A 57,671-nucleotide genomic window follows, 5' to 3' on the forward strand; every position below is an offset into this window, starting at 1 on the left:
ATGCTCTCAAAACCATGCTTCTTCAAAAACTTGATATACAGCGGAGCATCCCCACGTTCGCCATAATCGTTAATATCAACGTGCACGGGAGCTGAAGTTGCCAATAATTGATTGATAATACCGTCATCCGGCGAATAGACTTCTCCTGTAACAGATTCGAAATCCGGATCGTCTGCATAAGCGGACTCCGGGTTCCAAAAATAACAATAATGAATATCCTTCTTATCGTCCAACCAATGAAGGCATATCTCATCAAGATTACAAAGGCTTTTTAAATAGTTATGAAAAATGCGTCCAAGCTGGAATTTATCCTTCACGCCGGCAACGGCATTACTAAAGTCAAGTAAGGCCGATTTTTCCTGCTCCCTACCCCGTATCCGTTCGTTTAAAATTATATTACGGGTACCCAGTGACAATGTATCCCTGATGCTTTTAACAAGGTTAATATAATCAGGATCGATTGAAGGTTGTGATCCAAAACAGATTACCCATAACCCAAACACTTCGCTATTTACTTCAAGCCTGGTTAACATGATATGAGAAGTGCGGTGGCCTTCGGGAAATTCTAATCTGATACCTGTAATCTCCTTCTCAAAAAGATTAATTAATCTTGGCTCCGTTCCAGACATAACTTCGTCCAACAGATCCTTATTTCCGGGTAACTGGCAACCGGCCTTATCACCAATATGTACATTTGATAACCCGTTCAATGAATTTAGTCCCTGATGGTATGTATGCAGCAGATTAATACTGGTATGGCTATACCCAAGTGTCAAACGAACGTGCTGATCCATAGCATTTAACAAACTGTCTAAATCCCTCGCCGCCGAAACGTGCTGACTAAAATTTAATAAAATGCCTTTTTCCCTGTCCCGTCGGGCCAGGACTTCGTGGGCGAGGATATTTAAAACGGCTTTAGATACCTGATAAGATATTTCTTTAAACAACGTTAACTGATGATCAGTAAATGTTTCACCTCCACGCAACAAAACCGAGAACATTCCTATGTTCCTGCTATCGTTTTTTAAGGCTATCCCTACAATCGTTTTAACATCATGTTGCAGATAATCTTTAAAAATTGATCTGAATTGATCGTCGTTGACAATTTCGTCGATACTTGCAATATTTACTTCAGATGAATCAAAAAACCGCTTAACCAGCTCTCGCTGACCCGTTTCCCCGTCCACGTTATTGCCAGTCGCCACTGATGATGTAGAAGTATATGCGTGTAAAAATGGTTGTAATGAGCCGTCGTCAGAAAGCGCAAAGACCATCATATCTGAATTACCCAGAAGTTTTTCAAGATGGCGCGAGAGAACCAATTTCAGATTATCTTTACTTTTTACGCCTGTGATGTCAGAACTCAATAGCATCAGGCCATCGCGTTCAGTTTCACGCGCCCGCAACGAGTCTTCCATCATGATATTGGCAACGGCAAGCGATATGGGAGCCGCGAGTATTTTGACAAGTTCCGGATAATTTGGTAATACCAGCTGTTCACCTGTAAAACAGATCATCCAAATACCGATAACTTTGGTATTGATTCGAAGCGAAAGCATTAACATTTTCGCTATACCAGATTCGTAATTTACCTGCATGTATAGCGGAAGCTCCCGGGTTTGGCCGAGTTTTTCGAGATCAAAAATAACCGGCTCCGTCGTCAGGATAACCTTGTTCAGAAACCCATCAGCCACAGTTGGGCTGCTCTGTTTTAGTTCCGCGTACCGGGGATGGAAACGGGCGCGGGATTGAGAATCTGCCAGCAACAGGTTAAGCGTTATATCATCATCATTAACCTTACATATGAAACTATGTGAAAAAGCAAACATATTCCCGAGCCTCGACCTGATCGTTCTGATCAGGCTCTTCCTGTCCCGACTGGTAGCAAGCAACTGATTAAGCCAATGCAGCACTTCAGCTTCAGCTACTTTTTCTTTAAGGTTCTTCCGGATTATTATTCCGGCAACGGCAGCTGTAATATGATCCGCTACGATTATAAACGATTTATTATCGATGATATCTGCAGGGCTATTCAAGCTGAATCCAGTCAGCCAGTATCCCAATGTTTCGCGATTACTAATCAAAGAAAACATCGCGAATTTTCGGATCCCCTTGTTAAAGCGTTCCTGTATAAAAGGCAAACTAAGTTGCCTGGCGTTGCTTTCGTTCAAATCGACTTGTCGGACAACACCATCCTGCGATGCCGTATTGGAAACCTTGAAAAGGTTATGTAATTCCTCTGGATCTACAACTGAAGATAAAATTTCAGGCGTCGTTCCCGGGACTATTTTATGGTCAGCTCCGGGATAAGTGTAAAATAAATACGAAGGCTCTTTATTATTTTTAAGTGATATGAGAACTCCTGATCCGGCAAGATTAAACATCGGAGCAACCCACTCCTCAATAATTTGAAGTAATTCGGCCTCATCCTTAACATTCAGCAGTTGACGGCAAGCCATATAAACCCCATCCTGAAGCATTGCTTCACTTTGCTGCAAATCAAAATTGGGGTTTAACGAACTCATGATACTTAAATTAGCTGACAAACAGGAGCTTCTTCCGTGCAGAAACAGGCAGCAAATAGTTAACAATTATAAGAAAGTTATATCTCGTGTACAAGCTACAAACTTTAATGCAACAGTAATATCAGGAGAGCTTCCTTATCCGCCACCAGAAAAAGACAAGCCCCGGCAATGTGATTGCCAGGGCTTGTGTCACTACAGATGTCGTTATTCAAATTTGTTAAGGAACGAATTTGCCTGCTCTACAAACAGCTCAGGATATTGATTAAATGATCCATGAGCTGAATCAGGGTAATAGATCAGAACGGCATTCGGAATTTTTTGATAAAGGTCAAGCGACGTGGCACTATCCATCATTTCGTCATTGCTGCCCTGTACAATTAAAACAGGTTGGGCGATCTTTGATAAATCTATGGTCACCGGATCTGTACCCCATCTGGTAAGAGCGCTGATCTGCGCTTTTATCGCATCCATTGTAGCATTTTGATCGCGGCCTTCGGCCCTGATATATAACCGGTTGAGCGTATCAGCGATTCTCGCCCTGCTTTTCTCTGATTTGGTGGCAAATACGAACAAATATTGTTCTTTGGGCTCAAGTGCGAATGCCTTTTCAACCAACTGCGGGAACGAGTAAAGGGCTTTAGCTCCCTGCGGTGCCGTTCCGACGATGATAAGTTTTCTGAAAAGCTCAGGTTTTAAATCGACCATAGCCTGCGCGAGGAAACCACCGAGTGAAAAACCAAGAATATCACACAAATGTATCCCGAGGCCATTAATCACCTTAATTGCATCTTTGCTCATATCGAGTACATTATCCGGGGTTTTCCCGCCCGAGTTACCTACACCTGTATTATCGATTAAAATTACCTGCCGTTCTTTAGCCAACCCGTCTATAATGATGGGGTCCCAATTCTCAAGAGTTCCTGTAAAGTGTTGAAGGCATACGATCGGTACTTCAGCCGGTTTGCCAAGACTTCGGTAAGCGTACCTGATGCCGTCAATTTCAATATATTTTGTAGGCACAGATACATAGTTAAATACTTGCTCATTCATAGTAAGGATTTTTATAGTTTTCGATTGGATTAAGATCTCCTTGTTTGCAAACAAAATGATTGCACGGCGACAGAGAACACTACAAAAGTATTCAGGCGATAGTGCAGGATTGATGTATCGATTGCGGTTATTATGGTATGGTTTGCGCTTTTATCAATCTGGCTGGGTCTGGTAAATTAACAATACTACCGGCACACGTTTAAACACGCTGAGTGCGTATAGCGGACTATGTATTATGCCAGCCGTACGACAAAAATAAGACACACGTTTCTTACCATTAAAAACCTGTATGGTACATCGCCTTGCCTTGCCGGGGACTGTACTTTTGAGCTAAACAATAGCAATCATTAATCAAATATGAAAGACGCGAAACAATTAGTTGACCTGGTGCTGGAAGCACATGGCGGCTTAATAAAATGGAACCAGTTCAATACTGTGAAAGCCCACATTTCAATGGGCGGGATTACCTGGGGTGTAAAAGGGCACGAAGGAGTGATGAATGATGTTCACTTTACCGGCAATACCCACACACTGCTCGACAGTTGGTCGCCGATGTTCGAACCGGGGCTGCGTTCAAGCTTTAACGGAAAGGATGTCGTACTTATCAACTCAGCAGACAAAATAGTTGAAGAGCTGAAAAACGCACGAAGTTCCTTCGATGGACATAATATCATGACTCCGTGGGAGCGCCTTCAATTAGCCTATTTTTGTAGCTATGCGACCTGGAACTATTTAACCACTCCTTTCGTATTTGCATTGCCAGGCTTCCATTTTCTGGAAATGGATCCATGGGAAGAAAATGGCGAAACATGGAGAAGGTTACAGGTTATCTTCCCTGACTCGGTTACCACGCACAGTAAAAGACAGGTATTTTATATTTCACAGGACGGCTTAATGAAGCGCCATGATTATTGGCCTGAGGTCTTGGGCAACAGTTCTGCAGCGCACTATTACTCCGATTACAAAGAAGTACAAGGGATCAAAACCCCTTCCAAGCACCGTATTTTCCCGTTGGATGATACCTCAAATGCTTCTGTTAGAGAGCCCCTTTTAGTATCTATCGATGTTTTGAGCATCGAATATATTTAAACGGCAGCAACAATACTATTTAAGGTGCCTTGCCCGATAATTTTTTCAAGGTGAGGCATCTGCAATTAAAGCCCATTACCAAATAAACTACCATGAACAAACTTCAGACAACAACCATCGATAACCTTGAAATCCGGTATGCAAGCAACCAGGGTAACTTCGCGGAAAGCATATTGCTTTTGAGCCCACTTCCGGAAAGTATCCGTGCATTTGAACCTATATGGAATAAACTCTCTTCGCGCTTTAACCTGGTCGCTATAGATCTACCCGGTTTCGGGAAATCCCAAAGCCGCCAGGATTTGCTGGCACCCATTGCCTTATCAGAGTTTGTTATTAAGGCGATAGATCATTTTAATCTTGGCGCAGTGCACATAGTGGGACCAGATGTGGGTTCAAGCGTAGCGCTCTTCGTCGCTCAACACCATCCCGAAAAAATTAAAAGCGCTACCGTAGGCAGTGCAGCGTGTGTATTTCCGATACAGGCGGCGGGCATACTTACCGGCATGATCCTCGACCCTAATTTAGATGATCTGAAAAAGTTAGGCTCTAAAGCAATTGTTAACGGATCGCTGGCTACGATGACGCAATACCCATTACCAGAAGACGTACGCGAAGATTACCTCAGCAGCTACGAGGACGGGCGTTTTTGGGATACAATGCTTTTTCTGAAGCAATTGCCTGTTGATCTTCCAAAGCTCGACTTTGAAAACATACAAATACCGGTGAGCATTATCTGGGGTAAAAACGATCCTTTGGCGATTTTGAAAAATGGCGAAATCCTGCATCAACTACTTCCACGAAATGAATTTAACATATTAGATTCCGGCCATTACGCATGGGAGGATACGCATGAAGAGTATGCCGAAATTTTAACCCGTTGGGTTGGCGCCGGCTACCTTGAGGCCTAAATGGACAGATAAAATGCTAACCGAACAAATACTAATGTACGGGCAGCGATTCCACCGCGGTGAGGCCTTGGCTCTGCTTGAACACCATGAATTACATCACAGAAGCCAGATCACGGTTATCATGGAACTTGCCGACTTGCAAATACCAGCTTTATATGGTCAAACTGCAAGACTGTACTAACGCGGTCTGCGCCGAGCACCCCGAACTTAATACAATTGCCAGCCGTTTTCGGGACTTGAATATTATATCAGGCATTTAATTAAAATAAATAATATGTATTACCACATTAAAGAATTTCTGGAAGATTGGACAAACGAAACCGGCAAAACCACCAAGGTTTATTCCATGATTCCCGAAGAATCAAAAGCTATTATCGTTAATGAAAAAGTGCGGACGCTTGAGCGCCTTGCCTTTCATATTCCACAAATCATTGTACAGATAGGCGTGCAAACGGGGTTGCTAAATATACAGGAACTCCCGGAAGAGCCGCTGCCCGATACAATGGAAGGCATCAGCGCTTTATACCTCGATATGCATCAAAAAATGGCCGAAGCGATACAATCGCAGTGGAAAGACAATATGCTTGATGGCGAGGTGGATCTCTACGATCATAAATGGAGACGCGGCGATGTGCTATCGCTATTAACCCATCATGAAGTACATCATCGCAGCCAAATGACCGTAATTATGCGTTTGGCTGGCCTGAAAGTACCTGGCCTTTACGGGCCTGTACGCGAAGATTGGGAACTTTGGGGCTTGCCAATTGCAAAGTAATCGACTGTAACAAACAACCTATTAACCAAAAAACAACAAACAATTACAAAAAACATGAGCACAGTTAACGCATGGGCACAAATGGAACCTAAAGGCAAATTGGTTCCTTACACTTACGAATTATCACCACTTACCTCTGAAGAAGTGGAAGTAGAAATTGACAACTGCGGGCTTTGTCATACAGATCTTTCCGCATTAAACGGCGATTTTGGTTTGCCTAACCCTATAGTTGCCGGCCACGAAATTACCGGCCGTATTGTAGCACTTGGTGAGATAGCAAAAAACAAAGGCCTTGCAATTGGCCAAACGGTAGGTATTGGTTGGAACAGGGAAAGCTGCGGACATTGCGACCCCTGCCTTGACGGCGACCCGCATCTTTGCGTAAATCTTAAAACTACCATACTTGGTAATAACGGTGGTTTTGCCAGCCGCATTAAAGCACACTGGCTATGGGTTATACCAGTTCCGGAAGGACTTAACGCGGCGGATGCCGGTCCGCTGTTTTGCGCGGGCATTACCGTTTTTTATCCATTGTTGGAGTACGGCGTGAAGCCAACCGATAAAGTAGCCGTGTTTGGTATTGGTGGGCTTGGCCACCTTGCAGTGCAATTCGCGCATGCATGGGGCAGCGAAGTCACCGCATTTTCATCCACAGCGGCCAAACACGATGAAACCTTACAACTCGGCGCAGACCATATCGTATCGAGCAGGGATACTGCTGAATGGGAGGCACTTAAAGGAAAATTTGACATTATCATTGTTACTGTAAGCGTAACGCTTGACTGGGATAAGATCATTGCCATGCTTGCCCCTAAAGGCCGACTGCATTTTGTGGGCATCCCTTATGATTCAATTCCAGTGTCGGTACTTTCGCTGCTTATTCCGCAAACAAACGTTTCCGCATCGCCGGCCGGTTCGCGATCTGCTTTCAACACTATGCTGCGTTTTGCGGCAAGGCACAACATCCGTGCGATGGTTGAACATTTTCCAATGAGCCGGATAAACGACGCGATCGAACATCTTGAATCTGGCAAGGCCAACTACCGTGTGGTTCTTGATGCGGATTTTTAATTGCTAACGCAAAACCCTCTTAACATAAGGGCCGGAAAAAGATGATTTAAAGATCAACGGCTTCCGGCCTTTTTATTCGATGATAATGAAAACGATTAAAGAAAATCATAAGGGCTTTAGTACCTTGCTTGCGTTGGCCCTGATTCCTTTGGGCGGACTTGCCACAGATATTTACATCCCCTCACTCCCCCGCCATGGCGCACAACTTCACGTTTCTAACAGTGATGTTCAGCTTTCGCTGGTAATATTCATGATCAGTTCCGGCTTCAGCCAGATATTTGTGGTTAGCCTGCTTGATAGCTTTGGCCGTTTTCGCAGAGCATCTGCTCGCTTATTGTTTTTATAGCCGCCAGCATATTCATCGCTCCCTCATCAAATATTTATACAATATACGCTATGCGTGTTTTACGGGTATTACGGTATCGCTCATTGTTGTAGGTAAAAGGGCATATTTTGTTGATATCTATTCAGGCGAAAGGTTAAAAAATTATACCAGTATGTTTTCAATCATATCGGCAACTGCCCCGGTTGTAGCACCGTTTATAGGTGGTTATTTACAGAAATCATTCGGCTGGCAATCAAATTTCTATTTACTGGCAGGCATCGCTGCGGTGTTCCTAATCCTCGAGTTGCTTTACGGCGGCGAATCTTTAAAAACCTATCATCCCTTCAATGCCAGATCTATCGGTAACGTTTACAAAACCATGCTCGGATCGCCCGATTTCAGCCTCGGTTTGATCATAATCGGTATCAGCTATTAGCTGCTTGTAGTTTACGGCATGGCCAGCCAGTTTATTATAGAGCATGTTTTTAATTTATCGCCGGTTGTTACCGGCTACAGTTCACTTACATCGGGTCTTTCGTTAATGGCGGGCGGTATTGTTTCAAAAGCACTGATCAACAAGCCATTCAAAACTAAAGTGATTACCGGGATATCTTTGCAGGTTGCCATTGCCGCTATGATGTTGGTAACAGTATCTTATTTCAACAGTATTTATTTGCTGGTTGGCTTTACCATATTTCTTCACCTTTTATCGGGTTTTATATTCAATAATGTTAATGGTTACTGCCTGCGCAGGTTTACAACCAACGCGGGCACGGCGAGCGGCCTTACCGGCGGAGGAGTTTATGTTGTGAGCTCCTTTTTAGTTATGGCCTCGTAAGCTTTTTATCGATAAAGAACCTCTTGCTGCTGGGCATGGCTAATTTATTCCTTACGGTTTGCCTGTTTGGTGTTTTTGCCGTTTTCATCAGGGCAGGGCGCGGCAACGCGGTTTAAAAGCTATTTTAAGTGTTATAAGTTTTTTCCTATTGAGTAGCTATAAGGCCCCGGCAAATACAGTCGGGGTTTATTTCTTAACTCCCCCGTAATAAAATTTTCAGCCTTTTTTATAATTCAACACACACGTTTTATACAACAGAAAGGCCGTATGGTGCATCGGATCGGTAATACATAGGGGGTAATTTTACATTATGGAAACTACCTTTAATGTGCCCGAAAGAAACGAGGTTTCGGAGGCCAATCAAGCCATTTTTGATACCCTTAGCAAATCAATAGGTTTTGTGCCTAACCTGTATGCAAATTTTGCATACTCAAATAATGCTCTTGCTACCTTCTTGGCCGCGCAGGGGGCTAAAACTTCGCTTACCGGTAAGGAGAAGGAAATTGTTAACCTTATCGTAAGCCAGGTAAACACCTGCGAATACTGTCTCGCCGCCCACTCTAAATCGCTAAAATGAATGGCTTTTCTAATGAGCAAATTATGGACATACGTAGCGGGCAGGCATCATTTGATCCCAAATACGATGCATTGGTAAAGCTTGCGAAAAGCATTGCCAAAAATAAAGGTCGCGCTGATCCAGCATTGGTAGATAAATTTATAGGCGTAGGTTATACCAAAGAAAACGTAATTGATGTAATTATGCTGGCCGGCCTCCGGATCATTACCAATTACGTTTACGCCATAACGCAGCCATCTGTCGATTTCCCGGCTGTCCCAGCTCTTTAATTCAACAATTGTGATGGCTAAATACAACCATTATCGGGCTGTGCCATCAATTACTATAAGAAAACATGAACACACTATTTAAATCAATCGTATTGGTAAGTGCCCGAGCCGGGCGTTTCGGTATACATTTTTCGAGGTTTGCGGTAGCATTGGTGTTGATATGGATAGGAGCCCTAAAGTTTGCCGACTACGAGGCAGATGGCATTGTTCCGTTTGTAGCTGAAAGCCCAGCCATGTCGTTTTTTTATCAAACTCCCGAAGCCTATAAAAAACACGTAAACAAAGAAGGCGAGCTTGTTGAAAAAAACAGGGCCTGGAACACCGATAACGGAACTTATTCTTTCGCTCATGGGCTGGGAATATTGCTTGTTGGCATGGGTTTGCTGTTGCTCCTTAACTATGCTACTCCCTATGCAGGTTTGGCCGCCTCCCTCCTTCTGATAATTATGTGTGTTGGCACCCTCTCATTCCTCGTTACCACTGCCGAATGCTGGGTGCCAAATCTTGGTGATAAAGATTTTGGATTTCCATATTTATCGGCAAGAGGGCGGCTGGTTATCAAAGATGTCATTATGCTCGGCGCTAATTTTTGCCTCCTAGCAGATTCGGCAAAACAAATCCTTCAAAAAAACAACCTTTCGTAGTGGAATAAACCACTCATTTAAATCGGTTAATTACCGGTTAAGCCCTACATACATCCTATGAAAGCCCGGTGAACGCAACCTGTTTACCGGGCTTCTATCTTCCATTTACAGAAACAAACTTATAAATGGCCGTTATGAAAATCTTTTGCCACAAAAAAAGCAATTACCAGCCCACGTTAAATTACAGCGTTTAAATAACTTAAAATTAAACTATAAAACCATGAAACCTGATAACTATAAAATTGCGGCCTGGCCGTCGTTCCTGCATGCCAAATGTCCACGTTGCCGAAGAGGAAAATTGTTTGCTAATAGCATGTATGGCTTCGAGGGGCAAAAAATGAACAATACCTGCGGGCACTGCCACCTCACTTTCGAGATAGAGCCCGGATATTTTTATGTGGCTATGTTTGTAAGCTACGCGATGAATGTTGCGGAGTTTATAACCGCAGCGGGTGCTATTAACGTGCTTACCGGTAGCAGCAATCCCTGGATATACGTAACGGTTATCCTGGCAGTATCTTTAAGCCTTTCGCCCTTTAACTTCCGTTATTCGCGTGTTATTCTTTTATATTGGCTTACTCCGGGGCTTCATTACCATCCGGAACTAAGTAAAGATAACAACGTTGGAAATCCACAGTAAAACATACAAAAAGCTACGAACCAGAAACTCCTTATTTTAAAAACCGGAAAATAATAGGATAAATAAACAAAACCCGGATCGGTTAACGATCCGGGCTTATCCCATTAGCAATGCTGGTTATTCATTACCAAATATTACTAATGGTTGGCAAGGAAAAGGCTGCCAAACAAACAAAGCAACCTTACCTAACCGGTTTACGCGTATTCCATATTGAATATATCAAGCGAAACCAAAAGAATATCCTTCATAGCTGTTTGATCGGCATCGTTAAGCGGATAGATGCGGTGCGTTGTTGGGGCTTTGATACCATTAAACTCCTTATAGTTTGAATAGTAATGTACCGCCGAATTGTTGCCCAATACTTCCGGCCAGTAATCATGGCGCTTCAACAGGCCATCCTGCGAAAAATAAAACACCTGTCGTGTACTGTGCGTAGGGATATTGTCCGGAAAAATTACCTGGAGCCTTCTCCAGGTTTCACCGTCCTCTTCCCATGGATCCATTTCAAGCACGTGAACACCTGGCTGAGCAAAAAGGAATGGGGTTGTCATATAATTCCATGTAGCGTATGATACAAAATACACCAATTGCAATTTGCTCCAGGGCGTAAGTAATTCGTGACCTTCAAAAGTTTTACGGGCGTTTTTTGATTCTTCAACTATTTCGCCGGTGTTTTTCATGATGGCTACATCTAAACCGTTGAAATAAGTTTTTTGGTCATCCGCAAAAATTGGGGTCCAACTGTCGTATGGCGCGTGCAGGTTGGCTTTAAACACGATATCGTCTAACGAGTTCGGATGACCCTTGCGTGGCCAGGTGATACCTTGTATCGAAACATGTATTTTTACCGTATTAAGCTGGTTCCAGCGATAAATGCCACCGTGTGCCTCAAGCACAAGGTTTACAAGTTCTTTTCCGTCTTTCATAATAAATTCATTATTTTTTTTGTTTGATACAAAGGTATGGAGACTGCATCCCGCCAACTATGTACCATACGCTGTAACTATGGTACGTATCAAATGTTGAAATTGGCGACACTATGCTGGATTCTCGGGAACCGTACAATCTTGCTTATACCGGCTAAATGATCGGCAGAGGAGCGTAAAGAGAACAATTGTTAAATGTTAGTTTAGGTATTTTCACTAAAGCCAGTGCCCGGTACAGATGATTGTCACAAAACTGATCTTCATTTGACAGATAGATTAATTTAAAGTATTTTTAGGAGACAATTTGTATGCTCATCTGATAGGGGATGAAAAATTTATTTTATTACTTACAGTATAAGCTGATTGGTAATACCTATGAAAAGAACCATTACGCTGATATCACTCTTATTTTCAACTCTGTTCAATCTGCATCATGTGCTTGCACAGAGCACTACAGCTAACCTTGCAGTAAAACGCGAATTGGAGGAAAATCCAGCCATCGTTTTAAAAGCAATAGCTCAAACAGCGGCCGATACCAACCGCGTTAACCTGCTTAATAAAGTCGCCCACGTTTTCTGGCATCAAAGAACTACGGAAAATCACGGACAAGATTCGTGCTTTATCTATGCCAGGCAAGCGTATGACCTCAGCAGAAAACTAAATTTCACAACCGGCAATAATGAAGCTTCTTTTTTACTTTGCAAAGTTTATACTAAGAAAGAGAATATTAATTCGGCATTAGGCCTGGCCCGTCAGGCCTATGGCGAACAACGGGTGAGGTTACTTTTAACTATCGCTGAACATTTTGTATTTGATTTTGATACGAAACAAAACGAGTTTCAACAAGGGCCGGTATTGATATCCGAAGCTAAAAAAACTGCTATTGAGGCAAAATCGGATAGGTGGATGGATGAGTGCCACGTATTAGAAGGCAAGTATTATTTTAAACTTGGCAATTTAGCTAAAGGTAAAGCCGCATTTATGCAAATTATAATTGCCGCGCATCAAACCAATAACTACGCGAGGGAGGCAGAGGCCTGGTCTTCCCTCGGCATGCGGATGCCTGATGATAACAACAATTATCGCGACATCATTTATTACCATGAACAAGCTGTTAAATATTACATGCTTGCAGGACGGAAAAAAGATGCTGCTTACAGTTTAAGAGACCTGGCTACAATAAACGGTAATTATACCGCAACAGACTCTGCAGAAAACCAATTATTGAGATCGGTAGCGTTATTAAAATCTATTAATGAAAAAATTACAATAACAACTTACACCCTCTTAGCAGATTTTTACCGGCTGAATGGCAAGTATGATAAGGCGTTATACTTCGCTTTCGAAGCACTGAAGGTAAAGGGCGATGTTGAGCAAAAAAAGATGATCACCTACATTGTGTTGGGAAGGGTGTATCACATTTTGAAATCATACCAAAACTCGCTCAAGTATTATCAAATCGTATTCAAATTTGCTGAAGAACGCGATTCCCCCTATCAATATATGCTGGCCAACGATATAGCTAACGTTGAAGCAGAAGGCGGTAATCCTAAAAAAGCAATCGCATTTTTATCAGCCTTTGTTAAAAAACACGCACTGCCGCTTTTCAACTACAAACAAATTACGGCCTGCACATTTGCGGATATTTATAACCGGATGGGAGACTATCAAAAGGCCGAGCGCTATTATCTCGAAATGCTAAGTTATAATGATGCCGTAAAAGATGAAAACCGCAAAAACCTTGATAAAATTGAAACAACATTTTCCGGGAACGCAGGATATTACAAAATCGGCAAATTTTATACAGAGAGAAAAAACTTTAAAAAGGCTAAAGAATATTTGACCTTGTCACTTAACGGTCATCAATACGTGGATGCTGAGGAGATAATCGATACCGATCATTTGTTATTTAAAGCAGATTCGGCATTGGGTAACTATATGGCCGCCATACAGCATTTTCAAAGATATAAAGCGCTATCCGATTCAGTGAACAGCGTAGCCAAAAATAAGCAGATCAACGAATTGAATATTAAGTACGAAACAGCGCAGCGACTTAAAGATATCAAAACACTGCAAAATAAGGAATTGAAACAGCAAGCAAAACTTGAACAAGCGGGTATAATCAGAAATATCATTTTAGGGGGTGCCGCTTTGCTCCTGGTTTTAGCGCTGATAGCTTTTAAAGCCTATCGTAGTAAGCAAAAAACAAACAAAGAACTCACAGCACAACGGCAAGAGATTAAAAACCAATACCGCACGCTACAGGACTTATTGGCCGAGAAAGACAATTTTTTAAGAGAAAAAGACTGGCTGCTTAAAGAGATCCACCACCGGGTTAAAAACAATTTGCAAATTGTAATGAGTTTGCTAAGTACACAATCAGCCTATCTGAAAAGCGAGGATGCTATTGAAGCCATTCTTGAAAGTGAAAACAGGGTGCAATCAATCGCGCTCATTCATCAAAAATTGTATAGCAGTGATAATCCGGCCAGCATCAGTATGCCTGATTACGTGTCGGATCTTGCGCTGCAACTGTCGCAGGCATTTGACACTTCTAAAAGAAACATACGCTTCAAGCTGCTTGTTGAAGATATTTATGTCGACCTTTCGCAGGCGGTTCCGCTGGGACTAATTTTGAACGAAGCAATAACCAATTCGATCAAATACGCCTTTGATGCCGGGGGCGGCCAAATCACTATTGGGTTTAAGCGCACCGATCTGGATAATGTTGTGCTTACTATTGCTGATAATGGCGTAGGTATGCCGCCCGACTTTGATATCCTTGCGTCAAAATCACTAGGTATGGAAATGATGCATGGTTTGAGCGGACAATTGCGTGGGGCTTTTCACATATCAAACCACTCTGGAACAGCTATACAGATAACATTTAAATTGACACCAACCTTACTGAAAGTATTAACTGCGTAATTTCAAACTTAATTATATATTTTAAAGAATATCAATATAAACAGTAATCCCTGCCGATAAAATACAAAAGAGCTGTATCATCAACAGGGATAAATTTATATTGTGGTGTTAAACCGTTACTATAACCTTACCAACAGTTCGTCCACTCTCTACCGCCTGATGGGCTGCAGCCATTTCTTCGAACGGGAAAACTTTAGAAACATGTGATCTTAGCACCCCCTTTTCAAGCAATTCGGCAATTACCTTCATACTATCTCCATCCGACGATACAAGATAAAAGTAAGCGCTTACATCCAATGCCATAGCGCGGGCAGCTGCGCCCTCACCAGGTAATGTGGGGATAGTGATTAGGGTGCCACCTGCTTTAATTAAAGGTAACGAGCGGTCAATATTTTCTCCGCCAACAGTATCAAATACAAAATCAAAGGTTTTTAATTTATTATCAAGGTCTGCTGTGGTATAATCCAGCGCTTCGTCTGCTCCAAGAGAGTGCACAAACTCAAGATTCTTTGCAGATGAAGTTCCTGTAACCCTGGCCCCAAGGTATTTTGCAATTTGCACCGCGAAATGCCCCACACCACCAGAAGCCGCCGGAATTAGAACCTCTTGGCCTGCTTTAACTTTCGCCTGTTTTACCAGCACCTGGTATGCAGTTAATGCGGCCATTGTTGCAGCCGCGGCATCCACAAATGGAATCTCCTTTGGTTTGAGCGCTAATTGCGCGGCGGGCGCGGCTACGTATTCTGCATAAGCTTTACCATGGCCAAGAAAATTAACCAGGCCAAATACTTCATCCCCTATTTTAAACTCAGATACGTTGCCGCCTGTTTTTTCAACAATTCCGGCTATATCCCATCCGAGAATCAAAGGATCCAGATCTTTAAGACGGCTGTAAAATGCCATCCCCGCACGGGTTTTCACATCCACCGGATTAATGCTTATCGCCTTTATTTTAACAAGGACTTCATCCTGGTTAACTTCAGCTACCGGAACTTCCTTAATTTGTAAATTTGAGGAATCGCCAGGTGTGTTTAAAATATATGCTTTCATTTGTTATATAGTTTGCGCTAAATTATCAGGCCAGCATGCCTGACAATTGTACGCATCGACTTTTTTGTGGTACCATACGTGCATCGGGTGCCGCGGCTGGCTTTTAAACTTAACATCACCTCGCCGCTATTATAATCGGTATAGGCAACGCGTCGCTAACAATTTCTACTGGCAACGTCACTCACCTAACATAGCACCGGATGTCATCAAGTTTTCTCAAAACGATATTTAAAATCCGCATGAAGCATTTTAGCGATATACAGCGAATTCGGATGAGTTAACAAAACAGATAAGATTCTGAAAATAAACCGATTAAGGAAATGGCCTACTCATTGAATAAATGTTGCCGATTTCAAACATTTAATCTAATAAACATGAAAACTGAAACATTCACTCTTTGGAGGAAAACTTTAAAAACGATGATGGCTGTAGTAATGCTTGCAGCCGCAGCTTTAAATGCGAAAGCCCAGGTGGCAGACTATGCAACAGATGAACATTTAAGCCCTGAAGTGCGTACATTTTTAAAAGGGCTAAACACTGGCGGGCCAGGTTTGGAAACCATGAAACCTACCGACGCTCGTATGGTTCTGGTAAATGCTCAAAAAAGCGTTAAAGTTGACTATTCTGGCATTACCGAGTCTGAAAAAAACATCAAGGCAGATGGCTTTGACATTAAACTCAATATTGTAAGACCTGCAGGTGCAAAAGGCTTATTACCTGTATTCATATTCATACATGGCGGGGGCTGGGTACTGGGTGACTACCCTACTCACAAACGAATGGTAAGGGATTTGGTTGTAGGTTCCGGCGCCGTTGGCGTTTTCGTAAACTACACCCGTACCCCCGACGCCACTTTTCCACGTGCTATAAGCGAAATTTACGCTGCCATGAACTGGGTTGCTACACATGGCTCTGAAATAAATGTCGATGGCAAACGTTTGGCCGTTATCGGTAACAGCGTAGGTGGTAATATGACCGCTGGGATGTCTCTGATGGCCAAAGAACGCAAAGGCCCAGAAATCAAGGTAGCTATCATGATGTGGCCGATTGTCGATGCCAATTTCGATAACGCGTCTTACCGTGCCTACGGCGTCGACAGGTTCTTGACTACGCCGCTTATGAAATGGATGTATGACATGTACATCGCTGACCCCGAAAAACGTAAGGATATCCTGGCATCACCTCTGCAGGCATCAATAGAACAACTTAAAGGCTTACCTCCCACATTAATCCAGGTAGCAGAAAATGACGTTTTGCGTGATGAAGGCGAAGCTTACGGTCGCAAATTATCAGAAGCCGGCGTCAAAGCGACAACAGTAAGATACAATGGTGTTATCCACGATTTCGGCCTGTTAAATGGCCTGGCTACCATTCCGCAGACGCGAGAACTTTTCTTGCAGGCCTCTGCCGAGTTAAAAAAATACTTAAGCAAATAATCCTAAGCTACAACTTATTTATGTAAAGCCCGGGCAAATTCGTCTGGGCTTTATAATTATCAACGACGGTATACAACTTGAAACTTATGCCACAATTAAGCCCTATCACCTAATATTATCTGTTAATTCAAATCAACCGAAAAATTTAAAAACACTCAGTCCTCAATACAGGTGCGTCTTGGCAATAGGCATCTCAATATCAATCAGTTGCCTTGGGCTTTTAGGCCTTGCAGTATACACCACTAACCAACGGACGAAGGAAATTGGCATACGCAAAGTATTTGATGCCAGTGTTGCACAAATAGTTGTGCTGCTATCAACCGAACTGATGTCACTTATTTTACTTGCGTTTGTCATAGTAACTCCAATTGCATGATACGCTGTAAATAAATGGATGAATAGCTTTGCCGATCACTTGGCTATCTGGTGATGGGTATTTGTTTTTAGCGGCGCAAGGAGGTTGCTAACAAGATTATTTACCCTGAGTTTCCGCACCATCAGGGCTGCCGTGGCGACCCCGATGAAGAGTTTGCGAAATGAGTAAACTTACATCGGCCGCACGCGCATGTTACACGTAAGCATTGATCATTGACATATCTTACTTTAAGTAAGGTTTAGGAGAAGTACCATCAAAATTATAATGAAACCAATCAAACAGCGCCACGCCTAACTTCCCGCAGGTGTTGTAAGAAAACAGGGCCGGACGCACAGCCTTCCAGTAATTATACGATGAAAGTACACAGTGTTCGCCCAAAGGCTTAAAAGATTGCCCATCAATACTATAAAAAAACTGAGTCTGGCTATCGTCAACGCTGATGACGCATCTTAAATAAATGTTGTTGCCACTAATTTTCTCTCCTTTAATACTTTTGCCGTTATTATCGGCATAAACAAAATTGCCGCTATCTGTTTTCATAACCCCTATCTCGTGTACGTAATTACCGGTCAAGGCTAAACCGGCGCGTTGGCATAATTCAAATTTGCCGATATTTACTTTAACGGTAACCAAACCTTTACTCCCCATTAGTTTTTGGGTAAGCGTGTTTCGGGCATGCTTGTTGTCGGCGGCTTGCATTGCGGTTAATGATAAATAACCTTTGTTCTTAAAAAGGCTCCAGTAATCGTTTTCGGGATTATGATTCCATTGCCATTGGAACCCCAGTTTTGTTGTATTAAACTCATCGGAAGTTTGTATAAAGTAAGGAGCGTTTTTTGATACCATACGCGGCTTTTTATAAGTATCAACCGGCTCACCAATTCCGTTCCCGTCGTTGTCAATTCCCATCAAAGGCCAGCCATCCTTCCAGCTTACGGGCTCCAAATAGGTAACACGACCAATAGCCCCCGCGTCTCTAAAATGGACAAACCACGATTCTCCGGTAGGTAAATCTATCAAACCGCCCTGATGCGGACCGTTAACCCTGGTTTTACCTTGCTCCAATACAACCTTGCGTTCATAAGGACCATAAATACTTGTTGATCTGAGAGCGGTTTCGTAGCCGGTTGCCACGCCTCCTTCCGGAATAATGATGTAGTAATAATTATCGCGCTTATAAATCTTTGTGCCTTCGGCTACCGGGCCTTCATACACTGTTTTCCCGGAATCAAGCAGATGTTTACCATCCGCGCTCATTTTATGAATAACAATTGGCCCCGCACCTAAACGGCTATGCCCCAGGTAAGCCTGCCCGTCAGTATCCCAAAACGGGCAGGGATCTTCCCAGCCGCCGGTCCGCTTTACCTCGGTCAAGGCATCCCATTTACCCGCCGGGTCTTTTGCCGAGCTCATATACAGTCCCTCGTCGGGTGTGCAGAAGTAAACGTAAAACCTGCCATTATGAAAACGGAGGGATGGGGCCCAACTGCCACTTCCATATTTTTCCATTGTGCTGTACTTAGGATCGATATCCAGGCGATTATATACCTGACCAATTATCTTCCAGTTTACCAAATCAGTAGATTTCAGCACGGGCATTCCCATAAAATGAAAATCTGAACAAACCATGTAAAAGCTATCACCAACGCGGATTACATCGGGGTCAGAATAGTCGGCGTTAAGAATAGGGTTTTTATAAGTACCGTTGAGCTGATCGCCCCAGGAACCGGCCTTAAGCATTCGCTGCTGAGCCCCGGCAATTGTTATCTCCGCCATAAACAGGATCAGCATGCTTAAAACAAATTGGATAGAATACCGTGTCTTTTTCATTTAATGATTTCTACTTTACAACAATGGTTTTATGAAACGCGATCTGGTTTGACGCACCACCTACCTGGATCTCAAACTCGCCCGGTTCAACCACATATTTCATCCTGTTGTTATATAAGCCCAATTCAGATACCGGAACCTGCAGGTTAATCTTTACACGTGCCCCGGCCTTGATCAATTCCTTTTTAAACGCTTTTAACTGCTGCACGGGTGTTGCCACCGAGCTTACTTTATCCCACACATACAGCTGAACAACCTCTTTACCATCGCGTGTACCGGTATTTTCAACCTCTACCTCAACGTTTATTATTCCGTTGGCGTTTAATACAGACTCTTTTACTGTGCAGCTTACGTATTTAAAACTGCTGTAGCTCATTCCCTCGCCAAAAGCCCAAAGCGGATCCGGCCTGTCAAAAATATAATGTCCTTTAGGTTCTTCGGTGCTGCCCGGCTGATCAAACGGTTCGTTCCTGTCGGTTACGTAATGGTTGTAAAAAGACGGACTGTTACCCGTACTCCTCGGGAACGATACATTTAAATGCCCCGACGGGTTAACCTCCCCCGTTAAAATATCGGCTATGGTGCGGCCTTGCTTTTCGCCGCCATACCATTGCACCAGTACAGCGTCGGCATTATTTTTTACCCAGGGCATGGCCAGTGGTTTGCCTGCAATAAATACTACAACCATGGGTTTGCCGGTTGCTTTAACAGCTTTTAACAGTTCCATTTGTACGCCCGGCAACTCCAGCGATGAAAGATCAAAACCCTCGCCCGAAGTTGAATTTTTAGGGCTGCGGCCTAAAAAAGTACTGCGTGTGCCTATAGCTACAATAGTAATGTCGCTTAGCTCAGCAGCTTTAACAGCTTCGGCAATGTGGCTTTTATCCTGGCTCCACCAGTCGCAGCCATCGGCATAGTTTAATTTGATTCCTCTATTACCGATCACTTCCCTTAAGCCGGCCAAAAGGGTCGTACCTAATTTGGTATCGCGGTCTGTCCAGGCGTAATCACCGAATATAGCTTGATCGCTGTTAGGCCCAACTACAGCTATCGACTTGTATTTGCTCAGGTTTAACGGCAGGATATTATTGTTGTTTTTTAACAGGATAGCGCTTTCGTCAGCAACCTCTTTGGCCATAGCTACATGAGCGGAACTATGAACCACTTGAGCAACTTTTCCCGGATCTCCATAAGGATTTTCAAATAAACCGAGCTTAAATTTTACGGTTAATACGCGGCGCACTGCCTGATCAATGTATTTCAGGTCAAGTTTACCACCGGTAATCATTTCCTCCAGTTTGGTATATGCACCATCAACGTCAAGATCGATACCGGCGATCAAGGCCATTTTAGCGGCATCCTGCTGCGAACCTACAGCATGATGAAAAGTTTGCAAGCGGTCTACCGAGCCCCAGTCTGAATATACATAGCCTTTAAAACCCAGCTCTCCGCGTAAGATATCGGTCATATAATAAGCTGAGCCAGACATAGCCACACCATCATAAGAACTATAGCACGACATCACCGACAGCGGGTTGGTTTCGGCGATAACCCTTTTAAAGGGATACATGTAAAGGCTGCGCAGTTCACGCTCGCCGCCGCTTACATCTGCGCAATTCAATCCGCCCGATGGCGAGCCGTGCGCCATAAAATGCTTAGGGGTACAGGTGATGCTATTTTTCTGATATCCTTTTACGAAGGCTGCGCCCATTTCGGCAATGAGATATGGGTCTTCTCCAAAAGTTTCTTCTACCCTGCCCCAGCGCAGTTCGCGGGCAATATCCAACACCGGCGACAGGATCTGGTGAATGCCGATCACTTTAGCTTCATCGCCCGCGGCGGATGTCATGCGGTTAATTAATGCCGGGTTAAATGTGCTCCCCTGCGCCAGTTCCTGCGGAAAAATGGTGCAGTTATTTTGCAGGATGCCTTCAATACCCTCAGCAGCAGTAAGAATTGGTATGCCCAGGCGGGTTTTGGTGAGCATATAGGTTTGCAGCTTCTGGTACATATCTGCGCATTCGGCAGCGGTACGGTTCATTTCGTGGGTACAGCCGTAGCTTTCACCCTTAAAAATGTTGTCAATTTCGTCGGCACTGCCAGATGCGCGGTTTTGTAACTGCTCAATCTTCTCTTTTAAGGTCATCCGTTTCAGCAGGTCTTCCACCCTATCGGCAACCGGTGCATTCTTGTTTTTATAAAGCGGAACATCGTTACCAGGCTTCATGGTGCCCGATGTGGTAATTATGAAGGTCGACAGGCAAAGCAGGCCCAAAGTTATTTTTTTCATTGATGATTGGTGTCGATAGTGATCGATAAGATAAAATTATGCTTAGTTAACTGCAATCGATTGTGAATAAGTTTGAGTATCAACAATGGCTTTGTTATCCCCGGCAACTGCTCCGGATAACAAAGCCATTCACGTTTATTTTCCGGCAATCGTATTGTTATACGGTTCAGCAATAAGCTTAATATTATCCTTGCCTAAAGCAGCTTCGTCAAATTCAATCGTCACTGTTTTGGTTTCGCCTTTCAGCAAGGTAAAATAGTTATCACTCATAATACCCGGCAAAATCTGATCTCCGTTAGATGCCTTAACGGCCTGCACCCTTATACCAAAAGCAACCGCCTTTGATGATGCAAGATTGGTTACCTGTGCAGTGATATAATATTTACCATCGGCCTTAATCGTTTTGTAAGTTGTTTCCAGGTTAACTTTTGGCAGGGTATTTAAAGCAGTATAATCCTTACGCCTGTTTCCTCTCCAGTAAAAATTATCTGATACTATCTTACCTTTACTATCAGTCAGTTTTAGTTTAATAAAGTGTACTGCCGATAAACCTTCGCTGGCAACGTCGCCTTCATATACCTCAAAATTATATAATGAATAGCCCCAGTAAGTAGCACGCTCCACGCCCTGCATTTTTACGTAACGGGCATTAACCTCGGGGAAAGTGATCTTCTGCTCACCCTGGCGGCCTTCTGTGGTGCTGTATACATCGTGCCAATGCTCGGCATCGGTAGATACCTGGATCTTGAAGGCTTTGGCATAAGCATCCTCCCAGTTCAGGCCAACGCCGTTCACCACTTCTTCCTTACCCAAATCGATATAAACCCACTCACCATCATTGTAGCGACTCGCCCAGCGGGTACCCCGATTACCATCATTAATGGCCGAAGCATCGCCATTGGTTGATGATGAACTTACCACTTTTTTGTTCTTAGCCAGATCGGCCTTGTACTGGTTAAACTTCAGATTGAAAGCAACCCCCGAGCTGTTGGCCGGGGCATCAATTGTTTTCGACTGGCTGTACTGTTTTACCAGCGTGCCATCCAGGTTATATACATCGGCCGAAGCGGTTAAACCATCCACATCCTTACGGGTAGTATTGATCACATTAATGGCATTGGTTAACGGGTTCCATTGGATATGAAGCGGCTCGCAGGCTTTTTTAACGCCCCAATAGGCGCCGGTCAAGTCATAATAATAATCATAAGTTTGCCATACCATTGATGGATAGGCCGATTGGCTCATCCAGGTCATCAAACCCGATGCATCCTCGCCCATGGCATCCTGCCAGCCTTCAAACATAGCTTTGTTGCTTTCTAAACTTACAAACTGTGCTTTGCGGCAAAAATCTTCAATGCCTTTAGGCTCGCCATAGCCGTTGGTAACGCTTGCCTGGTAAGTATCCGGCCCGGCGTTAAACGCCCGCGGACCGAAAAAATGCTGGTCCCACATTTCATTGCGGGGCCACCAGTTTTCTTTCGGCATAAATTTTTTAAAGCTTTCAAAGTTTACAAATACGGCTGTTCCCAACTCGGTGCGTAAACCCCAGCCTTTGTTGCCACCCAAACCGGTTGGGTAAGCGGTAAAATAATAACGGGGGTCTTTAGCATCCCAGGGGCCGCTGCCGCTCAGGTTTTCGGCATGCGAGTTGGGTTGGTACCAGCGGTCTCCGCCATCAAAGGTGGACAGGTCTTCCCTTAGCCAGGCGCTAAGCGGTTGCTCGGGCCAGCCCTCATTATCAGCACACCATACGGCAATAGCAGGATGGTTCCTGAATCGTTTTATTTTTTCGATGGCATTGGCGTTAAACGCGGTAAGGTCGGCAGGGAGGTTAGGGTTGGCATTCAACCAGAAATCGTCCCAAACCATAATACCGTACTTGTCGCAGGCATCGTAAAACTCATCGTCGGTAGTTGAACCGATCCAGTTGCGGATCATGTTGAAGTTCATTTCCTTGTGCAGCTTCACTTTGTAATCGTATTCGGCACCGCGACAGCGCAATAGGTATTCGCTCATACCCCAGTCGCCGCCTTTTATAAATACTTTGGTACCGTTAATAGCCAAATGGAGCACGTGCCCAATGGTATCGTAACTGTATCTTTTAATACCAAATCTGATGTTCTTTACATCTGATGCTTCATCGCCTACGCTAACGCTCAATTTACAGTTGTACAGGTTAGGCTCGCCGTAACCGTTTGGCCACCAAAGTTTGGGGCTATTAATCATTAACTGCTCAAAATCGCGTTTGGTGAGTTTTACATCGGTACTGCCATAGGCATCCACATAAACCTTTTTCTGAAACTCGATATTACCCGGTGTGATTACGCCTTTAATAATGGCAGCCTGCGAACTTGCCGCATTGTTTTTAACTTCCAAAGCAACCGACAGATCGGCACGGGCATTGGTTGGCAACTCCGCACGGACCCATGGATCTTTAATGGTTATATCACCGGTATTACTCAGGTAAACATTATCGGTAATACCCGAGTTTAAGCCCGGCACATACGGCATCCAATCCCAACCCGCACTTGATACATAGTTGGGGCTACCCACATTAGCCAGGGGGTGTTTCGGGATATAAACCAATGCGGTCAATACGTTTTTACCATTGCGGTTGGCCAACGCGCTGATATCGAAATTGCCGCGCTGCATAAAGCCATCCAGCGTGCCCAATAAAGTACCGTTCAGGTAAATATCGGCCTTACGGTTAACGCCCCTGAAATTGAGCCAGATCTTTTTTTTGGTATAGTTTGCCGGGATCACAAACTCGGTGCGGTACCAGAAGCTGCGATCATATTTAGCTTTATCAACCTTGTAAATATTATCACCAAAGTTGGGGTCTTTCTCTAAACCGGCGGCCACGTACGATGAAAAGGTTGTTCCCGGCACAAGGGCGGTAACCCAGCTGCTGGCGTTATAACCGGCATCTTTAATTTGCGAGGCATCGGTAACGTCGGCCTGTGGTTTTACCTTCCATTGCTGCCCTGCCGAGCTATTGAGCGACACCTCGTTGCTTTGGGCACAGGCGCCGGAGTATACACCTGTAAGGATGACAATTAAAAATCGGGATAAAGAAAAACGTTTAAACATTGGGTTTTAATTATTTATTATGATTTTTTGGGTAGATTTTAATCAGCGGAATTATTATTGGCTTTGTAAATAAGTTGGGAGCCGGGAAATTGAAAATAGATAAACATTGTAAAAATGGATGATACCGTTTACATAGCATTATTACTCAACGCCGCGCTCGCGCCCCCTCCTTGCGCTGCGCACAAGGAGGGGCTTTTGAGGCTTTTTATCTTACACCCTGTTTATGGGGCTGTACGAAGCGAACGCCGGACGGGCAGCTAAGCGAGATGCTTATAAACTTCTTAGCTTAACACCCTTAAACTGCACATAGGTGTAGTTTTGCGTATTTACCACCCAACCAAAAGTGATGGTGGTGGTTGCCGCTAGTGTAAAGCTGAGCGTATGCGTACCGCCCAGGTTATTCTGATCACCACGGAAGATGGCCAGCGGGCTGCCAATGTTGGTAATATCCGGCAATGAGTTTCCAACCGCTACTATTTCATTGGCGTTGAAGTTGCCGCCATAGCCAGCAGTTTCAATATCAAGCGCATAGCTACCTGCAGGCAGGGTAATGGTTTGATAAACCTTGCCGTTGTTCACGCCATCGCCGCCCCAATCCTTCGATTCGAAATGGATCACGCCATTATTATCCCACGACCAGCCGCCACCTTTGCCGCCATCTTGGTTCAGCACATTGCTGTTGTATTGCCAGTCTTTAGGGGTGCCCCATTTTTGGGTTCCGCTATCACCGCGTTTAAATGTATATCCGGGGTTTTTGATGTAGAGCAATGTGATGTCGCCCACGCGCCTAACCCTCGGGAAAAGAGTAGGTGTAGCCACCGTAAAGGTATCAATAGCACCCCTGAACGGCAGGTAGCTTGATTGATAGGTAACATCGGTACCAAACTGAAAATCTTTAATGGTTACTATTGAATCTTCAGGTTTTAGCAAAGCGGTTTTGGTTTGCCCGGCGGTATTGATGTACTTAACAATGGTTTTAGTGTTGATGGTTACCGAATCAGGCGTGATCTGATTAAAGTTCAGTTTAACCAGCCCGGTGGTAATATCAACCGTAAAAGGATTATCGGCATTATAACCGCGGTTAAAAATACCACCGGCATAAACAGAACCATATACACGCACCCCATTGATTGTTTTGGCGATGGACACATGACCATCCCTATCAATCGAATTTACGGTGAAGTTATAGGTACCTTCCACAAGATCAGGGATAATAACTTTTACGGTATCAAGCGGATTATGGCTTTCAGCGTTAATAATTAATGAATCGCGCTTGTTGTCCCAGTAAATTTTGTACTTCACAATTTTAGGATCGGGACTCGGGTTCCACTGCAGTTGGGTACGCAGCTTACCGGCCCGGTAATTTGCGTTTGATATTACCCCGGGATAATAAATTTCGCCGCCTTTGGTAAGTTCCTTATAGGTTTCATTTTTCTTAGAGCAGCCCCATATGGCCAGCAACAATACCAGCCACGCTATATTTTTAATGTTGATGTTCATTGTTTAATGGCTTAAGGTTATTGAGGGATTCCGTAAAACGACATTTCTTCGATATAGGTGTAATCCAACCCGAACCAGGTTTCTTTTACCACAACCCTTAGGTATTTTACAGTCGGGCTGTTATACGGCATATCGAAATTAACACCGGCATCGGTAAAGGCCTGGTCGGCGGCGTTGGTTTGTCCCTGCGGCAATCCTGACGGAGGATCGGGGAAGCGCCAGGTACCCAGCATTACCCAATCACCAACAGTTGTTCCGGTAGGCAAACCGCCGGGTGTAACAGCATCCGCGGGGTTATCTTTGTTCGATCCCCAAATGCTGAATACTTTCGGATTGGCGTATCCATAACCCCTTGGCCACATTAAAAAGTGGCTTAACTTGTAGCTGCGGCCAACACCAAAGGTACCCTGAATTAGCTTCTGCGTAGGACCTATGGTAGTTTGCCATGGCGAGGCGCCGCCAACCTCTTTAGTAAAGCCATCCCATAAATAAGGTAAAATGCCCCCGTAGCCAATAGCCGCGTCGCTTGGCGAATTGGTTGGGAAAAACAGCTTTTTATCCAGCATTTCTTCATAAAACGGAGTAACAGTAACCAGCAGGGTATCAGAAACGTTTCCAAACTGGTCGGTCACAAAGGCCCCGAATTTGGCGGCGGTGGGAGCAAAACCCCTTACCGCGTATTCAATACTGTCGGTGCTGGTAAAATGCCTGTCGCGGATATTGAATTTATTATTGGCCGGATCAATAGTGATCACATTAATGCCCACCGGCCGCTTGCTTTTGTTTAAGGTTGATAAGTGGATCCCTCCAAAATCAGGCGCGATGGTTAAGTTCTTCCTGATCAGCTGGTAATAGGGCGTATCGGGATGAACGGTAACAGTTACCGGATCTGATTCGATATTGGCCCTCGTTACGGTATGGAGGGTTACCGTATAATCCTTACTGCTCTGAAAGCCATCAACCCTTATGGTATCTAAAAAATAACTCGATTTGGTTTGGCGCAGGGTTTTACCGTTGATATTATAATCGGCAACTACGTAAAGCAGGTTTTGTGATGACGGCAGCGTGTAAGTTAAAACAGCTCCTCCGTTAAAATTGCGCACCTTTACGTTGCTCACTGTTCCGGGCTTTGTTTTATCTGTAGTATCCGGAAGCCTGTAGGTATCGCTTTTTGAACATGAAAACAAACATGTTGTTAAAAGCGCCAGTACAAATAAAATATGTACCGGTTTTATATGATTATAGCTCATAATGTTTCTTGGTTAAAATATTAATCAATTACTACTTCACCTGGTTCTACCAATACGGGTTTTGAACCAGGTTGTCATTTACTACGATGGCTTCATTGGATAATGGCCATAAATAATCCCTTGTGTTAAACACCGGAATTTCCACATTACGGGCGCGGTAGTAATTGATGGCCTGCTCTTCATAAATACTCCAGCCGGTTAGCGGGGTGCTTAACACGCCCTGCAATTCCTTCCAACGGCGAAGGTCCCAACCGCTCTGGCCCTCAAAACAAAGCTCAATGCGGCGCTCCTGGTGAATAATAGCCCTTAAACCTTCTTTGGTGGTTGGCTTGGATGGATTTTTTGAATAGGCTGCCCACGATGCCACAACGCCGTCCAGCCCCGCCCTCGCCCTGATCTTATCCACGTATGCTATAGCGTCGGCGGTTGGGCCGTTAGCTTCATTAAGCGCCTCGGCATATAACAGGTACAGCCCTGCCATGCGCATAACCGGCATCGAATAATCGGTCCAGTTAAAGCCATCGTCGTATACCGTTAGGTAGTTAGCCAGTTTTTTTGGCCAGTAACCGGTAATATTGGTTTTTTGAAGCGTTTTGGGTCCTGCCAACGCCGTTACACCCCTTGCCGGAACGTAGTGCGCTATTTTGGCATCGTAAATCCCGTCGCCAAACCAAATGCCCCCGTCAAAACCAATACTTCCGTAAAAACGGGGCTCGCGGTCAAAATGCGCCTTAACTGTTTGATAGCCCTGCTTGATGTAAAAGAAATTGGCCGCGTCGCCGGTACGTAACTGGTTGCGGTCGGCATAGTCCCATGTCTTATCCTCATCAATAGGTACACCTTTATTGGTATAAAACAATTCGGTGGTAGAAATTGGCACCGCGTAATACGCCGGATTCTGCCCATCATTTTGGTTAGCCTTCTGGGTTAACCTCGGGATGCAATATTCCTGGCCATGCCATATATTGCTTAACGACCAGATCAACTCAGGGTTTAAATCCCATTTTTGGGTAAGCGCTGTTTGAAATGTAAGTACCCTGCGCAATGAATCGGGCAGGTTTGATACGTTCGGGGCAGCCTGAAATGTCTGGTTCAGGTGCATACCTGCCGCCTCGCACATATCTATAGCCGTTTTACAGGCAGTGGCCGCCTTTTGCCATTTGGTTGCATCAAATGCTGTTGGGAACAAATTTTTGCCAGATTTATCTTTAAAAGTGGCGTAATCCGGGTTGCCGTTAAACAGCGGGCTTGCAGCAGTCATCAAAACCTCTGCTTTGATAGCGGCAGCCGCCGGACCGGTTATCCTGCCCAGTTCCTTCGCAGGGTTATCAATAGTTACCGGAAGATCGGGAATAGCCTGATCAAGCAAACCAACAATGTAGTTAACCACGTCATCAACCGGCTGCCTTTTAACTTTAACTTCGCCGGTAGAGGCTTCTACAGGCAGGTTTACATCGATAATGGGGATAGGCCCGTACATCCGCAGCAGGTAATAATGATAGTAAGCTTTCAAAAATTTGGTTTCGGCTATCCAGCGCTTTTTCTCCAATGCGGTTAAATCGGCAGGCTTATCAATATTCTCCAGCATGGTATTACATTTCCTGATAGCCTTAAACATGCCAATGCCGTTATTGTAACCATCCCAGTAATTAAGGCCCGGGTTGCCTACAGATTGAGTTCCGGTCAAAAGTGAAAAACCGGTTATATCAATAGGGTTACCTGGCAGGTTAAGCGGAAAAATGATTTCGCCCGAAGTGGTAAAGCCGGCGCTCCTGTTCAGATCGTTTAATTGCTGAACGGATGAGTAACAGGTGAAAAGGTAATTTTCGGCCTCATTTTTACTTCTGAAGGCATAATCAATTGTGCCCACATCAGGCGGTACAACATCAAGGTATTTTTTACATGAGCCGCTCAATACCAGTAAAAGTAATAAGCCGATATATTTATGGTTAAATTTCATGATACGCTTCATCTCCTTATAAATTAACATTCAAACCAATATTGTAAACCTTTTGAATAGGGTAGTTAAACCCGTTTCCGCCCAGTTCCGGGTCCCACAACTTAAAATCGGTCCAGGTAATCAGGTTAAGCCCGTTAACATACAACCGCATGCTGCGCAGGCCCAGCCTTTTTGTAAGCGATTTAGGAAGGGTGTAGCCAAACTCGGCCGATTTAAGGCGCATAAACGCGCCATTGCGCAGCCACCAGGTGCTTACCTGTATATTATTCTCAATGGTATTCCTGGTAGTGCCCATACGCGGATAGGTTGCATAAAGGTCCTGGTGCTCCTCGCTCCAGTGGCTATCTGCAAACTGCTGCAGCAACTGGGTTTGCCCATACACATAGCTTTCATCGCTTTGTACAAACGGGCTCACCTTGTTAGGATCGATAAAGAACGAAACCCTCGCCTGCCCCTGGAAGAACGCCGACAAATCAAAATTTTTGTATTGGGCCGAAACACCATAGCCGTAAACAATTTCAGGCACCTGCGGATAGCCCAGGTAGGTTTTATCGCGAACATCAATAATGCCATCGCCGTTCAGGTCGCGGTATTTGATATCACCGCCTCTTGGCGCTTTTCCATTGGTGGAAAAAATTTGCGATGGCGAAGCGGCAGCCTCGGCATCATCAACAAACAGTCGCTCGGCAATATAACCGTAGCCGTAGCGAATGGGCTGGCCAACAGTGTGGTGATAAGGTTCAGGATAGTTTGGTTCCTCGTAATAGGTATACTTATCGGCAGCCAGAGTAAAGTTGCCACGCGCCGATACCAGCCACGAACTATTAATCGTCTTTTTGTAATCGAACGAAAAATCGATGCCTTTGGAGTTGGCCTTACCCAGGTTAGCGTAAATATCGGCTTCAAGCCCTGATGTTGTAGGTATAAATGACCTTTTTTGCAATATGTTATACCTGTTGTAATTGTAAAACTCGGCAACTATGTTGAGGTCTTTAAACAGGGTCATCTCCAATGCGAGGTTTGCCTGTTTGGAAGTTTCCCAGGTAACGTTCGGGTCGGCATAATTGTTAATAGTAACACCGTTATGCGAGTAACCCGCGGTGGTACCAAAGGTAGCCCCGCCGCCGCCGTTTAAGTTTACGTTTGATGCGTAAAAAAAGCGCCTGTCGCTGATGGCATCGTTACCCACCAAACCGTAGCTGCTGCGGATTTTTAAGCGGCTTACTACATCCAGCAGGGGTTCAAAAAATTTCTCATTTGATATTACCCAGCCACCGCCAATGGTTGGGAAAAAGCCATAACGGTGCTCGGTCGAAAACCTTTCAGAGCCGTTGTAACCAAAGTTAAACTCAACAAAGTACTTTCCTTTGTAATTATAAGCGGCCCTGCCTGCCAGGCCAAGGTTACGGTGAGGCAAAGCATCAATCAGCTGGCCAGCGTTTGAATAAACGGTTTGCTGGCGGGTGAGTACCATGGTGGCCGATACGTTGTGATTGCCGAACTGGCGTGCGTAATCAAAATTACCCTGCAGATAAATCTGGTTACTGATGGTAGGGGTACCGGGGAAATATTCAAGATATTCAATAGCGTCGCCAGGTTTTTGGTTAAGCCAGGTTAAGGTGTAGGTGTTGTTGGTTTTGTTATAGCTGCCAATATTGTAGTAAAATGGCTTGTAAGCCAGGTTCGAATCGAAGTACGAATACCGGTTGGTACTGAAGATACCGTGGAAGTTTAATCCGTTAGTGATGAAATTTAATCCCTGGTTTAGTTCTATCTGCGCCAGTACACGTGATTCGGACGAAGTTTTATGTCCTCTCAACAACAGGGCATAAGGGTTGTTATAAGGCACTCCCTGATCGGCCGGGGCACCAAACAAAATATGTTTGGTATCGCGGTTGGCCGAATCGGCAGGGAAATAGGCCGGGAACAACACCGGACTGGTATGCAGCGCGATTTTATAAACATCAGAATTAAAGGAGCCATCTGTTGTTAACGGGCCGCTATAATCGCTGAAAGTTCCCGAAAAGCGCAGTATAGCTTCGGTGGTTTTGGTAAGGTTTAGGTTTACGTTCGATCGCAACTGGTAGTTGGTGAACTTAATGTTATTGCTGTTATTATTAGCAACATCCTCGGCAAGGTTACCATGATCAACATTGTATGATCCGCCAACGTAGTAACGGGCAAAAGGCGTACCGCCGCTTACACTCAAGTTACCGCGCTGGGTGTTGGTTCGCTTCTTTAACAACAAACCAAGCCAATCAACCGCGGGATATACGTAGGGGTTATAACCCGGACCTTTGGCTATTGTATTTTCTGTGTTGATGATCTTATCCGGATCAAAAGGGGTTGGCTGGTAAGGGTCGCGAGATAAGGTTGCCTCGTTAAAAAGCTTCATATAGGTGATAGGATCAGCTATTTTAAGCGACCGGGTATTTTGTGACACCGAGTTTTCAGCGCGGAAGCTGATCTGGGGTTTACCGATTTTACCCTGTTTGGTAGCCACCAGGATTACACCGTTGGCACCACGGGCACCGTACAAGGCAGTAGCGCTGGCATCTTTCAGGATAGAAAAACTGGCGATGTCGTCAACCTGCAAACGGGCCAGATCGTTGGTGGTAAGCTCAATGTTATCGATCAGGATCAAAGGATCAACTTTATAACCGAAGGTAGTTACCCCCCTGATAAAGAACTGCGCGTTATCCTGCCCCGGCTGACCTGTGCCCTGGAAAGCGATGATACCCGCCGCCTGCCCGGCCAATGCGGTAGTTAAGTTACTTGCCGGAATCTTTAATTCTGCAGGCTTGATAGTTGTTACCGAACCTACGATAGCTTCCTTGCGTTCTTTTTTACCATAGGCGGTAACAACAACCTCATCGGCCTGCTTCATATCTTCGAGCAGCACAACATTAAATAACTTGTTATCGGCTGATACGGTAAAGGTTTGCGGTACAAAACCGATAAACGATACCCGGATTACCGAGCCGCTTTTTACATCGAGGATAAACTTACCGTTGTTATCAGTAACTGTGCCCCGCTTAGGGTCGTCAACCACGGTAATGCTTACGCCCGGCAGGGTTACTCCTTTGCTGTCTTTTACGGTACCGGTTACGGTAATATCGGCAATCACTTCGACCTGGCTATTGTTTTTCGCACCGGGAGCTTCTTTGATGATTACCGATTTGCCGTCGATTGTGTACGTTAACCCTGTGTTTTTCAGGCTGGTTTTCAAGGCTTCCTCAACAGAGGTATTTTGAAAGTTGACATCTATCTTCGGCGTATTTTTAATACTTTTTGCCGACCAGAACAGATTGTAGCCCGTTTGCTTGTTTATTTCATTGAATACTTGTTTTAGCGTTACATCATTCTGTTTATAGGTGATCTTTTGCGAAAAGACCGCCGCGCTTGCCTGCATAAAAGCGAGGAAGAGTATAAACGTGGTTAGCTTCATGATGAGCAGAAATTTCTTAGGGTAGCACGAATGCGTACAAATGTTTGCAGTAAAAATTTTATACATTTGTTAAAGGCTGTTTTAAGTTGAAATGTGACGACAATTACATTCAGGTTTTAAAAAGCTGATTGAGCAGGGGCATCGGAAGTGCCTCTGTTCTGCTTTTTATAAACCACTGATTTGCTTCGGGCTACGGGGAGTTGTAAAATTTTCTCATATAGTTTAATCGGGTTTAAATTGGTTTATCGGTTATTACTTCTTCTTGCTTATGGTTATTGTTGAGCCCTGGATGCTGAACCGCGCGTCGCCGGTTTGCTCAATCATTTTTAGCAGGGTATTGATGCTGGCGAAGCGGGTAGTTACCGCGCCAAAAGTTTCGTTTCGCAGGCTCTGATCGGCAAAAACCACATCCACATTATACCACCGCGATACGCTGCGCATAATGTTTTCCAGTTTTTCATCGTCAAAATTGAAATAGCCGTTTTTCCAGGCTACTGCCTCTTCGGTATTTACTTCGCTTACATCAAGCGTGTTGCCCAGCTTAGCCTGTTGGCCCGGGTTTAAGATGGCGCTACGGTTTGCAGCCGTTACCCTCACCATACCCTGCAACAGGGTGGTTTTGGTGGTGGCATCATCGGCATACGCATTCACGTTAAAATGTGTGCCCAAAACTTCAACCGTTTGGCGGTTGGTTATTACCCTGAAAGGCATTTCTTTATTATGGCTCACCTCAAAATATGCTTCGCCAGATAGTTCAACCCTGCGCTCATTCCGGTTAGCAAAGCTCACCGGGAATTTTAAAGATGAATAAGCGTTAAGCCAAACCCTCGATCCATCGGGCAAAACCACCTGGTACTGGCCGCCTTTCGGTGTTTCGATGGTGTTGGAAGCATCCAGATCGGTACTTGAAGCTGCGCCGGAAAGATCTTTTCTGTCGGTTATGGTATATACCAACTGGCCGTTGGCGGCTTTGGTTACTTTAATGCCGTTTTGATTGGCTATTTGTCCGTTTCCGGCATCCGTAAGCGAGATCTTACTACCATTGGCTAAGGTTAAGATAGCTTTATTACCGCCCGGAAGGATATTTGACTGGGTATTTTGATGAAGGAAGTTTGCATGATCAGTAGTGAGCATGCGGGTAACGAACACACCGGCTACCCCCAATATTAATACCGCTGATGCAGCTGCTACCCAACGGTATATCGGTTTCGTTTTAGCAGCTTTGGTTTCCTGGTTAAGGCGTGCCAACATGGCCTCTCCTACCGCATCCTCATCTTCTGGAAATTCGGCATCCTGGTGGGCTTTTTCCCTGTACCAGCGATTTAAAGCTTCTATGTCCGCTTTAGAAGCAGTCCCATCAACGTATTTCCTGATAAGGTCATTTATTTCCTGCAGGTTCATGTTATAATTGGTTTATATATACATGTACGCTGAGAAAGGTTCTACCCCACACGGAAAATAAAAAAAAATTAAATTATCTGATAAAACAGCATGACAGAAAAATGGGAACAGTAACACGCGCTATGTAAAACCAGCGCGGCTGCATAAAATGGCGGGTATTGGTGTTAAAGAGGACGGCAAACTACCTATTGAATTCCGAATTTTTTAAAGGCTATTTGCGCAGCGAATCAAGAATTTGTAACACTAACAGCAGCGAGATCCCGTGGTTTTTAAGTTCGCAACGAATAATTTTCAGCGCCCTGGTGAGAGTATTTTCGACACCTTTTTCCGAGATATTGATAAGCTCGGCTATTTCCGAGTTTTTAAGTCCCTGGGTCCGGCTGCATCTAAAAACCAGGCGGCATTTTTCAGGCATTTCTTCTACAATACCATTAATGAACTCTTCCAGGAACCTCGCATCAAGTTTTTCTTCATCCAGAGATATGTCATTATATAAATAATTCTCTTTTGCAAGTTCCGAACGGCGTTGTTCTTTCTGGTAGTACTTAAAAACCTGAAATTTAATAGCTGTGGCGAGAAATGCCGGAAGGTTGTCGATATGCAGTTCCTTGCACCGTTGCCACAAATTAACAAACACCTCCTGTACAATATCTTTTGCTATTCCGTTATCCTGACTGTGGTTCCACGCAATCAGCAGCATCTTTTTCCAATACCTTCGGTAGATCTCGTTAAAGGCTTTATGGTCATGTTGCCTGAGCAAATTTGCCAGTTCCCGATCATCATAATTAGCGTACTGTGGCATTAAAATCACTTAGTTAAATATAGCCGCTACTGATTTCATGGATTCAACAACTTGTGAGGCAGCAATTATTAAAAGGCATTTGGGCAACACAAAATTTAATTTAGGGTGGTGTTTTAGTTTTAAAATAATTGGCAAAGATTGAACACAAAGGTTAGTTGAAATCTCGCACAAGGATAAGAATTAAAAATCTATAATAGAAACTTAATTTTTTTGAAAAAAAGTAGACTACTGCTACAGCTAATGTCATACGATTTGTGGGATGGTTGAAAGTCGTTGTTGTTAGGACAGACATCTGCAAAAGCTGGCCTTGCTTCGTGTATAATTTCAGATGGTTTTGATCATCTATCTGGAGCGATAATATCCCTTGTGTTTATAATGGTATTAATGATTCATGGAATTACTTAAATCTTGTGGCGTTTACATTCCTTCATCTTGCAGCAAACAATAATATTCTACAATCGAACGCTTCGAAAGTACGTATTATAACTTGAGATGTCGGTCAAAGCTCTAAACCCTCCAGTAAACGGCTCCAGAATATCCAATTTAGTCTCCCAATAATAGGTGTTTTATAAATGAAATCTCTTCATTCCACTTAGTCTCAAAAACATAAATTCTTGATTTATAAATAATTATAATGTTCGACAATCGAACACTACGATCACATAAAAGGCTATTACTAATTAGCTTTAGAATGAAAATGATAATTTGGCAATCGCACTTTTACATTCTATTTCAAAAATCAGAAAAAAAAACACCTAACTGAATGTCAATTCATTAAAAAACAAAAGCAAGGGTATTAGCTGTTCGACTGGGCTCCCTACACCTCCACTTGAAGGGATTTTCTCAGGAAAATCCCTTTTTTTATCAATTTCAAGCAATCCTTTCTCCTTCATTATCAATTCATTACATGCCAATACCGGCACTATGGTAGGTGTTCGATAGACGCCATTTTCATAGTATAAATTGCTGTCGAACACCTTAGATACGAGGGCTCTTTTTTCAATTGTATCCGACTGATTGTACACGAATTTCATATCCCCGAGGTGATGTAAATATTTCTTCAAAATTTTATAACCCTGGTTTTGATCCCTGGTGTACCTTTCTATATATGCCTTAATCGTAAATATTTCTGTATTATATGTTGATGACCAACGTTCATAAGTATCGCGACCGATTTGATTGCTGATCCATTTTTCTTCCACTGCATGAAGTTTTTCTTCGAGCACAGCCAGTTGAGATCTTTTATCATCAAGGATTGGAGAGTCTTGGTTTGCAAGTACTTATATTGTTCCTGATACCCAATGCGCGTTTATATGCGGCGAGGCTTATTTGATCTGCCTCAAATGAATAATCTATACCACGCCTTGAAATATTCAGAGCTTCGTTTCGGTAAGTGATTGTGATATGATGTTGTTGTAACCAGGAGGCGACCTTTATGTCAGTCGCCCGGCCGACGAGGTCGTTGCCAAACACTAAAATAACTCTCCGTCCCGGAAAAACCTGGTTTATCCAATTTATTTGCGCAGCACATGGCCTGCTGCCCAAAGCAACGACGCCCGGGTTGTCAAGCCCCGAAAAACGCTGAAAATTTAACGAGAGCATAGCGACGGCCTCCATTACCGAATGAACGATGATCAAAACAGGGGCGAGATTATTCCCGGCCACCCAGACATTCCGGGTGACCGGGACTTTATACCCCCTTTCGTCGAAAGTTTCCTTTGTATCACCATAATCAAAAACAAATTCGCTGTCCAAAGAAAAAAAGCCACTACCTGTTCAGGTATCCAAAGCTTGTGAACTAAAGTCATCAGCGGGATATTTCGTTCCCCTTATAGTTATGGGCAGCCTGGTCTGACCGGCCAGGCCTTTGATCTTCAATATCCCTGATCGCGGCATAATATCCGGGGCTTAACCTCCCTGCGGCTTCTTCATCACGCTTTTTATTGAACAAAGCGTTCAGACCGCGGTAAACCATATAAGACAGACCGCCATCAATCAATACAGAGGCTACAAGTGCCAACCTGTTCGAAAGGATACCCTGCCGGTCCGTTCCCGAATAATTGAATTTGGTGCCATCGGCAATCTGCACCTCCTTCCCCTTACGGTAATTCTCTTTTTGCGCAGGAGTAAGGAATTCATTGTTGACCATATCAGGTACCAGGATCTTCTCACTATCGGAAACTATAAACTCCCTCGTTTCTGCATCATATTCGACCAGCAGTTCCGTTTTGTTTCCTTTGTCGTCCTGTAGTATCCGTAACAGGTTTTGTATCTCTCCTTTCTGAAGCTGCTGCGCTTCGTTATCAGTTAGAAAATCAGGCGTTATCGCCGTATGATATATCGGGTGAACGAGTAGATTGGCTTTACCATTATCGTTCATTTTCAGGGAGATCCTGGCATGCAGCGATTTGATCCTGATATTTTCAGCCTCCAGGTCACTAAGTTCCAGTAAGTCCGTACGGCGGCCGGAGAGCAATGCCTTCAGGTCTTTTGCAAACCAAACGACAGGTCCGGCAGGATATTAGCTGCGCTTTTTACCCGTTTCATTTAAAATATCCCACTAACAAAATCCCCAACGAATAAATCGCCGGGGATTAGCATGGGGTGATTAGAAAAAATTTAATTAATTGGAAATATGCGGTATAAATCCCCCCTACAACCTATAGGGTCTCCATTTTTCAAAAAAGTAAACACAGGAGTAGGATTGGTTCACAACCAATATCGATTGATACAAAACCAGGTTTCAAAATAGACTAATGTACCTACGATTCGCCAACGTCTTTGCCTTCCTCCCAGCCAGGCAAATTTGCCTGTTCGAACGAGAACCGGGCAATTAGTGGCATCCACTTAATCAGCGATTCGGGCGATTGTGTAACTGTCTCCCAGTCTTCAATAGCCAGTGCTTTTTTAGCTGCTTTTCCAAGGCCTCCTTCAGCCGAACTTAGTTTCAACAATGCTTCTCTGAGTCCGCTGCCATTCAGAGCGAGCTTGTGGATCTCCTCCAGCAGTCCCGATACCCGGTGCCCGCTACCAGCTTGCAGTGCCAGAAGTATCATGGGTACCTGAAAGTCTCCGGGAAAATTTTCGTTTCCCTCAAAACCGGCAAGTTCTTCTTTCGGTACGAAAGCCTTTACGATCCTGTAAAGGTTGGTAAAACGCTTTGCAGTGCGGGGGCTGTTGATCAGTCGGAATAGTCGTTTAGCAAATGTTGCTTCCCAAGGCTTGATGAGTAGAGATTCGCCGCTGATTGTTAAATCTGAAGCATCTGCTTCAACTATTTCTTTTGTTTCTTGTTGCCATGTTTCTGACGCGCCTGCTGGCTCCGGCCCTTCCTCAGTAGCTGTGCCTGTTTTGCTATTTGTCGTTGAGTTTACTTCAGTTGGATCTCTTTCTGCTGTATTATTTTCTTCAGCACTTGCCTGCTGTTTCTTGTGGTTAACGTCCTGACTGGCGGCAGGCTGTTTGAATAAATTATCCATCAGCTTACTGAACCCTCCTTTGCCGACAGGGCGAAGACAGAAAGGTATTTGGAATATCTTCTCCAGGAAATCCTGCGGCGTAGCAAATCCCTCATCAGGAATACCACCGTTCTTACCTACGGCAGCTTCAAAAACGGTAAAGTTATTATCTATCGACCGTAACAGCCAGCGCGGATCAACACCTACAACGACAATAAAGAGTTCATAGGCTTGCATCAGGTGTACAGCACGCAGGACTTCAACAATCTTTTGACTTGGGCACCGGTCTAAATCGTCAATGTAGAGTATGATCCGGTCGATTGGTTTAAAGTTTTCCTGATTTCGGGGGACCCGTTTGAGCAAAGCAGTAAGGGAATCAAAATCCTTCCGCACAGTGGAGATCAGGCCAAGATGCTTGCGATAGTCGTCCGAGCGACTTCTCTCCCTGATAAAATGATTGAGACTGTAAGCTTCGTCAAGGCTGGCCAGCTCCTGCTCAAGTTCGTTTTTAGATTGCCTTGCTTCCTCTAATGCGCTTTCCGCCGCTTCAAATTTAAGCTTGGCGGAGCTCAACTGTTCGATTAGTTTTATTTCCGTTTCGCTTTTCTCCTGACGCTTTTCCGCCAGCTTTTCGTCTATACGCTTTTTAAGGATTTCTACCGCTGACAATGTCTGTCTAACCTTGCCCAGTCCGTTTCTGATGGTTAGAACGATGCCCGTAATGAAGGCGGATAGTTGGGCGAAGAAAGTTCCGACCGCACTCAAGCTGTTCTCCCAGTTAGCATATCGGTGCAGTGCCCAGCCAGCAAGTGGGAATACCAGTAAGATCAATACAAGCAGGAAAATGAGGACTTTCTTATTATCCGATTGCACGACCGAAACAAAAAGCGCGTTGATACGGCCTTTGATAGTAAGCGTTTCAGACAAGACAGCATTCAAATCTGATGCACGTGCAACGACTTCGGGTAAACCCAGATCCATGGCGGCTTTTTCGATCTGCTTCTTTTCCTGTTCGTTTAAAAGGCTATAAATATCTTCTCCGCTAAGTTCATGGAAATCGACAGGTTGGTTTTTACGGCTTTCTTCCACTTCGATAAGCAAACGCTGGGTGGCTTCAATTTCTGCAAGGGCACTCGACTGATTCGCTTGCTGGAGTTCAGTTGCCAGGTCTGCTTCCGCTATACCCGCTAAAATACTCTCCTTTTGCTGGTTTATTGTTTTGGGCGGAGCAATGTGATCCTGTAGTTTTTCAAAGATAACATCTACCATACTGGCCCATAGATTAGTATCCGAGTAATGCCATGCATTAAACGTGATCTGCACGGCTCGGGTATGAAAAGAACCATCCAGTTTGTTTTTATGAAGCAGTTGGAGCCTGATAACCTCCTTTTGCATAAATTCCATAAAGAAACTTTTACCGCTTCCCCAGTTACCGAACAGGCCGAGTGCCAATGGAGGGATGACCTCCCTGGCCATCATTACGGCGGTGAGGATCTTTGCTTCCTTACTAATATCCAGCCATTCCTTGCTCACATCAATACTGTCCGGATTATAACCGGAGATAAAGAGGCTGTCCTCGTCGGGCACTAGGCGGATATCGTCTAATAAAGTCAGGAACCGTGCGGCCGTGTTTTTCAGCTGCTGATCTGTCGCAAACTTGCCGAATAGTTCATCGATATGTTTCCGATCTGCCTTATTCAATATCATTGCAAAATTACGCACCGCATTGGGTTCAGAAGACTGAGACAGGATCAGCATCTTGCGGAGAAAATTCAACCAGTCCTCATCAGAAAGGAACTGGCTAATATTGTCTCCCATTGTGCTATTTGCGAGGGCGTAGAAAGCAGCATAAGTCAAATCGTCCAGTTGGTGCTCCAGGATAAACCGGACGATATCTTCAGTGAGCGCCGGTACCGGGGCTACGCGCAGGACACGCAGGGCAATGAGTAAGCGGCTAATTTCATCCTCGCGCGGCTCTGTTTTAATATCTGCCCGCAACCTGGCTATCACTTCCTGGCTGTCGGGAGCAAGCATTACCAGTGCTGTCAGTGATATTAAAGGCGAATCATCTGCGGCCGCCAACTCAATTGCTTCCCGCATATAACTTACCTGTTTTTGATATAACCCCGCTAAGACCCGGTATCTGACGTTTTCGTATGATTCTCCTGCCGGCCTCAAATGCTGTAACAATAGTTCTTTGTTCTTTTCTTCTTCGGGGTCATTCTGTATGAGTGCGCTCAACATCCATGACCGGATTGGAGCTACTTGTTCCGGTGGACGAGCGGGTATATAGTTTTTGTCAGGGATAAAATCTTTAAAGCGGTTCTTGATCTCCTCCCGCAGCCGGATGGAGAGCGCTGAACGGTTCAGCGTCCTGGAATCGCGGATCTGGCTGATTACACGAAAACGGTCTTCGTTAGAACCATCGGTAATTCTATAAACGATATTATCGAACCTGTTTGTGGCCCTATAAGCTTCCGGTGTCCCAATGAACCTGATCAGTTGATCATATGTGCGTTCATTGCGTGTACGCAGGTCAGCATAACGATTCTTTTTAAAAAAATCGTTTAGCTCTGACATCGCTTCCGCCGGCGGGTCGCCAATTAAAACCGGAATGACATGATTACCACTGGCGAGGGCCTGAGAAGAAAAAGGAAGATGCCTGGGTCCCCAACCTTCATTGCCTAATAGCACTAGAATTGTTTTTACCGAACCAAAAAGCTCAAGCTCTTTTTCAACGGGCGCACCACCCGGAATATCCCTTTCCCAGTAAAAAGTTGTATAGCCGCTATAATCGAGTTCCTCTGCGACTTCTTTTACAATGGCTTTTTCTTTGTCGTTATATAGGAAAAGAACGTCATATCGGATGTTCATGGTTAATAAGGTTGGTACGATAAATATACACAGCCCCTTTTGTATTTAAAAGATTATTCTATCAGTCATTTAAATAATGACGTAAGTTGTCGTCCTGAATAGAATTGGTTCAGGCGAATGCTCGTTATCTTGCTCATATCATTTTCCTGGATTGATCCAGTGGTTTAGAAAAGCCCGGGCCGCAGGTAACGGCATCAGCGGCGCCTAAACAAAAGATCAAAGCGCTTCCATATTTCCTGGCCTGCTTTTCTTTTATGTTTATTTTGCCGTTGAATAAGCTGTCAACTACAGGTCCGGGGACAGAAATGTCGCTTTTAAGTTAGTGTACATGGAGAAAGCACCTGATTTGGAATTTCTTAAAACAAGGCGCTCAAAATCAATCGCCCCTAAAAACTGAGCGGTTTTCGGTACTTAATATATCTCTATTAGCTGAAATTAGGTTTTCAGCTTCATAGCCTGACATTGGAGATTTTGAATCTTATGACACTGTCAACCCTTGTTTTCAGGCCTTGGGCAAATGCCTGCCAGATCGTGTAATCATCATGAACCAAAGCATTAACAGCTTGAAATGTTGATCCAGTTTTACTGTTGAATTCACGGCTGTTACGCGTCATGAAGTTCCTGGTTACATTAACATCAATTAATACGGGGAGGATATATACAGCGCTGCATAATTACTCAAAATGTCGCTGGTTTCGTAAAAGATGGTAGCTTATCCGTACACATCTTCGTAACAGCCAGTTTCCAATACGACGGTGATGATCGTTTTCATTTTAGCCCAACCCACCTTTCTTTTCCAATCCCCGATATCCCGTTTTCGCTTGTCCATGTCTTTCGGCGGTAATTGGTTTTCCGTCTTCGCGCGCCTTCTGATCATTGATATTTGCTCGTCCATAGTATTAGGCCCGATAGCTCTTCTTCTTTGATTCACGCTGATTAGATCGTCAAATGCCTTTTCTTAAACTTTTAATTGTCGGATAGTCCAGGTGGTCATAATGATCATGAGAGATGATCGGAATATCGATAGCTGGCATGTCTTGTACAGTGTAATGGCTGGCACCATCAAATGCGCTGACTACTCCGGGCAAAGGACCCGCAAGGCTACTGAATATCAGATCGATCGATATATTGATCCTCGTATGTTTGATCAATACCGAAGAGTGGCCAAACCAGACGACCACGGGCTTATCATCCGATAGTCCTTTCAGATTGGTTTTTGACCCAGGGAAGAAGGCTTAGGCGGCTTTACAGAATCCGGATGACTGAAAAGCATCCGCAAAAGGCTGATACGTTTGGCCTGCTGTGTGTCATCGGCATATTTTAAATTTTGAAACTGGCTGTTAACATAATTAGATTGAAGAGCATATTTCGTAGTATCATCCTTCCCAGGACTCCCGCCTAAAGAAGTCACCAGCCCGCAACCAAAAGGCAAGGAAATTGCCGCAAGAAAGCAACAGAATAAAAACAAGGCCCTTTTAAACAAGCTTTTGATTCTAAACATCATAACAACATCTTTACAAAGCACTGTATTTATTATCTTCTACAATTCGAAAATGCCAGTTAATCTGATGGTCTATAATTTACCGCAGGTTTAGTGGTATCTGCGCTGCTAATTGTTGCGGTTGCCCGGCTAGCAAATAGTATCTCAATACGAGGTATTAATGGTTTGATTGTTACGATTGGTTACTTTAATTGACCAGTGGAAATTGTCGGATTTGCCGATATCCATCAGCACGGCATCCTGGTAGCTTTTGCCATTATAATCAAACCTGACATTGGCCTGACCAAAACTATTGTTAGCCCCGTCATGAGACCGGTAAGAAAGGCTGCTGTGGCTGGAGGTAGCGCAGCCCGAACTGGAGCAGGCGCTGCGGACATTGCTGTAATCAAAAAAATGCACAGTACCATTTATATGTAAGCCGTCTGATTCATAATCTTTAAAGGTGACGACCACATCGATGGTAGACGTGTTAGTGCTGGAAGTTGATGACGAGGCGTGTGTAGCGGCATAACTACCGTTGACGGTTGCCGTTCCGGACGAGCCATTAAGTACGGTATTGGTATAAGTTTGGACAGTTTTGGAGAGATTCGGCCTCAGCGCGGCTGTCCACAAACCATTCATTTTTGAAAACAGCGCTTTGGCACCGGTCTCATCACTGATTGGCGTCCCGCCGCCATTGTTATCGTTTCCCTCTTTTTTGCAGGCAGCCAGCACGCAAACGGCGGCCAGAGCGATGGTGATCAATTTGTTTTTCATGGTGTGATTTTTTTATTCAAAATTATCGGGCTGCTTTGCCTGGATCAATAGAACAAAAGTTACATTTTATGTAAATTAGTGGCGTGCAGGTTAAATACATTTTCTATTTAACATTCGGGGTACTGCTTTTTTTAGCGGTAAGTGCCTGCGCACAGATGGAAACGGGGCTGGATAAAGACAGTCTGAAAAGAAAGCTATCGGTTATGCATGCAGATTCCGATAAGGTGCAGACCCTGATCAGGCTGGGGCAGCAATACGAAACCAATACCCCGGATTCGGCTTTGTATTATTATGAGGCTGCGGGCAAATTGAGTGAAGGTATACATTACCTGCAAGGCACGTTGCGTTATATCGCCAACTATACCGCCGTGCTGAACGTCCAGGGAAAGTTTAAAGAATCATTGCAGCTTAATTTAAGGGCAATAGGTATTGCCCGGAAGGGCCATTTGCAGCGGCAATTAATGAAGGCGCTCATCAATACCGCGGTCGTTTACCAATATACGGAGCATTACCGGGAAGCGGTGAATTATTATCTGCAGGCGCTGCCGCTGGTCGATTCTATAGGAACTTTACAGGAACGTTCGATCACTTACGGGAACCTATGCAGCCTTTACCGTAATTTAAAACAGCCGCAAAGCGCGTTACGGTACGCTCGGCTGGCATTGGCTTTCGGCGAAAAGAACCGGGATGATTACACGGTCGCGATGGCTTGTATAAACCTGGCTAATTGCCTGAAAGATATGGGAAAGGTACGTGAAGCGATCATTGATATAGAGCGGGCAGGAAGACTTGGCCTTAAATTAAATGACGATAATATACAGGAAACGGCCTTGATCAATCTTGGGGACGCTTACCTGTCGCTTAAAGAACCGGCTAAATATGTTCCGGCTTACAATGCGGCCCTGCCCCTCGCCCGCAAAATAAGTGACGTATCCGGGGAGTGTTTTGCTTTACACGGGGTCGCCCTGGGCATGTTTTTTAAAAAAGAATATCTCCAGGCAGAACGGCTGCTGAACACCTCTATGGCATTTGCCAGGCAGCACGACCAAAAGGAGGCCTGGAGCCGCATGCTGCTGCTCATGTCTGACGTGCAGATCGCACTGGGCCGCCCGGAAGCTTCGGAAGACTACCGCGGACGCTATGATTCAGTGACTAACGTGTTACTGAATGCATCACTGTTAAAAAACATACAGGAACTCGAAGCGCGGTATGGGGCGGAAAAAAAACGACGACAGCTTTTGCAGAAAGACCTACAGTTAGCGCGTAAGCAACGCTGGCTGGTGATCTCTTTGGCAGGATTAGCGGTATTGGGTCTGGTATTTTTGCTGGTTTACCGTAGGCAGGAAACCCTGCGGGTAAAAGCGATGCTAACCGGTGAGCAGCAGGAACGCCGTCGGATCAGCCAGGAAATGCATGACGACATGGGATCCGGATTAACCCGCTTATTGTTCTTAACCCGTTCTTTGATAGCCGGTCATGAGGCCGCGCCGAAGATCAGCGATGCTGTTAATGGCCTGATCCGCCAAATGAACGAAGTGATCTGGATGATGAATAACGAGCGGGATACGCTGGAAAGTTTGGTCGCTTACTTGCGTGCCGCTTGCGCGGAGCTACTGGATGCGTCAGGTATAGCTATGATCTTTACAGTACCGGATAAAATGCCGGACGTGATCTTAGCGCAGGAAGTAAGGCGGAATATGTACTTAGCTGTCAAGGAAGCCGTGCACAATGCGTGCAAGCATTCAGGGGCAAACACTATTACTATTGCCATCATTACGGATAAGGAATTAGCGGTTTCTGTACAGGATAACGGCCGGGGCATAGACCTGGCCGGAGCGGCTTTGGGCAATGGGTTAGGTAATATGCAGCAGCGTATGGAAAATATAGGCGGAAATCTTGAAATAGTTAGCGAAGCCGGGACACTACTGCGCTTCTCGGTGCCGCTATCCATATGACTTTTGTTCTATTATAAATGTGAGTAGCAAACAGGAACTTTACCTGATGGAAAATATACGCGTAAGTATTGTAGAGGATATGCCCGAGGTTAGGGATGGCCTGCGTTTCATTGTTGGTCAGGCTACCGGCCTGAGTTGTCTGGCGACTTATAGCAGCGGCGAAGAGGCTTATGCCGGCGTGCTGGCAGCGCCACCCGATATTGTGATTATGGATATTTCGCTGCCAGGCGAAACGGGTATTGATTGTATCAGGAGATTAAAAAGCAGGGGATTCGCCGGTCAGTTCCTGATGTTTACGGTTTACGAAGACAGCGACCAGATTTTTGAGGCGCTGAACGCCGGCGCCAGCGGCTATTTGCTTAAAAGCGCCGCACCCGAGAAGATTGTCTCTGCCGTTCAGGAACTTTATGAAGGCGGTTCCCCGATGAGCGCCGCCATCGCCAGGCGGGTGGTCAACTCATTTCGCTCGTCGGGTGAAGGCGATAAACTGAGTTCACGTGAAATGGAGGTACTGAACTTGTTATCGAAAGGCTTTTTATACAAGGAGATCGCGGCGCAGCTTTTCCTGAGCGTGGGTACCATCCGGCAGCATATCCATCATATCTATGAGAAGCTGCATGTGCAAAACCGCACCGAAGCGCTCAATAAGGTGTTTGGCAAAATGTAACCTTGGTTCTATTGAGGCGCTTTCTTCAGCGGGCTAATTTTGATGCATCACTCACCAAAATCAAAGCTTATGAAAACGCTGAAAATGTTCATCCTTTTAGCCGCCCTTCCTGTCCTGGCTGCGGCACAAACCAAAGAACAAGCGCTCCAAAGTATTAAAGACCGCAAAGGCTGGTACATCGGTCTGGGTATTTATTACGCTAACCTGACCACGCATTGGAAGTACGATCAAACGCCGCCGGGCACCGGCGTGCCTTTCTTCGATGCTCGCAGGGTTTCGGCCACGAGGAAAGCCGTACGCTAATCACCCTTGGTATCGAGCGTAAATCCATTTTTGGGACACCGGCCCTCAGAGACGGTATATTTGTCAACCATTATGATTATAGCGGTAACTATCGGGGGACGGAATATACACCCATCTATAATTTCGTTGATTTTGATTTCGGCGCTGATGTATTGATCGACCCCACTGGCAAAACTTACGCGCATTGGCTGGACACCGATGAGCCTATATCTTCCGGCGGGCTAAGCGCCGGCGCTTCCGCTTATATCCGTATGTCCTGGCAATTCATTTTATCACCCAAACTTCGCTTTACACCGTTCTCCGTGGCCATTGGCGGGCAATATCTGCATATCAAAAATAACGGTGATGGCTCAGCCCAAAGCCCGCTATTGAAGGATTTTAATTACGACCAGGGCTGGAATGAAAACCTCAGCACGCTTTACTTATCAGTGGGAACACTGGGCATAGAAACCGGCAGTCTGAGCATTACACCGGAGGTGAGGGTACTCACGCTCAGCGCTGCTTCTACCAGCCTTAAACCCGCCCGTATCATTGGCGATGTGCAAAAGGAGTCGAATCCGACATTGATCAGCGTGGGGGTCAAGGTGTTGAAGAAGTTTTAATGGCCATCATCAACACTTGTGATTCTAATTAATTTCAAAATTTTAATCTCATTGCGAAAAATCCGCAAACACCGATTTAAGCCAGAGAATCTGGCCTTATGCATATAATCTTAGTATGACAACAGTTATAAGACGCATTGCCGAACAAACCATACTTGCAAACGCATTGGCCCCGGTTGAAACTAAGCTTAAGAAAACTGATTTAAAATAAGGAAATCAGCGAATTAAATCCAATTTGAAACTTATTCCGACAAACCGAAAACAATCTCCGTCATATCTCAAAACAGCCTGTCTTAGCAAGAATGTTATTTTTATTTGGATTTATTCTAAATAATGAGTTATTTTTGGCGCATCATTTAATCCCGCCATTCATGAAACGAAATATACCTTAAGCGATTGTTAAAAAAATGAACCCGGTGCTCCGTCGCCAAACATCACACCGGGTATTGTCAACAGATCCTTCAACCTATTAACTATTACAAAACTATGGATTATTTATTACTATGCGGTAATACCTTTACATCCTGCCCTTTCAAACGTATCTTTAAAGCAACCTGTACCATTATTTTTATCCTTTGCAGTCAATTCAGTTTCGCCCAATCACCAACAGCGACCATCCAGGGGACGATCAAAACGCACGGAGGCTTAACTGCTGCCTCGGCAACGGTCTCTTTAAATGGAACCTATAAAGGGGCAACCGCATCGGATAGCGGCACTTACCGCATCAGCAACATCCATCCTGGTAAATATACCGTCGTGGCAAAACTGGTAGGCTACCTCTCCTCTTCCAGGGAAATTGTACTTCATGCAGGTGAAACTTTAAGTATTGATTTCACCCTTGCCGACGATAAGCGGGAATTAAATGAAGTGACCGTCAGCTCCGGCTATAATAAGTTTGCTAAAAAGGAAACGCAGTCCGTTGCCAAAATGCCGTTAAAAAACCTGGAAAACCCGCAGGTATACAACGTGGTGCCCAAGGAACTCCTGCAAGACCAGGTGATCGTCAGCTATAATGATGTACTGAAGAACGTTACGGGCGTCAGTCAATCCCTCGTCAACGGCTCCAATTCTTTTAACCTGAGAGGATTCAGTACTTCCAGTTATCTTCGTAATGGCCTTCAGGACACCAAGCCAAACAGCATCGAAGTTGCTAATATCGAACGCATAGAAGTGCTGAAAGGCCCTTCCGCAACCTTATTTGGCAACGCTTTGTCCTCTTTTGGCGGTTTGCTGAACCGGGTAACCAAAAAACCTTTCGAAACTTTTGATGGTGAGCTCACTTATACCGTTGGCGGTTTCGGGCTGAACAGAGTTACAGGAGACTTCAATACACCGCTCAACAAAGAAAAAGGCTTATACCTGCGCACCAATGTTGCCTATAACAATGAAGGCAGTTTTCAGGATGCGGGCTTTACCAAACGTTTCTTTCTCGCGCCTTCGTTATTGTACAAGGTTAACGACCGATTAACCCTTTCCTTTGATGCCGAGATCTATAACCAGAAAGCCAATGATTTTAACCGACTGTTTCCGCAGGCATCTTTTACAAAGACCAACCCCACCACGCTGGGCATCGACTGGACAAAGTCCTACAGCAGCAATGACTTGTATCAAACCACGCCCTCGGTGAGTATCTATGGCCAGGCCTTATATAAGATTTCCGATCACTGGAAATCGCAAACTTCATTCTCACAAACCAATTCCGGTGTGGAAGGGTACTGGAGCTACAACAACATTTTAGGAGACACTGTGGTATCCCGTAACCCGGCCTATCGGAATACGGATTATAACTACACCGAATTTCAGCAAAACTTCAACGGCGATTTTATGATCGGCGGACTGCGTAACCGCTTAGTGGCCGGGCTGGATTACTTTACCAATACGATTAAAAACTCTGGCGTACAGATCTATGGATTTGACCAGGTTAAGATCAGCGGGAACGATCCGCGCTATAACCAACTGACTCCCGCCGCGCTTGATAAAGCTTTTGCGGCTATTCCCTATACCAAAACCCAAGGTTCGCAAAGCATTTACAGTGCCTATGTCTCCGACGTTTTAAACGTTACTGACCAGCTTTTAGCGATGGCCAGTTTACGTGTTGATCACTTTGTGAATGATGGCACCAGGAACATTAATACCGGGACGACCACGGGCAAATACAATCAAACGGCGCTATCACCCAAATTAGGCCTGGTTTATCAGCTCATCCCCGAACAGGTCGCTCTCTTCGGTAACTACATGAATGGCTTCAGCAACAATGCCCCGGTAAGCCAGCCGGACGGATCGCTTTCCGCTTTCAAACCAAGCCAGGCCAACCAATGGGAAAGCGGTGTAAAGCTGGACTTGTTCAATGGCAAATTAAACAGCACGGTAAGCTATTACCATATCAAAGTAAGTGATGTGATCCACAGTGATTTTACGCCAGGGCGTTCTGCCTACCAGGTTCAGGACGGCGGGCAGTTGAGCAAAGGCTACGAAGCCGAGGTGATCGCCCATCCTTTCGCAGGTTTTAATCTGATCGCCGGTTATGCGCATAACGATATTTACACGATTAACACTAATCCTAATGTAGACGGTTTGCGCCAATGGACTGGGCCGTCAGAAACGGCAAACCTTTGGTTAAGCTATCATTTTCTCAAAAGTAAGTTTAAAGGCCTGGGTCTGGGTATTGGCGGTAACTATAACGGCAAAGCTTATATCATGCAATCCAGGTCCGCAGGAGAGTTCTACCTGCCTGCTTATACTGTATTGAATGCCGCAATCAGCTACGATCAGCCGGTTTACCGGGTAAGTTTAAAGATGGATAACCTGACCGATAAAGTGTATTGGGGCAGTTACGTGAGCCAGATGATGCCACGCAGGTTCAGTGCAACGATCGCCTTTAAATTAAAATAATGAGCGCTTTAAATATCAAAAGATGGTTTTGGATCCACCGCTGGACCAGCCTGATCTGTACGTTATTCCTGCTGCTGCTATGCCTTACCGGGCTGCCGCTGATATTTCACGAAGAGATAGAACAGCTTTTAAGTACGGATGCCCCCTACCAGGTTTTGCCTGAAAATACGCCAATGGCCAATCTGGATCAAATGCTTAACGCTGCGCAGCGGCGCTATCCCAAAGAAACATTAAGTTTCGCTTTTATAGATGATGATGAGCCGCAGGTTGTTATTTATATGATGCCGGACCTTAAAGGCAAGCCCGACACCAGGCATGCCATGCAGTTCGACGCCCGTACGGGAAAATTATTGAAGGATGAGCCTCCCGCGTCCCGGCAGCCGCAAACTTTCCTGGGGTTGATGTTTTCTCTGCATACTGATCTGTTCGCAGGCTTGCCGGGCGAGTTATTTTTGTGCCTGATGGGGCTTCTTTTTGTATTTTCCATTATTTCGGGGATCGTATTATACGGTACCTTCATGAAAAAGCTGGACTTTGGTACCGTTCGAAAAGGGCGCTCCGCCCGCCTGAAATGGCTCGACCTGCATAACCTTATCGGGATCGCGACCGCTGTCTGGCTGCTTGTTGTCGGCGTAACGGGCGTGATCAATGAGCTTTCCAAACCACTTTTCGGACTGTGGCAAATGACGGACGTTAAAAAGATGCTGATGCAGTACCAGAACCGGCCGCTGCCGGAGCCTGGTCATTTGAGTTCGGTACAGGCAGCTTATAACACCACTAAAAAAGCGTTACCTGGTATGACGATAACCAGTGTCATTTATCCGGGAAATGTATTTGGAACTCCTTATCATTTCTTACTTTATACCAAAGGAAGTTCCGCCCTGACTTCCCGGTTATTTACACCGGTACTGATCGATGCCTGGACCGGCAAGCTGGATGCTATAGTGAACATGCCGGGTTATTTAAAAAGCCTAGAGATCTCACGTCCGCTTCATTTCGGCGACTATGGCGGTTTGCCCCTGAAAATTATCTGGGCTGTATTTGATTTGCTTGCCGTAGTGGTCTTAATCAGCGGAATCTATTTATGGATTGTCCGGCGAAAATTTTACGCCGATTACTTTTTAAACTTATCCAAGGAAGAAACCAATGAATAATTTGCAATTCAAGAAAGTATGGGCCATGCCGCTGCTGCTAGCGGCCCTGACCTTGTTTGGCCTGCTTGCCGCGTTGTTAGGTGCCGGGTATTGGTGCCTTTTCGCCTGGATTACCATCTTGGTGCCTTTGCTGCTGATTATCCAAAAGACATGGCTTAAGCGATAAGGCTTAAAGTGAAGCGATTATATGCACGGTGTGATGGTACTATCTCAGGAAATCAACGAGTTACTCGCTCCTGCGCCTTTCATTGTTAATTTCCTTACGAGCAGATCGATTTTGGAAATGAGTGGCGAGCCACAGAGGGTACAATGATGAGACACCGCTAATGTTTTCTCGTTAAATTGTAATGATAAAGTTAGGACCGTTTCCTGATTATAGATAGACACGCTGCACTTTTTATTAAAGCAATAATAATTCACGGTGGCGTTTTCCATTTTCGGTTTTTACCTGGAATACCGCTAACATAGTGCCAAATCGCTGTGGGAATTTGTTCTAGTTGGAAATTGGTTAGTTTTTCTCTTATCGTTGTGCTACATGTGAAATTATAATTCGATCGTCTGATAACCAGGTCAGACCAGTGGTTTTGAATTTCGCAGCTCTTCAAAGAGTTCAATAACTTTTTTTTGCAGATCGATCACTTCGGTCTCCCGGGCAAATAGCTTCTCGTGCAGTACGTTAAGCTTATTGGGCCATTGGTTGAAGTTTGCATCGTTAAGTGTTAAAAGCTCGGTTACTGAGATTTCAAAGACAGCGGCAATTTGTGCGAGTCTTGACAAGTAATTTTGGAAAAATTTGCTGAACACATCGCTCCCGAAAGGCAGTCGCATTTCGCCTCCCTTTAATAAAATGGCTAACTTAGCAGGTGATGACCGACATTGAACGTTTCAACCTCTATTGGCTTAACCATGCCATGACTGCCCCGGTAGCGTCGGCAGAACAGTATTATTTCGATGCCCATACCAAAACGCCTTGTCGAACGGTTAGCAGGCATCGACGCTGAAGCATCTGAAATCGTTGAAATTCCAAGATTGAATGTCCGGGACAAGGTTTCCGTGCAATTGTTATTTCTGTCGAAATTCCCCGGCATTATCCATGAGGAAAAGCTGAGGCTTGCCGCCGAACAGCAACAGGATGCCCAGGGTTTTATCCTGGATAAACTCGAAGCTATGGACCCTGTCCTGCTACCTTTGTCAGGGTACTGGGAAGACTTTAAGTTAAAGACGATCCAATATTACCTGGAAAAATTCACCGGCATCATCGGCATAGCCTCAAAAATGTTTTAAATTAGGCTGCAATCTGAAAACTGAGTTAGATCGTAATTTTTTTAATCAATTATGAGGCTTATACTGCCCATCTTATTTTTGACGATACTCTCGATAAAAGCATTTTCTCGGGAGGTGGCATCTGATAGTCTTGCAAATATTGCGCGAAATGCGATGTTCACCGATGCTTACATTCAAATTGAAGGTAAATTACACTCGAAAAAACTAAAAGTGGAGGTTAATTTGGGAGATACCCCGGAACAGACGAAGGCAGGAAAGGAGTATTCCGAAAAGCTGACAGGTAAAAGTCATATGCTGCTATCTTAAATTTCATGGTTCAAAACGAATTCGAACCCGTTCAAACGCTTGGATACACGGAGGCCATTCGGGAACAGGCGGCACTACGGGTATTTTTTTTATCACGAAGAAAAATACAGCGCCCCGATAGCCATTCGTAATGATCAACTTGCGTAAAAGTAATCCTGAGGTTATTTGTCAATGCTTTCACTTTCTCCTGATGCTCAGCGAAAAGCGGGGCAGTACCGTTTTTCCGTTTTTCACCCTTTGTTTTTCCCCTCACCAGCCTGCTTCCTTCTTGCCTCGTTTCTAAAAGCCGTTACTATTGTGGCAGGTCAATCTAAACCGTTATTCAAACAATTCCTGGCTATCGACATAATAGGCTTTGCGTTTATCGAGCTCGGCTTTAAGAATAGGTTCACCGCTGAGTGTCAAGGTTTGTTTCGGCCGGCGCACCTGCAGAAAATCGCGTTCCTTTTCAGTGATGGTTATCCGGAAAGTTTTTACGGATATGGTTTTCTGCATCAGTAATAAATCTTTAATAGCCTGGGTTAAAATTTCAATATCGGCTTCAGGTATTTTATTGGCTTTACAGCTGTTGCCGGCCTACGCCTCGTCGTAACGATCATTCCGCCAGGGATAGGCGGTGTTGGAATAACCACGCTCTTCCCAGAAACCCAGCTTGTTCTCCGCCAGGAACTGGATGCGTTTGATCCATTTGGCGCCTTTCCAGGCATAGAGCTGCGGCGTGACCATGCGGCAAGGGCCGCCATGTTCCTGGGGCAGCGGCTGCCCATCGAAGGTGTGGACTAACAGTACATCCGGCTTCAGTGCTTCTTCCAAAGCGATATTGGTGGTATAAGTATCGTAACCATAACAAAGCAGGTGCGTCGCTTCGGGCTTGGGTAGCACAAGCGCGGCCAAATCGATCAGGCTGACGCCTTTCCAGTGCATATCCAGCTTGGACCAGGTGGTAACGCAATGAAAGTCGGATGTATCTTTCGTTTGGGGCAGGGTCATAAAGTCTTTCCAGGTCAGCACGACCGGGTGTTCTACAGCGCCGTCAATGGTCAGCCGCCACCGTTCCTGCGGGATATTGGGATGATAGCCCAGGTCAAGGACGGGCCACTTGACCGTTTTGGTCTGCCCGATCGGGATTGCGGGCATGCCATGACGGTTAGGCGGGCCGGAGCCTTTCGGCTGATCGTCCGCCAGTGAAGGCGTCGCCTGCATCTGCTGCTCGAAGCGTGCTTTAAGTTTCATCCGCGCTTCTATGATACGTTCCAGTTTTTCCGGTTCTTCCATACGCTAAGTTAAGCATTTAATGCTTCAGCTAGTAAACGGTAAGACTTTAGCCGAGCCTGCTGATCATAAATGTGCGAAGTCGCCATCAGTTCATTGATGCCCGCGTGCTTAATAAAATCATTCAGTTGCGCCTGCACCGTTTCCTTACTACCAAAGAAGGAATAGGCCAGCATCTGCATGGCCGCTTCCTGTTCAGCCGCGCTCCAGATGCCGGCCATACTTTCTACAGGCGGTGGTAAGGGTTGCCTTCTACCAGTAATAATGCCCTTGAACAATTGCTGTAAGGAAGTGGCGAGGTATTGCGCCTCTGCATCCGTATCAGCGGCCACTACATTCACACAGGCCAGCACATAGGGTTCGGACAAATGACGGGATGGCTTAAAAGTTCTCCGGTAGAGTTCAATTGCCTGCAGAAAATAGGCCGGTGCGAAATGGCTCGCGAAAGCATAAGGCAGGCCTTTGGCAGCCGCCAGTTTAGCGCTGTCCAGGCTGGAACCGAGTATCCAGACCGGGATATCCAAACCCTCGCCGGGAACGGCGCTGACCCCATTCGGATGATCGCCCGCAAAATAATGCTGGAGCGATGCCACATCCTGCGGAAAATGAAAGGCGGCGTTCATATTCTCGCCCCGGATGGCCAGCGCGGTCGCCTGATCGCTGCCCGGCGCCCTGCCCAATCCCAGGTCAATCCGGCCCGGATAAAGCGTTTCCAGCGTACCGAACTGCTCGGCGACTACCAGAGGTGAGTGATTGGGCAACATAATACCGCCTGAGCCGACACGGATCGTGGAGGTCTTACCGGCGATATGTCCGATCAGTAAACTGGTAGCTGAACTGGCCACGCTCACCATATTATGATGCTCGGCAAACCAGTAACGCGTGTAGCCCAGGGCTTCCGCCTGCTGCGCATTTGCTACACTATAGTTAAAACTGTCCGCAATGGTATGTCCCTGGATGACCGTCGCCAGGTCGAGAACCGAATAGTTGATCGCTGCCATGCTGCAAAGTTAGCCGATGCCAAACCGGCTTCTGTCAGCTCAGTTCCATTTTCAGGATGCCGGATCAGGGTAGCCTAGCGATTTACAAATTCACCTTGCTGTTCGGCAACCTGGTTACCCCATTGCAGGATGGCATTAAGCAGTGGAATGCAGGATCTTCCAAATTCGGTTAAGCCATAGATCACTTTGATCGGCGGCTTTTCGCCGTAGACCTTTCGATAGATCAAACCATCTTCTTCCATTTGCCTGAGCTGCAGGCTCAGCGTTCTTTCGGTTACGCCGGGCATTTCCTTGCCGAGCTCGCTGTACCGTTTAGCCGCATCTTTCAAATGGTAAAGGATGACCGCCTTCCATTTCCCGCCTATCAGGTCCATCGCCAGGCTTACGGTGCAAGGATATCGCTTGTCACGGAGCTGGATAAAATCGCTTTTACATTCTGTTCGCATGGGTTCGTTAGGCTATCCAAATGGATAGTTATTGCAAAACTATCGAACGATAAATAGTTTTGCAACTATCATTTTTATAGTTTAATTTATGAAATCGGAATTCAATCAAACAGCGCTCAAACCGCTGATCACCATCACAGGAATTTTAGGCAAGCAGGGCTACAGCGCCGCACAAACGCTTTTACAAAGTGGCCGGTACCGGGTGCGCGGTATTACCCGCCGTACGGATTCACCGAATGCGATCAGCCTGAAAGAACAAGGTGCGGAATTAGTTAACCTGCCACTGGATATCGGTCATCAGAAAGCTTATACCGAAGCATTCCGCGGCTCGCACGGCGTTTTCATGATGACGCCTGGTATCGCGCCGCCGGATACCCACGAATTTGAGTTGGGTAAGCAACTGGCCGATGCGGCGGTGGAAGCCGGGGTACAGCACGTGATCTTCAGCAGTCTGGAAAACGTTGATGAGATCACCCGGGGAAAGAAGTTCGCACCACATTTTACAGATAAAGCCAGGATCGAAGCCTATATCCGGACACTGCCTGTTACCAGTTCCTTTATTTATATGGCTTTTTTCTACACGAACCTATTGGAGTTTTATACGCCGCTGGTCAGGGAGGATGGTACGCTGGTCTTTCCCATCTATCTGCCGGAAGACTTCCGCGCGCCTTTTGTTGATCCCTTAACAGCTACCGGGCCCGCTGTATTGGAGCTATTTTCTGACCAGCAGCAATATGCCGGGCAGCCCTTGCCTGTGATCGGCGACATCATTTCGCCGCGGGAGATGGTAGCTACTTTTAGCCGGGTAACCGGCAAAAAGGCCGTTTACAGTTCAGCTTATTCGCGCGAAGACTTTCTCCGGTATTTCCCGGCGTTTGCTTCCAACGAACTGTTGGTGCAGGAAACTATCGGAATGGTGACATACGCCGTGGAAGATGGTTATTTCCGCGAAGGCCGCGACCTGGAATGGAGCCGCCGGACCGATCCCGGTACCCTAACCTGGGAACGTTTTTTGCGCAAGACCGGATGGCAGGGCGAAAAGATCAGCTTTTAAACTGATCTGCCTTCCGGCTCGCCACGATGATCACCGGCTTTTTTATGCGGATTAATTTATTACATAGGCGATATCTTATCCCTGGCAAAGGGACACGTTATTCAGAATAACTCCAAATAAAAACAGGGACACTTTTTAATGGGTAATATTCTTTCCGGCTGCTGCTATCACAGCAACAGTAACGGACGCATGGAGTGGGATATGGACTAAAGAAATCATCAAATTTGTGCGCCGGCAATCTTTTCCCGGCGTTTTTTGTTAAGGAACAAACACAGCGCATGAAAGCACCGCATTTATTTTTTATCGTTAACCCCTCGGCCGGCAAAGACGAACCTATCGTAGAACAGATCGGCGAAGTATTCCGGGACAGCGGGACAGTGATCACTGTTCACGTATTGGATAAAGAAGAAGAACCTGCCGAACTCATCCGTTCGGTGCTGAATGAAACCGATCTCGTAGCCGTTTATGGTGGTGATGGCAGTGTGACGCAGGCCGCTGCGGGTTTGATAGGAACCGGCAAACCCCTGCTCATTATTCCCGGCGGAACGGCCAATGTTTTTGCCAAAGAACTGGGTATCCCGCAAGATACCATGGAAGCTTTAAAGCTGTTCCGCGACCAAAAGTATCGCTTGCAAGCGGTAGATACAGGACTGGTTAACGGCCGCTCTTTTCTTTTGCGGGTCAACCTGGGCATCATGGCAGAAATGATCACCGAAACCGACCCGGGTTTGAAGGACAAGATCGGCCAGCTGGCTTATGGTGTTGCCGCGGTGAAAAGCGCTGTAAAGACCGAACCGGTTGCTTACCATTTAACGATAGACGGCAAAACGGCCGAAGCAACCGGCGTAGCCCTGACTGTCACCAATTCCGGCAGCATCGGTATCGGCGGCTTGCAAATGTACCCGGAGATCAGTGTCAATGACGGCTTACTGGATATTATACTGCTCAAAGATGCAGGATTGCTATCGCTGCTCAAAGCTGCGGGATCCAGTCTACTGAATCAAACAACCGACGCCGTTGATCATTGGGCCGGTAAGGACATTACGATCAGGTTGCCTGAAAAACAAGCATATCTCTGTGACGATTGTGAAGCAGAAGCTAAAGAACTTACGCTAAAGGTTGTTCCGGGCTCCTTAACGATTGCTGTG

At 45.2% G+C, this 57,671-nt stretch carries 51 protein-coding genes (2 of these 51 running past the window's edge); 26 read left to right on the top strand and 25 right to left on the bottom strand.

Annotated features, from left to right (window positions below; genetic code table 11):
* Positions 1–2,525, bottom strand: the 5' portion of a protein-coding gene (locus tag IEX80_RS05140) for a sigma 54-interacting transcriptional regulator (RefSeq protein WP_188832207.1). The gene continues 1,222 nt to the left of window position 1, outside the view; only the first 2,525 of its 3,747 coding nucleotides appear in the window; its start codon is at positions 2,523–2,525; the stop codon falls past the left edge of the window.
* 204 nt (positions 2,526–2,729) lie between these two features.
* The gene (locus IEX80_RS05145; RefSeq protein ID WP_188832208.1) at positions 2,730–3,575 is read right to left on the bottom strand and encodes an alpha/beta fold hydrolase; all 846 of its coding nucleotides are present in this window, start codon (positions 3,573–3,575) and stop codon (positions 2,730–2,732) included.
* 357 nt (positions 3,576–3,932) lie between these two features.
* Here IEX80_RS05145 and IEX80_RS05150 point away from each other — a divergent pair, with 357 nt between their 5' ends.
* From IEX80_RS05150 to IEX80_RS05200, 12 genes are all read left to right on the top strand, one after another.
* Positions 3,933–4,664: a hypothetical protein gene (locus tag IEX80_RS05150; RefSeq protein ID WP_188832210.1), complete on the top strand. Its 732-nt coding sequence runs from the start codon at positions 3,933–3,935 to the stop codon at positions 4,662–4,664.
* A 92-nt stretch (positions 4,665–4,756) separates the two neighbouring features.
* Complete coding sequence (locus tag IEX80_RS05155; protein ID WP_188832212.1) at positions 4,757–5,572, top strand: alpha/beta fold hydrolase; 816 nt, start codon at positions 4,757–4,759, stop codon at positions 5,570–5,572.
* 34 nt (positions 5,573–5,606) lie between these two features.
* Positions 5,607–5,753, top strand: coding sequence for a DinB family protein (locus tag IEX80_RS27965; RefSeq protein WP_373290371.1), 147 nt, complete (start codon positions 5,607–5,609; stop codon positions 5,751–5,753).
* Between the two features lie 93 nt (positions 5,754–5,846).
* Entirely contained in the window at positions 5,847–6,347 is a 501-nt protein-coding gene (locus IEX80_RS05165) for a DinB family protein (RefSeq protein ID WP_188832214.1), read from the top strand.
* Between the two features lie 54 nt (positions 6,348–6,401).
* Positions 6,402–7,418 (top strand): NADPH-dependent aldehyde reductase Ahr, encoded by a 1,017-nt coding sequence (gene ahr / locus IEX80_RS05170; RefSeq protein WP_188832216.1) that lies wholly within the window; start codon positions 6,402–6,404, stop codon positions 7,416–7,418.
* Between the two features lie 85 nt (positions 7,419–7,503).
* On the top strand, positions 7,504–7,764 hold the full coding sequence (locus IEX80_RS05175; RefSeq protein WP_188832218.1) for a hypothetical protein: 261 nt from the start codon (positions 7,504–7,506) through the stop codon (positions 7,762–7,764).
* Positions 7,721–8,179, top strand: a complete 459-nt coding sequence (locus tag IEX80_RS05180; protein ID WP_188832219.1) for an MFS transporter — start codon at positions 7,721–7,723, stop codon at positions 8,177–8,179. The genes IEX80_RS05175 and IEX80_RS05180 overlap by 44 nt, the downstream gene beginning before the upstream one ends.
* Positions 8,180–8,197: 18 nt before the next feature.
* The gene (locus tag IEX80_RS05185; protein WP_188832221.1) at positions 8,198–8,581 is read left to right on the top strand and encodes an MFS transporter; all 384 of its coding nucleotides are present in this window, start codon (positions 8,198–8,200) and stop codon (positions 8,579–8,581) included.
* Between the two features lie 310 nt (positions 8,582–8,891).
* Positions 8,892–9,158 (top strand): carboxymuconolactone decarboxylase family protein, encoded by a 267-nt coding sequence (locus IEX80_RS27765; protein WP_229701514.1) that lies wholly within the window; start codon positions 8,892–8,894, stop codon positions 9,156–9,158.
* A 23-nt stretch (positions 9,159–9,181) separates the two neighbouring features.
* The gene (locus IEX80_RS27770) at positions 9,182–9,427 is read left to right on the top strand and encodes a carboxymuconolactone decarboxylase family protein (RefSeq protein WP_229701515.1); all 246 of its coding nucleotides are present in this window, start codon (positions 9,182–9,184) and stop codon (positions 9,425–9,427) included.
* Positions 9,428–9,492: 65 nt separating this feature from the next.
* Positions 9,493–10,071: a DUF417 family protein gene (locus tag IEX80_RS05195; protein ID WP_188832223.1), complete on the top strand. Its 579-nt coding sequence runs from the start codon at positions 9,493–9,495 to the stop codon at positions 10,069–10,071.
* 220 nt (positions 10,072–10,291) lie between these two features.
* On the top strand, positions 10,292–10,711 hold the full coding sequence (locus tag IEX80_RS05200; protein WP_188832225.1) for a DUF983 domain-containing protein: 420 nt from the start codon (positions 10,292–10,294) through the stop codon (positions 10,709–10,711).
* Between the two features lie 194 nt (positions 10,712–10,905).
* Here IEX80_RS05200 and IEX80_RS05205 read toward each other — a convergent pair whose 3' ends face one another.
* Entirely contained in the window at positions 10,906–11,637 is a 732-nt protein-coding gene (locus IEX80_RS05205) for a hypothetical protein (RefSeq protein ID WP_188832226.1), read from the bottom strand.
* Between the two features lie 375 nt (positions 11,638–12,012).
* On the opposite strand from IEX80_RS05205, the gene IEX80_RS05210 reads away from it, so the two are divergent.
* The gene (locus IEX80_RS05210) at positions 12,013–14,565 is read left to right on the top strand and encodes a tetratricopeptide repeat-containing sensor histidine kinase (RefSeq protein ID WP_188832228.1); all 2,553 of its coding nucleotides are present in this window, start codon (positions 12,013–12,015) and stop codon (positions 14,563–14,565) included.
* A 108-nt stretch (positions 14,566–14,673) separates the two neighbouring features.
* Here the strand turns inward: IEX80_RS05210 and IEX80_RS05215 are convergent, their stop codons facing one another.
* A complete protein-coding gene (locus IEX80_RS05215) occupies positions 14,674–15,615 on the bottom strand; it encodes an NADP-dependent oxidoreductase (protein ID WP_188832230.1) in 942 nt (313 codons plus the stop codon).
* 374 nt (positions 15,616–15,989) lie between these two features.
* Here IEX80_RS05215 and IEX80_RS05220 point away from each other — a divergent pair, with 374 nt between their 5' ends.
* On the top strand, positions 15,990–17,051 hold the full coding sequence (locus IEX80_RS05220) for an alpha/beta hydrolase (RefSeq protein ID WP_229701516.1): 1,062 nt from the start codon (positions 15,990–15,992) through the stop codon (positions 17,049–17,051).
* Between the two features lie 162 nt (positions 17,052–17,213).
* Here the strand turns inward: IEX80_RS05220 and IEX80_RS05225 are convergent, their stop codons facing one another.
* From IEX80_RS05225 to IEX80_RS05290, 14 genes are all read right to left on the bottom strand, one after another.
* Positions 17,214–17,408 (bottom strand): hypothetical protein, encoded by a 195-nt coding sequence (locus IEX80_RS05225; protein WP_188832232.1) that lies wholly within the window; start codon positions 17,406–17,408, stop codon positions 17,214–17,216.
* Between the two features lie 241 nt (positions 17,409–17,649).
* Positions 17,650–19,257: a glycoside hydrolase family 43 protein gene (locus IEX80_RS05230; protein WP_188832234.1), complete on the bottom strand. Its 1,608-nt coding sequence runs from the start codon at positions 19,255–19,257 to the stop codon at positions 17,650–17,652.
* A gap of 10 nt (positions 19,258–19,267) precedes the next feature.
* Positions 19,268–21,547: a glycoside hydrolase family 3 N-terminal domain-containing protein gene (locus IEX80_RS05235; RefSeq protein WP_188832236.1), complete on the bottom strand. Its 2,280-nt coding sequence runs from the start codon at positions 21,545–21,547 to the stop codon at positions 19,268–19,270.
* Positions 21,548–21,682: 135 nt separating this feature from the next.
* Complete coding sequence (locus IEX80_RS05240) at positions 21,683–24,637, bottom strand: discoidin domain-containing protein (RefSeq protein ID WP_188832238.1); 2,955 nt, start codon at positions 24,635–24,637, stop codon at positions 21,683–21,685.
* Positions 24,638–24,907: 270 nt separating this feature from the next.
* The gene (locus tag IEX80_RS05245; protein ID WP_188832239.1) at positions 24,908–26,137 is read right to left on the bottom strand and encodes a DUF4998 domain-containing protein; all 1,230 of its coding nucleotides are present in this window, start codon (positions 26,135–26,137) and stop codon (positions 24,908–24,910) included.
* 17 nt (positions 26,138–26,154) lie between these two features.
* The gene (locus tag IEX80_RS05250) at positions 26,155–27,387 is read right to left on the bottom strand and encodes a DUF5126 domain-containing protein (protein WP_188832240.1); all 1,233 of its coding nucleotides are present in this window, start codon (positions 27,385–27,387) and stop codon (positions 26,155–26,157) included.
* Positions 27,388–27,433: 46 nt separating this feature from the next.
* Positions 27,434–29,347, bottom strand: a complete 1,914-nt coding sequence (locus IEX80_RS05255; protein ID WP_188832241.1) for a RagB/SusD family nutrient uptake outer membrane protein — start codon at positions 29,345–29,347, stop codon at positions 27,434–27,436.
* 16 nt (positions 29,348–29,363) lie between these two features.
* Complete coding sequence (locus tag IEX80_RS05260; protein ID WP_229701517.1) at positions 29,364–32,861, bottom strand: TonB-dependent receptor; 3,498 nt, start codon at positions 32,859–32,861, stop codon at positions 29,364–29,366.
* A 186-nt stretch (positions 32,862–33,047) separates the two neighbouring features.
* Positions 33,048–34,196 carry a FecR family protein gene (locus IEX80_RS05265; protein ID WP_188832242.1) on the bottom strand — a complete coding sequence of 383 codons (1,149 nt, stop codon included), beginning with the start codon at positions 34,194–34,196 and terminating at the stop codon, positions 33,048–33,050.
* Positions 34,197–34,407: 211 nt separating this feature from the next.
* On the bottom strand, positions 34,408–34,998 hold the full coding sequence (locus tag IEX80_RS05270) for an RNA polymerase sigma-70 factor (RefSeq protein WP_188832243.1): 591 nt from the start codon (positions 34,996–34,998) through the stop codon (positions 34,408–34,410).
* Positions 34,999–35,753: 755 nt separating this feature from the next.
* Positions 35,754–36,224, bottom strand: coding sequence for a hypothetical protein (locus tag IEX80_RS05275; RefSeq protein ID WP_188832244.1), 471 nt, complete (start codon positions 36,222–36,224; stop codon positions 35,754–35,756).
* Between the two features lie 22 nt (positions 36,225–36,246).
* Positions 36,247–36,753, bottom strand: coding sequence for a hypothetical protein (locus tag IEX80_RS05280; protein WP_188832245.1), 507 nt, complete (start codon positions 36,751–36,753; stop codon positions 36,247–36,249).
* Between the two features lie 52 nt (positions 36,754–36,805).
* Positions 36,806–37,483 carry a DUF4099 domain-containing protein gene (locus IEX80_RS05285; RefSeq protein WP_262892433.1) on the bottom strand — a complete coding sequence of 226 codons (678 nt, stop codon included), beginning with the start codon at positions 37,481–37,483 and terminating at the stop codon, positions 36,806–36,808.
* Positions 37,484–37,760: 277 nt separating this feature from the next.
* Positions 37,761–41,330 (bottom strand): P-loop NTPase fold protein, encoded by a 3,570-nt coding sequence (locus tag IEX80_RS05290; protein ID WP_188832247.1) that lies wholly within the window; start codon positions 41,328–41,330, stop codon positions 37,761–37,763.
* Between the two features lie 1,001 nt (positions 41,331–42,331).
* Between IEX80_RS05290 and IEX80_RS27775 the strand changes: the two genes are divergently transcribed.
* The gene (locus IEX80_RS27775; RefSeq protein WP_229701518.1) at positions 42,332–42,529 is read left to right on the top strand and encodes a hypothetical protein; all 198 of its coding nucleotides are present in this window, start codon (positions 42,332–42,334) and stop codon (positions 42,527–42,529) included.
* Positions 42,530–42,534: 5 nt separating this feature from the next.
* Here the strand turns inward: IEX80_RS27775 and IEX80_RS05300 are convergent, their stop codons facing one another.
* Together IEX80_RS05300 and IEX80_RS05305 are read right to left on the bottom strand one after the other, a co-directional pair.
* Entirely contained in the window at positions 42,535–42,834 is a 300-nt protein-coding gene (locus IEX80_RS05300) for a hypothetical protein (protein WP_188832249.1), read from the bottom strand.
* Positions 42,835–42,975: 141 nt separating this feature from the next.
* The gene (locus IEX80_RS05305; RefSeq protein ID WP_188832250.1) at positions 42,976–43,587 is read right to left on the bottom strand and encodes a hypothetical protein; all 612 of its coding nucleotides are present in this window, start codon (positions 43,585–43,587) and stop codon (positions 42,976–42,978) included.
* Positions 43,588–43,670: 83 nt separating this feature from the next.
* Here IEX80_RS05305 and IEX80_RS05310 point away from each other — a divergent pair, with 83 nt between their 5' ends.
* The 7 genes from IEX80_RS05310 to IEX80_RS05340 all read left to right on the top strand — a co-directional run bounded on the left by IEX80_RS05310 (position 43,671) and on the right by IEX80_RS05340 (position 51,326).
* Positions 43,671–45,542 (top strand): tetratricopeptide repeat-containing sensor histidine kinase, encoded by a 1,872-nt coding sequence (locus IEX80_RS05310; protein ID WP_188832251.1) that lies wholly within the window; start codon positions 43,671–43,673, stop codon positions 45,540–45,542.
* A gap of 46 nt (positions 45,543–45,588) precedes the next feature.
* A complete protein-coding gene (locus IEX80_RS05315) occupies positions 45,589–46,209 on the top strand; it encodes a response regulator (RefSeq protein WP_188832252.1) in 621 nt (206 codons plus the stop codon).
* 69 nt (positions 46,210–46,278) lie between these two features.
* Positions 46,279–46,512 carry a hypothetical protein gene (locus IEX80_RS05320; protein WP_188832253.1) on the top strand — a complete coding sequence of 78 codons (234 nt, stop codon included), beginning with the start codon at positions 46,279–46,281 and terminating at the stop codon, positions 46,510–46,512.
* Positions 46,425–47,114, top strand: a complete 690-nt coding sequence (locus IEX80_RS05325; protein WP_188832254.1) for a hypothetical protein — start codon at positions 46,425–46,427, stop codon at positions 47,112–47,114. The genes IEX80_RS05320 and IEX80_RS05325 overlap by 88 nt, the downstream gene beginning before the upstream one ends.
* Positions 47,115–47,600: 486 nt before the next feature.
* Complete coding sequence (locus IEX80_RS05330) at positions 47,601–50,006, top strand: TonB-dependent receptor (protein WP_188832255.1); 2,406 nt, start codon at positions 47,601–47,603, stop codon at positions 50,004–50,006.
* Positions 50,006–51,160 carry a PepSY-associated TM helix domain-containing protein gene (locus IEX80_RS05335; RefSeq protein ID WP_188832256.1) on the top strand — a complete coding sequence of 385 codons (1,155 nt, stop codon included), beginning with the start codon at positions 50,006–50,008 and terminating at the stop codon, positions 51,158–51,160. Before IEX80_RS05330 ends, IEX80_RS05335 begins: the two co-directional genes overlap by 1 nt.
* A complete protein-coding gene (locus IEX80_RS05340; protein ID WP_188832257.1) occupies positions 51,153–51,326 on the top strand; it encodes a hypothetical protein in 174 nt (57 codons plus the stop codon). The genes IEX80_RS05335 and IEX80_RS05340 overlap by 8 nt, the downstream gene beginning before the upstream one ends.
* Positions 51,327–51,730: 404 nt before the next feature.
* On the opposite strand, the gene IEX80_RS05345 is transcribed toward IEX80_RS05340, so the two are convergent.
* Positions 51,731–51,988, bottom strand: coding sequence for a hypothetical protein (locus tag IEX80_RS05345; RefSeq protein ID WP_188832258.1), 258 nt, complete (start codon positions 51,986–51,988; stop codon positions 51,731–51,733).
* Between the two features lie 123 nt (positions 51,989–52,111).
* On the opposite strand from IEX80_RS05345, the gene IEX80_RS05350 reads away from it, so the two are divergent.
* Positions 52,112–52,444 (top strand): hypothetical protein, encoded by a 333-nt coding sequence (locus IEX80_RS05350; RefSeq protein ID WP_188832259.1) that lies wholly within the window; start codon positions 52,112–52,114, stop codon positions 52,442–52,444.
* Between the two features lie 51 nt (positions 52,445–52,495).
* Positions 52,496–52,750 carry a hypothetical protein gene (locus IEX80_RS05355; RefSeq protein ID WP_188832260.1) on the top strand — a complete coding sequence of 85 codons (255 nt, stop codon included), beginning with the start codon at positions 52,496–52,498 and terminating at the stop codon, positions 52,748–52,750.
* 318 nt (positions 52,751–53,068) lie between these two features.
* Here the strand turns inward: IEX80_RS05355 and IEX80_RS05360 are convergent, their stop codons facing one another.
* From IEX80_RS05360 to IEX80_RS05375, 4 genes are all read right to left on the bottom strand, one after another.
* On the bottom strand, positions 53,069–53,245 hold the full coding sequence (locus IEX80_RS05360) for a hypothetical protein (protein WP_188832261.1): 177 nt from the start codon (positions 53,243–53,245) through the stop codon (positions 53,069–53,071).
* Positions 53,246–53,326: 81 nt separating this feature from the next.
* A complete protein-coding gene (locus IEX80_RS05365) occupies positions 53,327–54,025 on the bottom strand; it encodes a sulfite oxidase-like oxidoreductase (RefSeq protein WP_188832262.1) in 699 nt (232 codons plus the stop codon).
* A gap of 8 nt (positions 54,026–54,033) precedes the next feature.
* On the bottom strand, positions 54,034–55,023 hold the full coding sequence (locus tag IEX80_RS05370; RefSeq protein ID WP_188832263.1) for an LLM class flavin-dependent oxidoreductase: 990 nt from the start codon (positions 55,021–55,023) through the stop codon (positions 54,034–54,036).
* 74 nt (positions 55,024–55,097) lie between these two features.
* Complete coding sequence (locus tag IEX80_RS05375; protein ID WP_090525848.1) at positions 55,098–55,469, bottom strand: winged helix-turn-helix transcriptional regulator; 372 nt, start codon at positions 55,467–55,469, stop codon at positions 55,098–55,100.
* An 88-nt stretch (positions 55,470–55,557) separates the two neighbouring features.
* On the opposite strand from IEX80_RS05375, the gene IEX80_RS05380 reads away from it, so the two are divergent.
* Both IEX80_RS05380 and IEX80_RS05385 read left to right on the top strand, forming a co-directional pair.
* Complete coding sequence (locus IEX80_RS05380) at positions 55,558–56,523, top strand: NmrA/HSCARG family protein (RefSeq protein WP_188832264.1); 966 nt, start codon at positions 55,558–55,560, stop codon at positions 56,521–56,523.
* A gap of 278 nt (positions 56,524–56,801) precedes the next feature.
* Positions 56,802–57,671: the 5' portion of a diacylglycerol/lipid kinase family protein gene (locus tag IEX80_RS05385; RefSeq protein ID WP_188832265.1), read on the top strand. The gene runs 9 nt beyond the window's last position; the window shows 870 of its 879 coding nt (coding positions 1–870); it begins with the start codon at positions 56,802–56,804; its stop codon lies beyond the right edge, outside the window.

Source organism: Mucilaginibacter rubeus, assembly GCF_014643835.1.
GTDB lineage: Bacteria > Bacteroidota > Bacteroidia > Sphingobacteriales > Sphingobacteriaceae > Mucilaginibacter > Mucilaginibacter rubeus.

Excerpts from the sequence above, each read along its gene's own strand:
- IEX80_RS05375 (WP_090525848.1), bottom strand. The coding sequence starts at position 55,469 with ATGCGAACAGAATGTAAAAGCGATTTTATCCAGCTCCGTGACAAGCGA.
- IEX80_RS05380 (WP_188832264.1), top strand. The coding sequence starts at position 55,558 with ATGAAATCGGAATTCAATCAAACAGCGCTCAAACCGCTGATCACCATC.
- IEX80_RS05175 (WP_188832218.1), top strand. The coding sequence starts at position 7,504 with ATGAAAACGATTAAAGAAAATCATAAGGGCTTTAGTACCTTGCTTGCG.
- IEX80_RS05265 (WP_188832242.1), bottom strand. The coding sequence starts at position 34,196 with ATGAACCTGCAGGAAATAAATGACCTTATCAGGAAATACGTTGATGGG.
- IEX80_RS05195 (WP_188832223.1), top strand. The coding sequence starts at position 9,493 with ATGAACACACTATTTAAATCAATCGTATTGGTAAGTGCCCGAGCCGGG.
- IEX80_RS05300 (WP_188832249.1), bottom strand. The coding sequence starts at position 42,834 with ATGATGTTTAGAATCAAAAGCTTGTTTAAAAGGGCCTTGTTTTTATTC.
- IEX80_RS05335 (WP_188832256.1), top strand. The coding sequence starts at position 50,006 with ATGAGCGCTTTAAATATCAAAAGATGGTTTTGGATCCACCGCTGGACC.
- IEX80_RS05165 (WP_188832214.1), top strand. The coding sequence starts at position 5,847 with ATGTATTACCACATTAAAGAATTTCTGGAAGATTGGACAAACGAAACC.
- IEX80_RS05260 (WP_229701517.1), bottom strand. The coding sequence starts at position 32,861 with ATGTATAAAATTTTTACTGCAAACATTTGTACGCATTCGTGCTACCCT.
- IEX80_RS27765 (WP_229701514.1), top strand. The coding sequence starts at position 8,892 with ATGGAAACTACCTTTAATGTGCCCGAAAGAAACGAGGTTTCGGAGGCC.
- IEX80_RS05320 (WP_188832253.1), top strand. The coding sequence starts at position 46,279 with ATGAAAACGCTGAAAATGTTCATCCTTTTAGCCGCCCTTCCTGTCCTG.
- IEX80_RS05230 (WP_188832234.1), bottom strand. The coding sequence starts at position 19,257 with ATGAAAAAGACACGGTATTCTATCCAATTTGTTTTAAGCATGCTGATC.
- IEX80_RS05370 (WP_188832263.1), bottom strand. The coding sequence starts at position 55,023 with ATGGCAGCGATCAACTATTCGGTTCTCGACCTGGCGACGGTCATCCAG.
- IEX80_RS05145 (WP_188832208.1), bottom strand. The coding sequence starts at position 3,575 with ATGAATGAGCAAGTATTTAACTATGTATCTGTGCCTACAAAATATATT.
- IEX80_RS05360 (WP_188832261.1), bottom strand. The coding sequence starts at position 53,245 with ATGCAGAAAACCATATCCGTAAAAACTTTCCGGATAACCATCACTGAA.
- IEX80_RS27770 (WP_229701515.1), top strand. The coding sequence starts at position 9,182 with ATGGACATACGTAGCGGGCAGGCATCATTTGATCCCAAATACGATGCA.
- IEX80_RS05155 (WP_188832212.1), top strand. The coding sequence starts at position 4,757 with ATGAACAAACTTCAGACAACAACCATCGATAACCTTGAAATCCGGTAT.
- IEX80_RS05220 (WP_229701516.1), top strand. The coding sequence starts at position 15,990 with ATGAAAACTGAAACATTCACTCTTTGGAGGAAAACTTTAAAAACGATG.
- IEX80_RS05205 (WP_188832226.1), bottom strand. The coding sequence starts at position 11,637 with ATGAAAGACGGAAAAGAACTTGTAAACCTTGTGCTTGAGGCACACGGT.
- IEX80_RS05305 (WP_188832250.1), bottom strand. The coding sequence starts at position 43,587 with ATGAAAAACAAATTGATCACCATCGCTCTGGCCGCCGTTTGCGTGCTG.
- IEX80_RS05250 (WP_188832240.1), bottom strand. The coding sequence starts at position 27,387 with ATGAGCTATAATCATATAAAACCGGTACATATTTTATTTGTACTGGCG.
- IEX80_RS05350 (WP_188832259.1), top strand. The coding sequence starts at position 52,112 with ATGCCCATACCAAAACGCCTTGTCGAACGGTTAGCAGGCATCGACGCT.
- IEX80_RS05345 (WP_188832258.1), bottom strand. The coding sequence starts at position 51,988 with ATGCGACTGCCTTTCGGGAGCGATGTGTTCAGCAAATTTTTCCAAAAT.
- IEX80_RS05290 (WP_188832247.1), bottom strand. The coding sequence starts at position 41,330 with ATGAACATCCGATATGACGTTCTTTTCCTATATAACGACAAAGAAAAA.
- IEX80_RS05315 (WP_188832252.1), top strand. The coding sequence starts at position 45,589 with ATGGAAAATATACGCGTAAGTATTGTAGAGGATATGCCCGAGGTTAGG.
- IEX80_RS05215 (WP_188832230.1), bottom strand. The coding sequence starts at position 15,615 with ATGAAAGCATATATTTTAAACACACCTGGCGATTCCTCAAATTTACAA.
- IEX80_RS05225 (WP_188832232.1), bottom strand. The coding sequence starts at position 17,408 with ATGACAAACGCAAGTAAAATAAGTGACATCAGTTCGGTTGATAGCAGC.
- IEX80_RS27775 (WP_229701518.1), top strand. The coding sequence starts at position 42,332 with ATGAGAGATGATCGGAATATCGATAGCTGGCATGTCTTGTACAGTGTA.
- ahr (WP_188832216.1), top strand. The coding sequence starts at position 6,402 with ATGAGCACAGTTAACGCATGGGCACAAATGGAACCTAAAGGCAAATTG.
- IEX80_RS05200 (WP_188832225.1), top strand. The coding sequence starts at position 10,292 with ATGAAACCTGATAACTATAAAATTGCGGCCTGGCCGTCGTTCCTGCAT.
- IEX80_RS05355 (WP_188832260.1), top strand. The coding sequence starts at position 52,496 with ATGAGGCTTATACTGCCCATCTTATTTTTGACGATACTCTCGATAAAA.
- IEX80_RS05210 (WP_188832228.1), top strand. The coding sequence starts at position 12,013 with ATGAAAAGAACCATTACGCTGATATCACTCTTATTTTCAACTCTGTTC.
- IEX80_RS27965 (WP_373290371.1), top strand. The coding sequence starts at position 5,607 with ATGTACGGGCAGCGATTCCACCGCGGTGAGGCCTTGGCTCTGCTTGAA.
- IEX80_RS05340 (WP_188832257.1), top strand. The coding sequence starts at position 51,153 with ATGAATAATTTGCAATTCAAGAAAGTATGGGCCATGCCGCTGCTGCTA.
- IEX80_RS05185 (WP_188832221.1), top strand. The coding sequence starts at position 8,198 with ATGGCCAGCCAGTTTATTATAGAGCATGTTTTTAATTTATCGCCGGTT.
- IEX80_RS05330 (WP_188832255.1), top strand. The coding sequence starts at position 47,601 with ATGGATTATTTATTACTATGCGGTAATACCTTTACATCCTGCCCTTTC.
- IEX80_RS05270 (WP_188832243.1), bottom strand. The coding sequence starts at position 34,998 with ATGCCACAGTACGCTAATTATGATGATCGGGAACTGGCAAATTTGCTC.
- IEX80_RS05235 (WP_188832236.1), bottom strand. The coding sequence starts at position 21,547 with ATGAAAAAAATAACTTTGGGCCTGCTTTGCCTGTCGACCTTCATAATT.
- IEX80_RS05365 (WP_188832262.1), bottom strand. The coding sequence starts at position 54,025 with ATGGAAGAACCGGAAAAACTGGAACGTATCATAGAAGCGCGGATGAAA.
- IEX80_RS05255 (WP_188832241.1), bottom strand. The coding sequence starts at position 29,347 with ATGAAATTTAACCATAAATATATCGGCTTATTACTTTTACTGGTATTG.
- IEX80_RS05240 (WP_188832238.1), bottom strand. The coding sequence starts at position 24,637 with ATGTTTAAACGTTTTTCTTTATCCCGATTTTTAATTGTCATCCTTACA.
- IEX80_RS05245 (WP_188832239.1), bottom strand. The coding sequence starts at position 26,137 with ATGAACATCAACATTAAAAATATAGCGTGGCTGGTATTGTTGCTGGCC.
- IEX80_RS05150 (WP_188832210.1), top strand. The coding sequence starts at position 3,933 with ATGAAAGACGCGAAACAATTAGTTGACCTGGTGCTGGAAGCACATGGC.